The following is a 57,671-nucleotide window of genomic DNA, read 5'->3' as shown; positions in this document are numbered from 1 at the left end:
CTGAGTTTGGATTGGCTCTCCGCCGCCACGGCGGTGGCTATAGAGTTCGTGATTCTTGCGCTGATTGGGATATCGCCGTGGCGGGCCGTCAAGTCTACATGGCCGATTTTCATCGGCGCGCCCAGCTCCGCTCTGGCTGTTCTTCTGTACGGCAAGTCCGGCGGGGATGTGTGGTGGCAGTGGGGCTGGATGAATGTCACCGACCGTTCCGCCGAGCTCGCCTTGGCGACGGCATTGCGCATCCTCGCCATCGGTGTGCCCGCGATTATCGCGGTGTTGGGCATTGACGCGACCGACTTGGCGGATGCTTTCAGCCAGATATTGCACTTGCCCGACCGCTTCGTCTACGGCGGTTTGGCCGGCATGCGCCTGTTCTCCGTATTGCGGGACGACTGGGCGGCTTTGACGGCCTCGCGCCGTTCGCGCGGTTTGGGTGACGACAACAAGTTCCGCGCGTTCATGCCGCAGTGCTTCGCGCTGCTGGTGCTGTCGATCCGTCGCTCCACCATGTTGGCCACGGCAATGGAGGCACGCGGTTTCGGCGGCGGCCCGCGCAGTCACGCACGCATCAGCGCGGTACGCACCCGCGATTGGGCATATCTGGCTGTGTGCTTGGCAGTGCCGTTAGTGTCCCTTGCCATCGCCCTCGCATACGGCACCTTCTCATTCTTCGGCAATTAAGACAACAGCGCACCGGAGTTTTGCCGGCCTTGCCGAAAGGGCGTGTCCCAGTCTAGGGGGGGCGGCGTAGTCTTGGGGCTGATTCTCCCCGTGCGCTGTTGCGGGCGGCACGCGCCGATGCGTTCGCCGGGACGGCATGGGAATGCCTGTTCTTTGTGCGGTTTGCCGGCACGGGGTGTTGGATTTTCGCTTCCCTGCGGGAAACGAGTGAGATTGTGCGAAGGAGTTGGATGACGATGAAGCGTGTATCTTCCAAGGCATCGACTGTATGTCGTGGCATATTGGCGAGGACGTTGGCGTTCCTCTTGACGGTGGCCATGATGGCCGTATTGTGCCCCACGGGGGTCATGCCTGCCCAAGCCGAGACGGCCGAGACGGCTGATTTTGCCGAGATTGCCGAGCCGGCTCAAGTTGAGGTGGTTGAGCCGACTCAAGTCGAGGCGGCTGATCCGGTTCAAACCGGGACGGGGTCGGGCATGTTGCTCAATGCCATTACGAGCAATGCTGCTGGCTCCAGACAGCTCACTGGCGTTATCGTCGGTGCCGATATCGACAAGACCAAGGTTCGCACCATCAAGTTCGAGAAAACCAAACCCTCTGAGTCCAGCGAAAAGACCTGTTGGAACGCTGGCGCGGGCAACAGTGGCAGCACTGGCGTCGGCGATTCCGGCACGGCGGATGATTCCGTGTATGCTTGCGCGACCAAAACCACCGATGGCATGTGGGATGTGGTGTATGGCGCGAACGGCGTATATCCCAAGTTCCCAGGCAATTCGTCCAGTCTGTTCAAAGGTTTCAGCGGGCTTACCGGCTTCGTCGGCCTCGATCAGATTGACACGTCCAACGTGACGGACATGTCCGCCATGTTCTATGAGTGCTCGTCGTTGGAATCGTTGACGTTGTCGTCGAATTTCGTTACGTCGAGCGTGAAGAGCATGTACTGCATGTTCTATAACTGCTCCAAGTTGCCGTCGTTGACGTTGCCATCGAATTTTGACACGTCGAACGTGACGGACATGTCTTACATGTTCACTGGCTGTTTGAAGTTGGTGTCGTTGGATGCGTCGAGTTTCAAGACGTCGAACGTGACGAATATGTCTTACATGTTCGCTGGTTGTTCGTCGTTGTCGTCGTTGACGTTGTCGTCGAATTTCGATACGTCGAACGTGACGGACATGTCTTACATGTTCGGTGGCTGTTCGAAGTTGGTGTTGTTGGATGTGTCGAGTTTCAAGACGTCGAAGGTGATGAATATGTCTTACATGTTTGGTGACTGTTCGTCGTTGTCGTCGTTGACGTTGCCGTCGAGTTTTGATACGTCGAGCGTGACGAATATGTCTTACATGTTTGGTGACTGTTCGTCGTTGTCGTCGTTGACGTTGCCGTCGAGTTTTGTCACGTCAAGCGTGGAGAGCATGTATTGCATGTTCTATAACTGTTTGAAGTTGCCGTCGTTGGATGTATCGAGTTTCAAGACGTCGAAGGTGACGGATATGCGCTACATGTTTGCTGATTGTTCGTCGTTGTCGTCGTTGACGTTGCCGTCGAGTTTTGATACGTCGAGCGTGACGAGCATGGTCTGCATGTTTTCTGGTTGTTCGAAGTTGCCGTCGTTGGATGTGTCGAGTTTCGATACGTCAAAGGTGACGGACATGGATACCATGTTCGCTGATTGTTCGTCGTTGAAGTCGTTGAATCTGTCGAATTTTGTTACGTCGAGCGTGACGAATATGCGTCAGATGTTCGCTGATTGTTCGTCGTTGTCGTCGTTGACGTTGTCGTCGAGTTTCGATACGTCAAAGGTGACGGACATGGATACCATGTTTGGCGGTTGTTCGTCGTTGAAGTCGTTGAATCTGTCGAGTTTTGTTACGTCTAGCGTGACGAATATGCGTCAGATGTTCACTACTTGTTCGTCGTTGGAATCGTTGGATATACCGAAGTTCGACACGTTGAAGGTAACAGACATGGAGGCCATGTTCGCTGCTTGTTCGTCGTTGAAGTCGTTGAATCTGTCGAATTTTGACACGTCGAGCGTGACGAACATGGGCCAGATGTTCGCTGGTTGTTCGTCGTTGACATCGTTGGATTTGTCGAAGTTCAACACGGGGCTGGTGACGAACAGCGCTAACATGCTTGCAAGGCTTTACAAGCTTCAGGAGTTGAAGTTGGGCGCGAATTTCGAGCAGTCTGGTGCCGATTGCGGTCTTAAGGCTCCGTATGCGCCGGCGAAGACCGGTTACACGGCGACGGGCAAGTGGAAAGACACATCCACGGGTGGTGCGGCGTATGCTCCGTCCGCGGTTCCCTCGAGTACGGCGGCCACGTATGTTACGGATTATGCGCCGATTGCGTACAAGGTGTCGTTCAGATCGAACGGTGGCTCTGGCACGATGGGCGATCAGTCGTTCACGTATGATGCGGCTCAGAATCTGAGCGCGAACACGCTCACACGCACGGGCTATTCGTTCACTGGTTGGAATACAAAGGCGGACGGCAAGGGCACTGCGTATAAGGACAAGGAGTCGGTGAAGAACCTGACCGCGAAGGCCAATGATACGGTGACCCTGTATGCGCAGTGGAAGGCGAATGCGGGCACGAACACGAAGTACACGGTGAAGTTCAATGCGAACGGTGGCACCGGTTCGATGGCCAACCAGCAGTTCACGTACAACGTGGCGCAGAACCTGACCGCGAACGCGTTCAAGCGTACGGGTTATACGTTTGCTGGTTGGAACACGAGGGCTGATGGCAAGGGTACGGCTTATAAGGATAAGCAGTCGGTGAAGAACCTGACCGCTACGGCCAATGGCACGGTGACCCTGTATGCGCAGTGGACTGCGAATTCGTATACGGTGAAGTTCAATGCGAACAGTGGCTCCGGTTCGATGGCGGATCAGCGGTTCACGTACGATGCGGCTCAGAATCTGAGGGCGAATGCGTTTAAGCGCACGGGCTATTCGTTTGCTGGTTGGAATACGAAGGCTGATGGTAAGGGTACGGCTTATAAGGATAAGCAGTCGGTGAAGAACCTGACGGCGACGGCCAATGGCACGGTGACTTTGTATGCCCAGTGGACTGCGAATTCGTATACGGTGAAGTTCAATGCGAACAGTGGCTCCGGTTCGATGGCAAATCAGCGGTTCACGTACGATGCGGCTCAGAATCTGAGGGCGAATGCGTTTAAGCGCACGGGTTACACGTTTGCTGGTTGGAACACGAAGGCTGATGGCAAGGGTACGGCGTATAAGGATAAGCAGTCGGTGAAGAACCTGACGGCGACGGCCAATGGCACGGTGACCTTGTTTGCGCAGTGGAAGGCGAATGCGGACACGAACACGAATACGAAGTATACGGTGAAGTTCAATGCGAACGGCGGCACCGGTTCGATGGCCAACCAGCAGTTTACGTACAACGTGGCGCAGAACCTGACCGCGAACGCGTTCAAGCGCTCGGGTTACACGTTTGCTGGTTGGAATACGAGGGCTGATGGCAAGGGTACGGCGTATAAGGATAAGCAGTCGGTAAAGAATTTGACTGCGACGGCCAATGGCACGGTGACTTTGTATGCGCAGTGGACACGCTCGCAGTCGCAGTCGCAGGGTCGGATGGTTCGTTTGTCTGGCGATACGCGGTATGACACGATGAGCAGGATCGTTTCCCAGGCGTACACGGGCACTGCGAAGACGGTGATTGTGGCCAGTGGTGCGAATTATCCGGATGCGTTGTCTGCTTCTGGTTTGTCTGGTGTGTTGGATGCTCCGATTGTGTTGACTGATCCGAATGGTTTGTCTTCGCAGACTGCCGCGCAGCTCAAGCGGTTGAGGCCGTCGCGGATCATTATTGCGGGTGGTGCGAGTGCGGTGTCTGCGAATGTGGCTTCGCAGTTGAGGTCGTATGCGTCGAGTGTGACTCGTTTGGGTGGTCAGACGCGTTATGACACGTCGTATTTGCTTTATGAGCAGGGTGGCAAGTCGTGGGGTTCGACGGCGATTGTGGCGACTGGTGCCGGCTATGCGGATGCGTTGAGTGTGAGTTCGTATGCGTATGCGGGTAAGGCTCCGGTGTTCCTGTGCGACCCGGCTACCGGTTTGACTGCCAAGCAGCGCACTGCGCTGAGCAAGTTTAAGCGTGTGGTTGTGGTTGGTGGTGTGCAGGCTGTGCCCGCCAAGTACGTCTCCGGTCTGCCGGGAGTTACCCGTTTGGCTGGTCAGACGCGGTATGAGACGAGTGTGAATATCGCCAAGTGGACTCAGAAGAACGGCTTGGGCATGGATGGCGTGGTGTATGCGCGTGGCGACGATTACCCGGATGCGTTGGTCTCCGGCCCGTTGGCGGGTCGTAACAAGGCGCCGGTCTTGCTGGTGTCTGGCGGGGATAATTCGGCTGTGTCGTACTCGGCCGGTTTCAAGGGCAAGGTGAGCAAGGCCTATGTGGCTGGTGGCACCGCGGCCGTGAGCAAGGACACCGCCAACGCCCCGGCTGACGCCCTGGGCGTCAGCCGCCCGTAACCGCCTTGGGTTCCGGTTGCTATGGACAGCACAGTGTGCCGTCCATAGCAACCAACCGGGCGCGGTAGCGTCGCGAGCGTCGCATAAGACGTCGGGGGCTGTCAGCCTTAGGCTGACTGAGGGCGGTCCCGCCAAACACGTGCTTGGAGGGACCGTCCTCAGTCATGGCTGTGCCGTGACGCCTCCCGCCAGCGGGAGGTTACTCGTTTAGTATGCTGGGGGCATGCCCATGAACGCCCAATTGCTTGATAATGCTAAGTCCGACCGTGTGCGTCGGTTGGCAGACCTCACCCGCGCCAAAGGCCGGCGCAAAGCCGGTCGATTCCTGATCGAGGGACCACAGTCGGTGCGCGAGGCCGTGCGGTATCGCGCCGATGCGGTGTCGGATATCTATGTTGCTTCGGACGGGCAAGCGGGTGCCTCCGATGTATTGGAACGAATTATCCAAGAGGCGTTGCAGGCCGATAATGTGTATGTGCATCGTGCCACGCGCGAAGTGATGGATCACATCAGCACCGATGCCCAAGGCATTCTTGCCGTGGGGGAGCTCGATGCCATGCGTGCCGTTCAAACAAGGCTCGCGCTCACGCAAGGCTCGCGTATCGCCGCGTTCTGGCAGGTGCGCGACCCGGGCAACGCCGGCACGGTGATTCGTGCCGCCGACGCCGCCGGTTGCGACGCGGTGGTGTTCGTCGACGATTGCGTCGACATGTTCAATCCCAAGGTGATTCGCTCCACCGCCGGCTCATTGTTCCATCTGCCCGTGCTGACGGTGGGCACCGATGAGTTCTTCGCCATGATGGGGGAGCGGGGCCTTGGCGTATGGGCCGCCGACGTGTATGGCACTGAAACGCGCAAACCGGAAAGCCTGCCGGACGTGCTCGCTCGGCTGCGCGCCAATCCGACATCAGACGGCAACAGTTATGCAATGCTCTTCGGCAACGAGGCCCGCGGCCTGAGCGCCGACGTGCTCGCCCAGTGCCAGCGCATCATCTCCATCCCCCTCTACGGCAAAGCCGAATCCCTGAACCTCGCCACCTCCGCCGCCATCCTCCTCATGAGCCTGACCATGGCAAGTTCAGTTGCTTCCTGAGTTCACAAGCTCCGTGTTGCGTTGGCGGTCCTCGTCTCGCGCGCGATCGGCGAGCCAGACATTGACCACTGCATTGCGGCTGACCGCCAGTGTCTTTGCCTCGGAGTCGAGGCGTTCGATCAGCCACTCCGGCAGTGTGAGGTTCACTTTGCGTGTGCGCACGGCCTCCATGCGCACGGGGTGTTCCATGTCGAAGTATTCGCTCACATCCTCGCCATTGTCAAAAGCCTGATCGATATCTGTTGCCTTAACTGTTGCGTTCATATGTTGCCTCCTCTGTTGTTCGTGACCGACGTACCGAGATGATGCGTGTACGCCCGCCCCGAAGTGTGACGATAGCTGTCCAATGCTTGCCGTCGATGACACCGAGCACCAAGCTGCGATGGTCGTCGGTGCCGGGCTTCGTGTCGAACCACAGCGTTGGTGAATCCCAGAGCCGTTGGGCCTCATCGAAGTCAATGCCATGCTTGGCAAGGTTGGACAAACTCTTGTATGGGTCATATTCAAACTCCATTATACTCCTTTCTTATACCTAATGTGTATTTATTGAATACCTGTTTTGTGTAGATTGGTATGGGTGCCAAGACGACGTTGCCTTTGGCTGTTCATACGGTATGGGTGCGGGGTGTGCCAACGCAAGCTGTAGGGGGAATGTGGTCGAAGCCCCCGGGAATCTTCACAATTAGTGGGACATGGATGATTAGCTCTCGCCATATCTTCGAGCGAGGCTGGGGCGTGTTGTCATTGATGACGTAAAGACTTGGCCCAAGCGGCCCGGAGCGGTGTCATCGATGACAACACGCCCCAGCCTCGCGGTCAGCCATGATTCGTTGAATGTTCTCGGTCGAGTAGGCGTGGAAGAATGGCTGTTCGGTAAAGTGCTTGGAAACGCTATTGTTTCGAGGGAATAGAACGAAAGGCAAGTCGTGGCAGAGGGTATGGTATTCGACGCCCAAGCGGTGAGCGATGCGGTCGCCGAAGGTATCGCCAAAATCCAAAACGCCTCCAGCATGGAGGAACTGAAAGCCATCAAGGCGCAATACGCAGGCGGCGATTCGGCCATGACCCAGGCCAGCAAGGCCATCGGCTCCCTGCCTGCCGACCAGAAGAAGGAAGCCGGCAAGCTCATGGGCAAACTGCGCGCCGACTTCGGCCGCGCTTACGGCCCCAAGGAAAATGAGCTCAAGGCCGCCGAAGAAGCCGCCGCGCTCGCCGCCGAAACCGTGGACATGACGTTGCCCGTCAACCGCAAGCCCTTGGGCGCGCGTCACCCGCTGGCCAAGCTGATGGAAGATGTCGAGGACTTCTTCGTCTCGATGGGCTGGCAGATTTCCACCGGCCCCGAAGTGGAAAGCGAATGGTATAACTTTGACGCGCTGAACTTCGGCCCCGACCATCCGGCCCGCCAGATGCAAGATACCTTCTACGTCAAGGGCAACCAGGCCAAAGACGCCGCCGGCTTCGTCGGAAGCAACATGGTGGTGCGTACGCAAACCTCGTCCGACCAAGTGCGCGCCCTGCTCACACGCGGCGTGCCGCTGTATATCGCCAGCCCCGGCCGTGTGTTCCGCACCGACGAACTCGACGCCACGCACACCCCGGTGTTCCACCAGTGCGAGGCGCTCGCCGTCGACAGGAACCTCACCATGGCCGATCTGAAGGGCGTGCTCGACAAGCTCGCCGTTGCCATGTTCGGCCCCGAGGCCAAGACGCGCCTTCGCCCCAGCTACTTCCCGTTTACCGAGCCGAGCGCCGAACTCGACCTGTGGTTCCCCGACAAGAAGGGCGGCCCCGGCTGGCTCGAATGGGGCGGTTGCGGCATGGTGAACCCGAATGTCCTGAAGTCCGCCGGCCTCGACCCGGAGGAATACACCGGTTTTGCGTTCGGTGTGGGAATGGAACGCACGCTGCTGCTGCGCAGTGACATCAACGATATGCACGACCTGGTCGAAGGTGACGTGCGTTTCGCCGAACAGTTTGTGATGGGGGAGTGATTGCCAATGCCTATGGTTGATATCGATTGGCTCAAGGATCACGTCGAGGTGCCTGAGGGTCTGACGTATGAACAGCTTGCCAAGGATTTGGTGAAGGTCGGCCTGGAAGAGGAGGAGATCCACACCTCGCAGGTCACCGGCCCGATCGTGGTCGGCTACGTGGTGGACGCCACGCCCGAGCCGCAGAAGAACGGCAAAACCATCAACTGGTGCCATGTGGACGTGGGCGAGCAATACAACGAGACCGACGAGAACGGCAACAAGGTGCCGCGCGGCATCGTGTGCGGCGCGCCGAACATGGCCGCCGGCGAGAAAGTGGTCGTCACGCTTCCGGGCGCGGTGTTGCCCGGCGATTTCAAAATCGAGCCGCGCAAGACCTACGGCCACATCTCCAACGGCATGTGCGCCTCCGAGCGCGAGCTGGGGTTGGGCGACGACCACAACGGCATCATCCTGCTGCGTCACTATGGTTTCACCGAAGCGGAATACGAGGCGTTGAAGCCCGGCGACGACGCGATGCATCTGCTGCATCTCAATCAGCCGCTGCTGGAAATCAACATCACGCCGGATCGCGGCTACACGCTGTCGTATCGCGGCGTGGCGCGCGAATACCATCATTCCACCGGCGCGCAGTTCGTCGACCCGGCCGAAACGTTGAACGAGAAAGCACCGACCGCGATTGCCGAGGGTGCCGGTGCCGCAACCGACATCGAGGTGTGCATCGAGGACGACAATCCGATTCACGGTGTGCCCGGTTGCGACCGTTATTACGCGCGCGCCGTGCGCAGTTTCGACCCGTCCGCCCGCACCCCCAGCTGGATGCGCCGCCGTCTGATTCGCGCGGGCATGCGTTCGATTTCCCTGGCTGTGGATGTCACCAATTACGTGATGCTCGACCTTGGCCAGCCCATGCACGCCTACGATTTGGACAAGCTCGAAGGCCCGATTGTGGTGCGTCGCGCCAAAGCAGGCGAAAAACTCACCACGCTGGACGGCAAGGAGCATGCGTTAAGCGAAGAGGATCTGCTCATCACCGATTCACCGAACGGCGAGCGTTCCTCGCGCATCCTCGGCTTGGCTGGCGTGATGGGCGGCCTGTATGGCGAAGTTACCGCCGAAACGAAGAACATTCTGCTGGAGGCCGCGCATTTCGATCAGGTGTCGATTGCGCGTTCCTCCCGCCGCCACAAGATCCCCTCCGAAGCGTCCCGTCGCTTCGAGCGCGGTGTGGATAACCAGCTGCAGCCCGCCGCCGCCGAAATGTGCGCCGAACTCATGGCGAAATACGGCAACGGCGAACCCAGCGAAACCCCTGCGGATGTCAACCGCACGGCTCACCGCCCGGCCATCCATTTCAAGGCGAGCGAGGTGGCGCGCGTGGCCGGTCTCGACACTGACGTGAACACCATCTCCGACATCCTCACCGACATTGGTTGCATGGTGGCTGGCGGCGGCAATGGCGAGTTTTCCGTCACCGCGCCTTCTTGGCGCCCCGATTTGAACGAGCCGTGCGATTTGGTCGAAGAGATCGCCCGTTTGGTGGGCTACGACGAGATTCCCGTGCACGTGCCCCCCGCACCGGTCGAGGGCGAGGTCGGTTTGACGGCCGACCAGTTGCGCCGCCGCCGTGTGGCCGACGAACTGGCCGAATACGGCATGGTGGAAGCGCTGAGCTATCCCTTCGTCGGTGACGAGGATTACAAGGCGTTTGGCTACGATCCCGAGGCCGTCAAGCGCGTGAGCGTCGAGATCGCCAATCCTCTGTATGGCGATCGGCCTTACTTGCGCCGCGAGGTGTTGCTTACGCTTGCCACCACTGTGCAGCGCAATATTCGTCGCGGCTTGGAGAACGTGTCGCTGTACGAGCTGGGGCATGTCTATCTGTGGGATCCGGCTGCTCCCGCGATTCCGGCTTTGCCTGGCGGGGTGAAGCCTACGGACGAGCAGCTCGCCGCGCTCGACGCCGGCCTTCCCGACCAGCCCGAGCATGTGGCCGGCATTCTCACCGGCTTGGCTGAACACTCCGGTTGGATGGGCGGCAAGCGCGAGGTCGATTGGTCGGATGCCGTCGAAGCGGTGCACCGCATCGCCGATCGGCTTGGTGCCGCCATCGAGCTGAACCAGCCTGCTGCCGCACAGGTGCCCGCGCAGTGGCATCCCGGGCGTTTCGCCTATGTGGATGCGGCCGGCAAGCATGTTGGCATGGTGGGCGAGTTCCATCCGCATGTGAACGAGGCGCTGGGCTTGCCCGCGCATTCCGCCGCATTCGAACTGAACCTGACCGACCTGTTCGCCACGTTGGACGGCAATCCGGTGCAAGCCAAGCCGATCTCCACGTTCCCGCCCGTCAAGCAGGATCTCGCCTTCACGGTGGACAGCACGGTGAGCGCGGGTCAGCTGGAGAGCGTCGTGCGCGAAGCGGCCGGCCAGGATTTGGAATCCATCGAACTGTTCGATGTATTCACCGGCGAGCAGGTGGGCGAAGGCAAGAAGTCGCTGGCCTTCGCGGTGGTGTTCCGTTCGCCTTCGAAGACCTTAGGTTCCGACGACAGCGAGGCGATTCGCGCCCGCATCGTCGAGGCGGCTGGCCGTTTGGGTGCGCAGTTGCGCGCATAAGCTAAGTAGCGGAAAGGCAATGATGGACGACGCTCAACGTGACGGCTCGCCGCAGCAGCAACCCGAATACGGCCAGTTCAAGCAACCCGAATACGGTGCCATGGCCGGCCAATACCCCGGCTATGACCCGTACCTGTACGGCAAGTCGGAGGGCGAAGAGACGGATGCCACGAACGCCCAGCAGTCCGCATGGAATGCGCCGAATGCCCAGCCGGCAGTCAACGGGCAATCCGGGCTCAATGGTCAGGTGCCCATACCTAATGGACAGCCCGTCAATGGCCAACCCGTGAACGGCCAGCCAAACAACCCATACCCCAACGGCCCATGGCAGCAGCAGGGCCAGCTCCAGCCAATCAATCTGGACGACCCCAACCAGAACCCGCTGTATGGCCGCTGGGATCCCTATGCGATTGTCGCTTTCGTCTGCTCGGTGGCGTTCTCACTGCCCCTGCTCCCCGCGTTGATTGGCGGCTTGGCGATTTGGCGCACCAAAACCTTCCATATGAAGGGGCGCGGCCTGGCCATCGCAGCCGTCATCATCAACATCCTCACCACCATCCTGCAAATCTGGATGTGGGTCAACGGCATCTCCGTCTTCGACCTGTACTCTCAGCTGTACAGTTCCATGTATGGCTCCGGCTCCGGTTCCTCCGGCAATTCCGGCACCTTTTCCGCCTGACGCCTAGGGGGTATTCTTCGATACACTCGTGGCCGATTCCACGTGGCTCGCAAGCAAAGTCCGCTATGCGGTGTACTCTGCTGACTTTGCGTGAGGTGTGTCATATTGCGGGCATGCCGCTACAAGGAAGAGCGCCCGCATAGGCATATGGTGGCCATGCCGGCGTTTCCTTCAGGAACAGTTACGTACATAAGCGAGCGATAAGGAACGTCCATTGGCTGAGGCTAAGACGAACACCACCATGACCAACGCACGCGCCGACAGCCACGACATCGAGCTGCACAAGGCGTCGGATCGCGTGAACTTCGGTTCCATCAAGGAACCCATCGATGTGCCCTACCTGCTGGGCGTGCAGACCGACAGCTTCGATTGGCTGATCGGCGCCGACCGCTGGAAGCAGCGCGTCGAAGAAGACGAGAAGAACGGCACCATCACCACGCCGCATATCTCCGGCCTCGATGAGGTCTTCAACGAAATCTCCCCGATTGAGAACTTCGCGCAGACCATGTCGCTGACCTTCTCCGATCCGTACTTCGAGGAACCGCGCCACACGGTGCAGGAGTGCAAGGAGAAGGATTACACCTACTCCGCGCCGCTGTATGTCAACGCCGAATTCGAGAACGGCGAAACCGGCGAAATCAAGTCCCAGACGGTGTTCATGGGCGACTTCCCGCTGCAGACCCCGCACGGCACCTTCATCATCGGCGGCACCGAGCGTGTGATCGTCTCGCAGCTGGTGCGTTCGCCGGGCGTCTACTTTGATCGCCAGCAGGATCGCAATTCCGATAAGGATGTCTTCGGCGCGAAGATCATCCCGAGCCGCGGTGCCTGGCTGGAATTCGAGATCGACAAGAAGGACCAGCCGCAGGTGCGCGTGGATCGCAAGCGCAAGCAGTCCGCCATCGTGTTCCTCATGGCCATCGGCATGACCAAGTCCGAAATCGCCAAGGCGTTCAAGGACTATCCGCTGGTGCTTGACGCCCTTGAAAAGGAGACCATCCAGACTCAGGACGAGGCGCTGGTCGATCTGTACCGCAAGATCCGTCCGGCCGATACCCCCACTCCCGAAGCCGGCAAGAACCTGCTCGATTCCTTCTATTTCAACACCAAGCGTTACGACTTGGCTCGCGTGGGTCGCTACAAGATCGACCGCAAGCTGGGCTTGGAAACCGATATCAACGATCGCTCGCTGTCGCACGACGACATTGTGGCCACAATCAAGTATCTGGTCAACCTGCACGACGGCAAGTCCACTTTCTCGGGCATGCGCGACGGCAAGGAGGTCGATCTGCGCGTGGACGTGGACGATATCGACCACTTCGGCAACCGCCGCATCCGTCAGGTCGGCGAGCTGATTCAGAACCAGCTGCGCACCGGCCTGAGCCGCATGGAGCGCGTGGTGCGCGAACGCATGACCACCCAGGACGCCGAGGCCATCACCCCGCAGTCCCTGATCAACATCCGCCCGGTGAACGCCACCATCAAGGAGTTCTTCGGCACTTCCCAGCTGAGCCAGTTCATGGATCAGAACAACCCGCTGTCGGGCGTGACGAACAAGCGCCGTCTCTCCGCGCTGGGCCCCGGTGGTCTGTCGCGCGACCGCGCCTCGATGGAAGTGCGCGACGTGCACCCGTCCCACTTCGGCCGCATGTGCCCGATCGAGTCCCCTGAAGGCCCGAACATCGGTCTGATCGGCTCTCTGGCCACCTTTGGCCGCGTGAATCCGTTCGGCTTCATCGAGACGCCGTACCGCAAGGTAGTGGACGGCCATGTGACCGACGAAGTTGAATACATGACCGCCGACAGGGATCTCGACCACGTGATTGCCCAGGCCAACCAGGAGCTTGACAGCAAGGGCAACTTCGTCAAGTCCGAAGCCCTTGCCCGCGTGGGTGAGGAAGAGGCCGTCGATGTGCCGGTCAGCCAGGTCGACTACATGGATGTTTCCCCGCGTCAGATGACGTCGCTGGGTGCCTCGCTGATTCCGTTCCTGGAGCACGACGAGGGCCACCGCGCACTGATGGGCACCAACATGCAGCGCCAGGCCGTGCCGCTGATCGAATCCGAGCGCCCGCTAGTGGGCACCGGTTCCGAATGGCGCGCCGCGAACGATTCCGGTGATGTCATCATTGCCGAGAAGGACGGCGTGGTCACCTACGTGTCCGCCGACATGATCCGCGTGATGAACGACGACGGCACCACCAACTCCTACAAGCTGGCCAAGTTCCAGCGTTCCAACCAGACCACCTGCTACAACCAGCGTCCGCTCATCCACGATGGCGAGCGTGTCGAGGCAGGCAGCGTCTTGGCCGACGGCCCGGCCATCGAAAAGGGCGAGTTGGCCCTCGGCAAGAACCTGCTTATCGCGTTCATGCCTTGGAACGGCTACAACTACGAGGACGCCGTCATCCTCTCGCAGCGCCTTGTGCAGGACGACACCCTGAGCTCCATCCACATCGAGGAATACGAGATCGACGCGCGCGAAACCAAGCTGGGCGCCGAAGAGATCACCCGCGACCTGCCGAACGTCGGCGAGGACGCGGTGGCCAACCTCGACGAGCGCGGCATCATCCGCATCGGTGCCGAGGTCGAAGCCGGCGACATCTTGGTGGGCAAGGTCACCCCGAAGGGCGAAACCGAGCTGACGCCGGAAGAGCGCCTGCTGCGCGCCATCTTTGGCGAAAAGAGCCGCGAGGTGCGCGACACCTCGCTGCGCGTGCCCCACGGCGAGACCGGCACCGTTATCGGCATCAAGGAGATCACCCGCGAGGATGCCGAGGAGGACGGCGACGAGCTGCCCAACGGCGTCAACCAGATGATTCGCGTGTATATCGCCCAGCACCGCAAGATCACGGTGGGCGACAAGCTCTCCGGTCGACACGGCAACAAGGGCTGCATCTCGCGCATCCTGCCCGAAGAGGACATGCCGTTCCTAGCGGACGGCACCCCGGTCGACATCATGTTGAACCCGCTGGGCGTGCCTTCGCGAATGAACTTGGGCCAGGTGCTGGAACTGCACCTCGGCTGGATCGCCCACGCCGGCTGGGACATTTCCCTCGACCCGAATGTGGAGGCCAAGTGGAAGAAGCTTGTGCCGCAGGGTGCCGAGAAGGCCGAGCCGGGCACCCCGGTGGCCACCCCGGTGTTCGATGGCGTCAAGCCCGATGTCATCAAGGGGCTGCTGTCCACCACGCTGCCGAACCGCGACGGCGACCGTCTGGTCGGCTCCGATGGCAAGGCCACGCTGTATGACGGCCGCACCGGCGAACCGTTCTCTCGTCCGATTTCGGTGGGCTACATGTACATGCTCAAGCTTCACCACCTCGTGGACGACAAGATCCACGCGCGTTCCACCGGCCCGTACTCGATGATCACCCAGCAGCCGTTGGGCGGCAAGGCCCAGTTCGGCGGCCAGCGCTTCGGCGAGATGGAGGTGTGGGCCCTTGAGGCCTACGGTGCCGCCTACACGCTGCACGAGATGATGACCACCAAGTCCGATGACGTCGACGGCCGCGTCCGCGTCTACGGTGCCATCGTCAAGGGCGAGAACCTGCCGCCGGCAGGCATCCCCGAGTCCTTCAAGGTGCTGTTGAAGGAAATGCAGTCCCTGTCCCTGAACGTCGAAGTGCTCAACGCCGAAGGCGTGGCCATCGACATGAAGGACGAAGAGGACGATCCCGTCAGCGCTTCCGACGACCTCGGCTTCAACATCGGCGCCCGCCCGGACGCGGCCGCCAAGGAAGACCAGAGCGTCAGCGAACCCGAATACCAGTGATAGCGCGACAATAGCGAACGGAAGATACGGAAGATAAGGACAACACAGTGCTGGACGTCAACGCATTTGACAAGCTGAGGATCGGCCTGGCCACCGCGGACGATATTCGCGGCTGGAGCCACGGCGAGGTCAAGAAGCCTGAAACCATCAACTACCGCACCCTGAAGCCCGAGAAGGACGGTCTGTTCGGCGAGCAGATCTTCGGTCCGACCCGCGACTGGGAGTGCGCCTGCGGCAAATACAAGCGCGTGCGCTTCAAGGGCATCGTGTGCGAACGATGCGGCGTGGAAGTCACCCGCTCCCGTGTGCGTCGTGAACGCATGGGCCATATCGAGCTGGCCGCCCCGGTGACGCACATCTGGTTCTTCAAGGGTGTGCCTTCGCGCTTGGGCTACATGCTCAACGTGACTCCCAAGGAGCTGGAGAAGGTCATTTATTTCGCCTCCTACATGGTCACCGCCGTCAACGAGGAGCAGCGCCATCAGGATCTGCCCGACCTGCAGGACGAGTTCGACAACGACATCTCCATCTTCGAAAAGCGCCGCGATAACGAAATCGAAGAGCGCGCCAAGAAGGTCGAATCCGATCTGGCCGAGCTTGAGTCCGAAGGCGACGCCAAGGGCAGCGCCAAGGCCAAGCTGCGCAACTCCGCCGAGCGCGAAATGGCGGCCATCCGCCAACGCTACGACGATCAGATCGCGCGTGTGACCGCCGTGTTCGACAGGTTCAAGAAGCTCAGCCCGGGCGATATCATCGACGACGTGGATCTGTGGCGCGAAATGCAGGATCGTTACGAGGATTACTTCGAAGGGTCCATGGGTGCCGAGGCCATCAAGAAGCGCTTGCAGTCGCTTGACCTCAAATCCATCGCCGCCGAGCTCAAGGAGGAAATCAAGGAAGCCTCCGAGCAGCGCAAGACCAAGGCCCTGAAGCGCCTGAAGGTCGTCAACGCCTTCCTGACCACCGGCAACAAGCCGGAGTCCATGGTGCTCGACGTCATTCCGGTCATTCCGCCGGATCTGCGCCCGATGGTTCAGCTCGACGGCGGCCGTTTCGCCACCTCCGATCTGAACGACCTGTATCGTCGCGTGATCAACCGCAACAACCGTCTGAAGCGACTGATCGAACTCGGCGCTCCCGAGATCATGCTCAACAACGAGAAGCGCATGCTGCAGGAAGCCGTCGATTCGCTGTTCGACAATGGCCGCCGCGGCCGTCCGGTCACCGGTGCCTCGAACCGCCCGCTGAAGTCCCTGAGCGACATGCTCAAGGGCAAGCAGGGCCGCTTCCGTCAGAACCTGCTCGGCAAGCGTGTGGATTACTCGGGCCGTTCGGTGATCGTGGTCGGCCCCGAACTGCGCATGCACCAGTGCGGTCTGCCCAAGCCGATGGCTCTGGAGCTGTTCAAGCCGTTCGTCATCAAGCGTCTGGTGGATCAGGGCTTTGCGCAGAACATGAAGAGCGCCAAGCGTTTGGTCGATCGTGGCGACTCCGAGGTGTGGGGCGTGCTCGAAGAGGTCATCTCCGAGCATCCGGTGCTGCTGAACCGTGCGCCTACGCTGCACCGTCTGGGCATCCAGGCCTTCGAGCCGATTCTGGTGGAAGGCAAGGCCATTCACCTGCCGCCGCTGGCTTGCGCCGCCTTCAACGCCGACTTCGACGGCGACCAGATGGCAGTGCACCTGCCGCTGAGCGCCGAGGCCCAGGCCGAAGCCCGCTCGCTGATGATGGCCTCCGACAATATCTTGAAGCCCGCCGACGGCCACACCGTCACCATGCCGAGCCAGGATATGATTCTGGGCCTGTATTACCTGTCCACCGTCGCCGAGGGCGCGAAGGGCCAGGGTCGCATATTCTCGTCGCTGGCCGAGGCCGAAATGGCGCTCGACCTGCATGAGATCGACATGCAGGCCAAGGTGCTCATCCGCATGCCCGCCGACTTCGTGTTGCCGGAAGGCTGGGAGCCGGGCGAGATCAAGGTCGTTGACCCGAACGGGCGTGACGATCTCGATGTCGTCAAGGAAGAGCGTTTCCAGGACGGCACCGTGCTGTTCGCCACATCCTATGGCCGCGTGCTGTTCAACGAGACGCTGCCCGTCGACTATCCGTTCGTCAACGAACCGGTCGGCAAGAAGCAGCTGTCCAAGATCGTCGATGACATCGCCACGCGCTATTCCACCGCGCAGGTGGCCGCCTCGCTGGACGCCCTGAAGGACATGGGCTTCACCCGCGCGCCGTGGTCCGGTGTCTCGTTCGCGTTCTCCGACGTTATCGAGCCGGCGGAGCGCGACAAGTACATCACCAAGTACGAGGACGAGGCCGCCAAGGTCAACGAAAACTACGAGATGGGCTTGATGACGGAGGACGAACGCCGTCAGGAGCTCGTCGATCTGTGGACCAAGTGCACCGCCGAGGTGTCCGAAGCCGTCGAGAAGGACTTCGACCCGGCGAACAACCTCGCCATCATCGTGCAGTCCGGCGCACGAGGCAACATGATGCAGATCAACCAGATCGCCGGCATGCGAGGCCTCGTGGCCAACCCGAAGGGCGAGATCATCCCCCGACCGGTGAAGTCCAACTACCGCGACGGCCTGTCGGTGCTGGAGTACTTCATCTCCCAGCACGGTGCCCGCAAGGGTCTGGCCGATACCGCACTTCGTACCGCCGAATCGGGCTACTTGACCCGTCGTCTGGTGGACGTCTCCCAGGACGTCATCGTGCGCGAAGAGGACTGCGGCACCACCGCGGGCATTGACGTGCGCGTGGCCGAGCGTGATGCCGACGGCAATTTCGTGCTCGTCAAGAATGCTGACGGCGGCCCCTACTCCCGTCTGCTCGCTGAAGATGTGCTCGACCCGAAGTCCAAGACGGAGAAGACGCTGTACAAGCGCGGCGACGCACTGTCGATGGCTGTGCTGGACGACTTGGTTGCCCACGGCGTCGAGTTCGTCAAGTGCCGTTCCGTGCTGTCGTGCGAGTCGAAGCGCGGCGTGTGCGCCAAGTGCTACGGCTGGTCGATGGCCACCAACAAGCTGGTGGATGTCGGCGAAACCGTCGGCATCGTGGCCGCCCAGTCCATCGGCGAGCCTGGTACCCAGCTGACGCTGCGTTCCTTCCACTCCGGTGGCGTCGCTTCGGCCTCCGATATCACCCAGGGTCTGCCCCGTGTCACCGAGTTGTTCGAAGCTCGTACGCCGAAGGGCGAATCCCCGATTGTCGAGTTCGCCGGCACCGTCAAGGTCAGCGAGAATGATCGCGGCCGTCAGGTGATTCTCACCCCGGATTCCGATTCCGGCGCTCCCGCGGAGAATGGCGAAATCAAGCCGATCACCTACATGGTGTCGCGCCGCGTGCCGCTGCTGGTCAAGGACGGCGAGCACGTTGCCGCCGGCACCCAGCTGGTCGAGGGTTCCGTCGATCCGAAGAAGATCCTGCGTGTGCTCAACAAGCGCGCCGCTCAGATGAACATCGTGGAAGAGGTGCACAACGTGTACCGCTCCCAGGGCGTGGATATTCACGACAAGCACATCGAGGTCATCGTGCACCAGATGAGCCGCCGCATCACCGTGATCGACTCCGGCGACACCGAGCTGCTGCCGGGCGAGCTGGTTGATCAGCAGCAGTTCCGCGCGGTGAACAAGGCCGCCGTCAAGGAAGGCAAGAAACCCGCCGTGGGCCGTCAGGAGCTCATGGGCATCACCAAGGCGTCGCTGGCCACCGATTCGTGGCTGTCCGCCGCGTCCTTCCAGGAGACGACCCGCGTGCTCACCGACGCCGCGCTGAATGCGAAGGTCGACGACCTGAAGGGCCTGAAGGAGAATGTCATCATCGGCAAGCTCATCCCGGCAGGCACCGGTTTGGCCCGCTACCGCAACGCGGTGGTCGAGCCCGACAAGGCCATCCGCGACACCATCTATCCGAACTTCGGCCTTGGTGGTGACATTGGCAGTGAAGGTGCCGACTTCGGCGAAGGCGACATGGGCGATGTGGACTTCTCCCACATCGACTTCGGCGATCTGAAGCTCGGCGACGATTTCAACCCGGATGACTTCCTCAACGACGAAGGCGGCACCGCCGGCTTCGGTGAGGACATCGACTGACACGCCAAGGCTAGCGTCTGACTAACAATTCGGCCCGGAACCCTTGAAAGGTTCCGGGCCGAATCATTGATGAATCCACAAAGACAGTGGTTCTTCGTTGCGGTTTGGCGACTCTAGTGGGACTTTGCAATCATGGCAGCCATGTTGTGCAGTGGTTTTTATTCGGCGTGCCACTGTTCCAGTTCGGGCCAGCTTTGTGCGACCTGTCCGATTTTCTTCTTTCGCAGCAGAAAAACCGCAATTAAGGTTTCGACAACAGCCATCGCATAAGGAAACAGACTTGGCCCGCCTACCATGCTAAGCGCCGAGGAAGTGGTGACACCACCAAGCCAGATGACTGATGATGCCATGATGTCATGGAGTGCATGAACAAGTGCAACAACCCATATGTTGCCCGCTCGGAAATAAATTGCCGCATAGAGAATGCCGCCACCTGCGGCTGAGACGACTTGCCCCATCACATACACAGGGCTGGCAACAAAGAGGTTGATGGTGTGGGTGACGCCAAACATCACACCCGAGATGATGACCGCTTTCCAGATGGCGTCGCGACTTGTGCCGAAATGCTCAAGCAGCGTCTCCGCCACGATGCCGCGAAGCGTCATCTCTTCGGTGATTCCTACGAAAAGGAAGCTTATGAGGGTGGCCACGGACGCTGCGTCAAAAACAGGATGCGTGCCCAGCTTTTGTTCCATTTCAGCGGCGCCTACCTGGAACATGGTCACAAAGGCAACGATACCGAGGCAAGAGACGCTCAGCGGCACCGCGGCAACTGCGAGCCCTCTGAAAAATCCTGCCCCCTTCTTTCCCACGATTGCAAGGCGGTCGGTCGCCCACAATATGAGGAAGGCAATGACAAGAACAAGGCCATCGCAGAAAATGGTGCTCACGCCATCTTCCATACGGTCGCTGAGGCCAATGCGCCCCAGTGTGTTTCTTTCGATGAATCCGGCGCATTTGAGCCCGATGACCCAGCACACGACAACCACGCCCAGACAAAACAGAATCGAGTGCTTTCGCCTGAATGCTTTAAGCATATTCATTTACCCCTTTTGTAAACGATTTACGTTGATTGATTGTAAGTTAGATAGCTGACGCAACAAACAAAATAGAGTCTTGCAGGGGGGGGCAGCGTTTTGGTCAACTTGGCGTGGAATATCCGTTTTTCTCCTTTTGTAACGAAAGGGGATTGGTAGGCACTGCGTCGGGACCGTGGGGGTAATATACAGGGTGGTAAAGTGCCCCCTACAGTCGTCGGAAATGAGTTGTATCATGACCCAGAAACCGCAACTAGCATCTATCGCCAAAAAGATTCTCACCGCATTGCTCGCCCTAGCGATGTTTTGTCCACTGATGCTCATCACGGATACGCAGGCGGAAGCACGCCCGGACAGCACTGCGGATTCACAAGCCACCACGACGCGAGATCAAATGCTCCAGGACGTGAGCGCGGTGGAAGAATTTGCGCAATCGCAGGTTGACACCAACTTAACCGAAAGCGACGAAAACAAGAAGGTCGAAAACAACAATAAGGCGACCGAGGGGACGACTCAGGGCAACAACGAATCGTCGGCAAACAGCAATAACGGTGACAACGGCAATAGCAATAGCGGCAACACTGACAGTAACAGCAATAACAGCGGCAACAGCGACAATAGTAGCAACAGCAATAACGACGGCAATAATAACGGTAATAGCAATAACAGTAACAGCGGCGACAGCAATAGCAGCGACAGCAATAACGGCAGTAACAGCGGCAGCGACAATACCAATGGCTCGTCCAACGGCACGGACAACTCAAGCGAGAGCAAAGACAGCTCCAATGGGACGACCGATTCCGAAAATGTCAACGCCAATGGTTCCTACGACAGCAAATACAGCGACATGACCGGCAGTGACCAAGCGGCGGAGGAGACGAAAAAGCAGGTTCAGGAGTCCAAAGTCAACCCCGTCACCAGCGTCAATGCGGACGGCACTGTTTCAAAAACAGTCTTGAACCCCATGAACGAGCTTGCGTTCGTTCAAAATGCCGAAGGCAAGAGCGATTCGGTTGTGTACGACACCTACTTAAGCCAGCAGAGGAAATACAACGGTGGAGTGACGCTCAACCGCACGCCCTTCGCCGATGAAGGCATGACATACAGCGAGACTTTTTATGGCAAGCAGGTCAGCCATTATAAATCCGACTTTGGAACGGGCGATGTGTATGATCAGGACATTTCGTATGCCAACATTCGCGCAGTCGCTTTTAATCCGCATAAAGACCGTTCCCGCAAGGATTGCGTGGTGTACGTGGCGGTGAACCCCCAAGGCAAGGATGACGCGGAATTCATCACTTGGATGTACGATTACACCGCCAAACAGCGCTCGGCCAACCTGTCTTTGGGCACGGTGCATTGGCAAAACGTCAAGAGCCAAACCTACTCATCCGAGTTCCTGAACTTCATGGCAATCACCGCCGGGAATTACTACGGTAAGGGATACGAGACCTCCGTCGTGTATTTCCCCGGACATGGAAGCAGCACATTTGATGACATGGGGCTTTTTGAGATCGATTGGTCCGACATGGGCAACCCCAAGAAAACGGCCATCTCCGACAGTGCGATTCACCCGGATTACAAGACGGCGCTCAATAGGGGCTGGCAAGACAGCAGCCTGGTCTACGACAAGCTCACCTGCACGCTTGACTCGGGGGACGTGAACGGCGATGGGCTCGACGATCTGGCGGTTGTCACATCCATGCCAAACCCCAGCAACATGGATCGCTCGAATATGCGCAGATTCGAGCCGTATCTTTCCGTTTGCTACGGAACGAGCAATGGCGACGCCGGAACGATCCTCAACAAGGCAAATGGCCAATACGTCTGTGATAATGGCGGCAAGGCCAAGGACAATCATTATTATTGGGCAACCATAAGAAACCCCGGGCTCGCCATCGGGGACGCCGACGGAGACGATGTGGGCGAAATCACCCTGGCCGGAAATAAATGGTTTATTAAAGGCGTGGAAGGCGTTTCCAACCCGGCGGGATACACCGCCACTGATGACCCGTGGGATGGTTCTCGTTTAAATAAGTATGTCGTCGCAACGTATCGTGCGACCGATAACAAACTCCAGACCATTGAATTCAACAGTGACTTGAACTCAAATGCCTGGAAAGAGGCTGGAACTTACGAGAATGACAGGATCCAAGCGCGTTGCGGTGTGCAATATTTCAAGGTCAATGGCAACCACAAGCCTGAAGCGCTCTACATTGACGGAAATGTGTACAGAATGAGTGCAAACTCAGGAAAAGTCGACACCAGTTGGGTATACACCCCGGAATATTTCCAGCACTCAGACAAGCAAACGACATCGGATTGCCTCATCACCAACGTCTATACACGATCTGTCGTCGCCGGAAACTTCGACAAAAACCTGAACGGGCGCGAGCAGCTCATGATTTTGCTTGGGTTCAAGCGCAACGGCATGCACGAAGAGTCGATTTCCGCTATGACGATTGGTGGGGAATATGACCAGGACGTTAAGGATAACGACGGCACCATCAAGGAATTCAAGGACGCAACCGGCTTCTACTACAACGACATGTATAACCACGACACATATACATGCAACAAGATGAATTCCAATGTCGAGGACAGGTTCAGCTCTGAAATCGTCTGCATCGACATCGGAAAGGATGGCGTGGAGATAAGCTACGACGACGTGGATCTGGCATATACCGAGCCCGAGGTGCAGGCCGTCCTGCAGGCCGCGCCAACGTTTGCGGACGCCAACCAGACTAACGGCATGACGACCTATTCCACAACATTGTCATACAGTGCCATCACCGACTCCTATGAATGGAATCACACTTGGGGCGCGGGGTTTGCGGGAACCATCAGCTTGGAGGCTGGAGAAGGTTCAATTATGGAGAATATTATCCCAGCTGGCACAATTTCATGGCGTGTCGGATGGGTTGGCAATTGGTCAAGCGGCTGGACGAAGTCGCGGCAAACAACATACACGCAAAGTTTCACGGCAACGCGAGTGACCAATGTCGTATTGCGGCGAATACCAACGTATCTGTACAAGTACAAAATCCTTAATGCCAAGGAAGGCACTAATGATGTGATGACTTGCGTGGTTCCCGGAGCGCCATATTACGTGCAGTATTCCGTGGACGACTACAACAAATTCGTGGATCAATATAACGCCGCGCTAGCCGAGCGCAGGAAAACGCAGGATCTGTCCAACACAAACGAGCTGACCAAAATCGAAGAAGCGTCGCTCCTGAACAACGTTGGCAACCCGTGGTCCTATGCGTCAAAACTCGGCGGCACCAACATCATTGACGACAACTGGGTCCACAAAGATACGACAGGCAAGGCTCAATCAGGAAACTGGAGCTCAGATGCCACATGGTTCAGGTATGGAAAATCCGCTGGAAGCGAGACGATTTCCATTTCGCGCGGCGCCGCAACGGAATATCATTGGAAGACGATGAACGGCTGGTCAAGCGACCTTTCCGTCCAAGGCGGAAACAAGATTGTGCAGGTCGGCTTCTATTTCAGTCAACAGCAGACCTACGGTTGGTCGGGCGGCGACACCAAAACCGAGAGTTCCGGCAACTCTGGAATGGTCTACAACATGGACAAAGCGGCGCTTCTTGCGAACAAGGCGAATGCCGATGACACGTTGAATGCGTATGGATTCTCATGGGCATTTGCCGGAGGCAACATTCAAGTCGCGAAGAAGAGCAACGGAGATGCCGTGTCCGTGCCACTGCTGCACTACATCTTAAAGGGTGTCACGGCACCGCCTGCCGCAGTCAGCATGCAGGAGGCCAGCTATAAAAAGCAGTCAGATGGCTCAACGCAGGTGACATTGAAGTGGAAGCTGCCAACGGATGACCACTCCGGCAGGCAATTCTTCACTAACGACCAGTTGCAGTACAGCGTCTACCAGCGCGATGGGCGCACCATGGGCGATTGGACGCAGGTGACCGACAAGCCGGTTACCGTTAGCGCGGGCTCGGATGGGGTCTTGTCCTACACATTCACGGCGGATAGTACAACCACCCAGACAGGCTCAATGATGTACTACTCTGTGCGTTGTTCGCAGCGTAAGGGTAGTCAGGCTGGTGTGGAGAGCGTGAATCCGACCCCGATTCTGCTGCTGTACACCGGTAACGACACTTCGGGTGCGAAGACAGGCGCGAATAGCACTAGCACTAGCACTAGCAAGACCGGCACTGACAATAATGACAAGACTGGCAAGACTGACGACGCGGGTAAGACGGGCGATACCGGCAAAACCGATGACACCGGCAAAACCGGCGACACTGGCAAGACTGATGACACTGGCAAAACCGGCGACACGGGTAAGACCGATGACACGGGTAAGACCGACACCGGCAATACGGGCGACACCGGTAAGACTGACGACACCGGTAAGACCAACAACACCGGCACCAACACAACCTCACAAAGCAACAGCGAGAGAGACAGTCTTAATGCTTTCCAGCTTGCCCTTAAAAACGGGTTTAAAGGATTGCTTGATGAGTGGCTCAAAGCTCTGAAAAATTCAACAGGTAAATCCGCGTATGATCTGGCACGTGAGCACGGATTCCGAGGAAGTGAAGTTGATTGGATAAACTCACTGCGTGGAAATGACGGCAAAAACGGGGAGTCCGCTTATCAGCTTGCAGTTGATAAAGGATATAAAGGCACCTTGGATGAATGGTTGCAAAGTCTCTATGGGCAGACTGGAAAATCAGCCTACGACCTTGCCAAAGAAAATGGGTTTAGCGGCACTCTGGAGGAGTGGCTTGCCCAGCAAAAAGGCAAGAGCGCGTATGATCTCTATCTTGAGTCGGCCGTAGCGGGCAAGCTGCTCACGCAGGAGAAATTCTTGGCGCTGTGCAAAGACAAACAACAGAACACCAGCACCAGCGGTGTGTACGATGCGTATGTTGAAGCGCTCAAGGAGACGGATGCCAAGATAACGCCGCTCTCCCAGGAGGATTTCTTCAAGAAGTGCATCTCTTATGGCGGCGCATATGCCGGGTATTTCTCGCTTGCGAATGAATTGCTGAAATCCGCGACTTCGAAGATGACAGAAGCCGAGATTCAGGCGATTTACGGGCGAGTGATGATTCTGTCCGAAGCTGAATATAACGCAGCTGTTAAAAACTGCAACACGGTGGAGGATTACGCCAGAAAAGACGTCGATCTCTTAAACAGTGTCATGAACACGGTTTACGCAAAGAATGATTCATTCGAGTGGAAGAACATGAATTATGACGACATCAAATATCGTGTTGTGGAGATATTTGAAGCCACTTGCGGTTACGCTTGCGGATACTCCGTCTATAAGGACACGGCGATTAGCGCCGACAACAACAAGAGTTTGCTCACGCAAGAAGCCTGGCTTGCCAGTCTTAAGGGCAGCGATGGTGCCAGCGGCGCTAAGGGTGCCAACGGAACTGACGGCAAAGATGGCAAAGACGGAACTGATGGCAAGGATGGTAAAGACGGGACTGACGGCAAGGACGGCAAAGACGGATCTGACGCCACCGGCACAACGCAGTCAACGTACAACATCATTGTGCAAAAAGGCTTCACGGGAAGTCTGGATGATCTCATCAATCTTCTGAAGCAAAAAGATGGCACTAGTAGCGTTGACGGTTACACAAACCTGAACGTTGAAAAAGATACCAGCAGCACTGATAATGGCACTGCTTCCAACGGTAGTGGCAGCAATAATAATTCGAGCAGTACTAATAATGATGCCGCCTCTAACAACAACAGTAGTAGTGGTAGCAACAGTAGCGGTAGCAGTGGTGACGGTAGCGGTAGCAACAACAATTCGAGCGGTTCAGGTAGTGGTACTGGTAGCTCCGGCACTGGCAGTTCCAGTACGGGTAGCTCCGGCGCTTCTGGTTCGAGCTCAGGAAGTTCCAGTTCATCAGGCACTTCCGGCTCAAGCTCGGGAAGTTCCGGTGCTACGGGTGCGAATGAAGCCAACATCACAACTCAGGCGCTTGGCAAAGTGAACACCAAGGGCGACAATGGCAAGGATGGACGTGGAATAAGCGCTGTAAGAGTGGACGACAACGGGGATCTGATTGTGACCTACACAGACGCGGTAACCCAAAATGTAGGGTCCCTGAACTCACATGACTCGCTGAAAGTCTTGGTCTATATCGCGCTTGTCATCGGTATCATCTCGCTGCTGGCAAACGGGGTTTTGCTCAGCGCGGTGTATAAGCCGTCAGGAGGGAAGCGAGGCATAAGGAGAAAACGAGACTAACGCGGATGAGTTTGGTCTGCGATTGAATTATCGCAGACCAAACTCATAACGATTTTGAATTGCTCGGATATCCGCTAGAGGTGCTTGCTTCAGGTGCCTTGCCTCTAGTAGGTCAGACTCACAAACTCCGTTGCTTAATTCTGTTGCGCGGTCAGTTCGAGGAACTGGTCGCCGAGGCGCAGCATCGTGGGGGCGTCGAGCTTGGCCGGGGTGCCGGCGACTTGGCTCTCCTTGCCGTCGCGGATGATGAAGGTGCCATTGAGCGAACCGTAATCCTCAATCCACAGCTGGCCATCGGTGTCAACGCTGATGGCGGCGTGGTTGCGCGAGATGGTGTGCGTCGGGTCTTCGACGGTGATGGACTTCGCGCCCTCGGGGATGGTTTCTGAAGGTTTGCGCCCCAGTAATGCGCTGCGGTCGATGGTGATGGATTGGCCCGTCGCATCGTTGTGCAGCAGATAGGTTGTTCGCGGTTGCCGGATGGTGAAGGAACTTGCCAGTACGGTGCCATCCCAACTTTCGATGGCATCGGTGTCTTCGGTGTCTTCAGCGCTTTCGGTGGCCGAGAAGTCGTCGGCATACCAACCTGGTTCCGGTGCGGGAGGGAAAGGCAGGGTGTTCATCGGCGTATTCCTTTATTCCTGCGCCCATTGGTCGCGGGCGGCGAGGGCCGCGGTGACGGCAGGATCGTCCAGCCCGGCCAGCCAGTCGACAAGCGCCGGGTACAGATTGGGATTGCTCGCCAGCGAGGCATGCAGTTCGGGGGAGGTCTGGGCGATCTGCGCCATCTGCATCTGATCGGTGGTATTGGCGGCCATTTCGGCGCTGAAACCGTATTGGTTCGGCTGCTGTGCGCCCAACGGCGAGGCGGAGGTCGTGTATCCCCGTTCGGCCGCGACCTGACGCGCGCGATCGTCGCCGAACTCCGCGATCCAACGCAACAGACCCGGATACGCCCTGGGATTCGCCGCGACGTTCGCACCAAACTCAGGATTCTCATACGCTATTTTCGCCAGAACAATCGGGTCGGCATCGACGTCCTGAACCGTTGCGGCCGCATCATCATAATCAACCATTGCTTAACTCCTTGCTGATTGCTTGGTTTCCATGGCTTAAAAGATTCGCGTGTGAACATGCCTTTCAGCGAGAGTCCGGCACGCCAGCGGCGCAACTTGGGCAGTGAAGCGAGCAGACGGGTGCGCATATGCTCCACCTCGTCCCAATACGCTTCGGCTTGTTCGTCTTGCATATTGCGCCCGGAGAATGCGGCGTAATCCGCTTCGTTCGATAGTGCGGACAGGTCGGTCGCATCGATATGCAGTTGCTGGGAGATGGCCCGCGCCTGATCTCGTCGGGTGCCGCGTACGGTTGCGCCGCTTTGCCGTGCAAGCGTGGCGAGGACGAACCAGCCCGCCGTGATGCGTGTGCGAGGAGATCCGCGCCGGCGTGCACGTGACAGCCAGATGGCTTTGAACAGCGCAATTGCAGCGCACGTCAGCAATAACGCCCATAACGGGCTGCCCCAGATGGCGATGCGCGAGGCGATGAACCCCACCTGCCGCCAGAACGGATTGACATCCCGACTCGCTTCATCGCCGGCCAGCGAGGACTTGCCGTGTGCCTGTTGCTCGTCGCGAAGCGGGTCGGTCAGCGGCACCGGAGGCTGACGAACCAGCGTCTGGGGATTCGGGGGAGTCAGATTCTGGTTGTCGTCGGGAACCTTCGTCTCCTTCGGCGTGGGGTGGAAAGCCACCCATCCGTAGTCCTCGAGCTTGATTTCCACCCATGCTTCGATGTCGTTGCCGGTGAATCTGACGACGGTCTGCGAGCCTTCCTTGCTGGTTCGCGAATCGCTGGCTTGTCCGCTCTTGTCTTTTGGCGTGAAACCGAGCACTACGCGGCTGGGCAGGCCGAGTTCGCGCGCCATCAGCGCCATAGCCGAAGCGTATTGCTCCGAATCTCCCACCATGGCAGTGCCGGCCAGCAGTTTGTCGATGCGGTAGTTGCCGTGGCCCGGCAGCGATGGGTAGTCGCCTTCGAGGCCGTGTGAGAACCAGCCCTCGCTGTTGAGCCTGCTGGCCAGAGCGCGTGCCGCCTTACCGCCTTTCGACTCGCCTCCGGCGATGGCCGTAGCCAACTTGCCGACCGAGCCGGGAACGTCTTGGGCTTGCGGCTGGCTGATCGAAGCGACCTCGGCTTTGTCGATGTCCTCGTTGGAGGGCGTGCTTGGTATCATACCGGTTTCCGTATATGTCAATCCGGGCGAAGTTCTCGCCGGGTAGAGCGCCGAGCTGGTGTCGGTGTTGTAATAGAACGAGCCGGCGTCCTTTCGGTTGGCGAAAGTGAGGGAGCTGACCGAGCCGGACAACGGCAGCCAGGCGTCGGTCAGCCCCTCGCCGACGGTGAAGGTGGCGGTGAACTGCTTGCCCGCTGTCTCGTTGGCTATGGTGGTGCCCACGCGGCGATAATTCGCCGAATCGCGGCTTTCCGCGGAATCGGAAAGGTTCCACACATTGCCGTCGAACCGGTCCATCACCGCCAGACGCACCGGCGTGCCGGCCGGAAGCCCACGCACAGTGAGCACGGTGTCGTCCTTATGGTCGCTGACATACGAGCGCAACGTGGACAGCGGGCTGGTGTAGTCGTATGGGCTGATTGGCGGCTCATATCGGTTGCGCAGAATCGTGCGGTGCTGTGGCAGGAGCAGGCATGCGCCGATGGATAAGGCAATGGCCAAGACGAGAATCGTTAGCGAGCTGAGCCAGCGCTCAATTTGAAGCAATTGGCAGCGTGCAGATAGCCATACGATAAGAATCAGCGTTGCGGCAATGCCTGCCGCGGCACGTTGCCAACCGGTTGCGGTGCCGAGCAGGGCGGTGGCCGCGAAAGCTGCGAACACCACCAATGCGCCGAGCAACGAAAGCTCGCCGCTGCCCGCCAGTGCGAACAGGCCGGTCAGGAACGCGCCCCACAGCGCAATCGTCCACAAGGCCATCAGCGAGCCGTCCGCGGTGCCGATCGGCGGCGCAATCGAAATCAGATATTTGAACGAGCCGAACGTCTGCTGCCAGCCGTTTGAGAGCGTCTGCGCCGATGGGAGGATATGCCCGATGGTGGTGTCGTTCATCGTGACAATCGGGCCGATAATGAACTGCGCCAGCGCAAGGAATACGAGTTGCCACCACAAGCGCAACGATGGCTTGGTGCCAGCCAGTGCAATCAGGCATCCAAGCAGCGTGGCGGGCGTGGCAGTGAACAGCCAGCCGACGATATCGCCATAGACGTCGATGAGATTGCTGACGGCCAGCAGCATCAGCGCGGCCGCGACAGAGAGGTTGACAAGATTGGAATGAATGCGCCCCCAAGAGTCATGAGTCGTGCGCGAGACGGCTCGGCCTTCCTTCTCGACGAGCCTTATCGCCGATTTAGCGGAATCGGCCCACGACGTACCGGACTTGCCTGACGCGGGTGTGGCGGCGGGTGTGCGGGTGCTCAGTATCATGCGAGCACCCCCATGATCAGCGGCAGATCATTCAAATCGCCTACCGTGGCCAAGGCGAAAGCAGGGAAGCGGCGGATCGCACGCGGTGCCCCGAACGCGACCTGCAAGACCATGCATGACGCGGATTTCGGCAGAGCCATCGCCATGCGTTTGATGCCGTCCACATCACGAAGCGACCCCACGGTAAGGAAATACAGGGAGGCGTCGGGCGTGTGCTCAAGCGTGCCTTGCATCAGATTCGGGTTGTCAGCGCGTTGCGGCGTGATGGCGCTGCAGGAATCAAGAAAGGTCATCGGTGATTGGGCGGTGGCGTGTGTGCGGCCGGCGTGCGTGGTCAGCGGGCGGCTCTGCGCAAGGCAGCGCACGCCGATGGAAGCATGGACGGACACTGCCAGCTCGAACTCCTCGGCGCTGGCGTATTCCTCGGGATTCACGGCGATGGTCAGCGAAGTGTCGGTGCGGCGCGTGACTTCGTATTGGCGGATCATCAGTTCGCCGGTTTTCGCGCAGCTCAGCCAGTGCACGTTGCGCATATCGTCGCCCGGCTCGTATTCGCGTAAGTGCTGGAAATCAAGATCGTCGCTGGCAATCTGGCCGCTGGGCTGCCCCTCGAGATCGCGCGTCTGGCCGGCGTTGAGTGTGCCGAGCGGCACGATGGCAGGGTGAATGAACAGGGTGAGGCGTTCGGTCAGCTTTTTCTCGTGGCGAATCAACCCAAACGGGTCCCCTTTGTGTATCGTCAATGGGCCGACGGGCAATACCGCGCGCGAGACGGCGTGGAGCCGCGTCTCGATCTGCTTTGACTGGCCGGGCGCGAGCATGGGAATGGAAAAGCGCTTGCGCGTCTCTTCGATAGGCAAGTCGGCGCGCGCGGATGCAGTGGGCGCATTGCCGGGATTGCAGACAGTGACGCTCACCAATGCGGTGTCGCCCACTCGCACGCGGGGTTTCGACAGACTGATTGAGGCGCCGAACGACGTATTGCCCAGCGAAAGCACGACGGCGGCCAACATCATCGTTGCACCCGTGACACCGAAGGCGAGCAATTCATGCCAACCCAACGCGAAGAAGGCCGCCGCGCATATCGCGCTCGCAATGGCTACGGCCCATCCCAGCGGGGAGATATAAGCCGTGATCGAGCGGCGGGCTTTGCGCCATAAGCGTTTGAGGGCGGGTTGCGGTCTTTCGTGCATGGTCAGGCTCCGATGGTCGGCGCGGGCACGTTTTCGATGATGTCGCCAATAACGCTTTCGGGTGTCTCGCCGTCGAAGGCGGCTTGGGCCGTCAGGCTGATGCGATGGGCGAGCACCGGCATCGCCAAGTCCTTCACATCGTCGGGGATGACATAGCCGCGCCCTTCGGTTGCTGCCCAGATGCGTGCGCAACGGGTCAGGGCGAGCGCGCCGCGCATGGAGGAACCGACCATCACGCGCTCGCTGTGACGGGTCTGTTCCACCAGTCGCACGATGTATTCGCAGATTGCATCATCCACATAGATGTTCTCGGCTGTCTTGCGCAAGGCGAGAACATCACTGTCACTAAGCACTGTGGAGATGGTTTCGGCTCGGTCGGTGATGTCGGCTTGCTTCAGCACCTGAACGGATGTGTCGTGATCGGGATGGCCAATCGAGGTCTTGATGAGAAAACGATCCATCTGCGCCTCGGGCAGCTTGTAAGTGCCAAGCTGTTCGATGGGGTTCTGGGTGGCGATGACGATGAACGGTTGCGGCACGGCGTGCGCTTCGCCGTCCACGGTGACCTTCTGCTCCTCCATCGCCTCCAGCAGCGCCGACTGGGTTTTCGGCGAGGCCCGGTTGATTTCGTCGGCCAGCACGATGGAAGCGAAAATCGGGCCTTCGCGGAAGGTGAAATCGCCGGTTTTCTGGTCATAGAAGGTCACGCCCATCACATCGGATGGCAGCAAATCCGGGGTGAACTGGATGCGCTTGAACGAGGTGTCGATCGAACGGGCCAACGCGCGTGCCAACTGCGTTTTGCCGGTGCCGGGATTGTCTTCCAACAGCACATGCCCGCCCGCCAGCAGCGCGGTGACGACTTGGCGAATCGGCATCTCCTTGCCGGCCACCACATTGGACATATTCTCGACGAGTCTATTGAAAGCTTGCTGAAAACGCAGCACATCGCCGTCGGCTGCGGGCAGTGAGGAAGCGCTGGGCTGCGGCGCGGGCGCAATGGGGGAGGGTGCCTTGTCAACGACGTTCATCTGTTGGGCATGCAAGGAACCCAAGCGGGTGCCGTCCTCGTCGAGTGGCCTCGTTTGCTTGGGGACACGCGCGCTGAACGACGGTGTGCCGGAATATGCGGGGGCACCACTTGTGCGCGCGGGCAGACTGGGCGCGGCCGGCGCTTGCACATCGGGCGTCCCGATATGAGGCACAGTCGACAGATGCGTCGAATCGGATAGTTGCGTGGCGTCGCCGATGTTCTCGTTCATGCTCGTGCTCTCCTTCATGATCGTTGCCGTTGGCGGGTGTTCTGTCGGCTATCCGCCGTTGAAGTGGTGGCGGCGAGCAATGTTGCGGCTCCGTCTCGCGCATCGCGGCCTTCCGTCCATATCTGCTGCTCGGTGATGCGGCTCAACAGCCGGGCCGAAGCATAATGTCCGCCTGCATTTGCCGTGATGGGGCGGGTGCCGCTTATGGTTATGCGGCAATCCTGACTGTTGTCGAGGGCGGTATCGCCTTTGGCGTCGGACACTGTTATCTGCTGCAACGTATAACTGTCGGCGTTGGCAAGGCCGGAAACGTCAATCGTCTCCCCGTTGCGCCAGCTGAAGGCTTCCCCATTGATTTCAACCGAAACGTTGACATCGCGGCCATACGCATTGGGATAGGTGCCTTCTATGGCGATGTGATCGCGGTCGACCCATGTCGCCGACGTCGGTTGTTCGATGGCGGCCTTGGGTTTGAGCATGGTGGAATCCTGCGGGGAGCTCGATGGACTTGCGGAAACCCCATTGAGCTTCGGTGTAACCGTTCCGATCGCGCAGACGGTCCACGGCTGTGGAGTGTATTCCAACCTGCCGGTATGTGCCTCGCTTGTATTGCCGCCCAATTCGGCTTCGACTTCATCGACTTTGCCGTCGATGTGCCAGCTCATCTCGCACTTGTCGTCGTTGGCGTCGGGAGCGTCGAAGCCGACCGTGCCGATTGCGGCATGGGGCTGTATCGATTGCTTGCCGCTGACCTTGATGCCTTGATCGGTGGTCATCGTGACGGTTACCGTGATGTCGGTGAAGAAATCGTCGTTGTTCAAGGAAAACGAGAACCGCTTGGTATCGCAGTCGAGACCGTCTGCTTCGCTGCGGTCCGCCGTCAGGACTTGGCAGCTGTTGCCTCGCATGGCGTGGGTTTGCACGGTGCCGGTCACGGTGTCGCCATCCTGATGCAAGCTCAAGGTCAGGTCATCGGGCTTGCCATAGACGTCGCCTCCGCTGCCCGTGCCCGCGGCGCTTTCGCCGACCTCGTTGATGGCTGTGACGTTTGCGGTGAATGAGGTGCCGGTCGACAGCACGTTGTCGCTGATGTCGAACCGATCCGAGGTGCCTGTCACACCGGTATGCCTATCCGTCCAGCCGTTCGGCCCGATAATGGTGACGTTGTATCCGGTCGGCGCACTGAACTTGCCTTGCGGTGCCTGCCAATTGACGGTGAGCGCATTCTTGCCGCCCATAACGCTCACGTCGCCCGGAGCGCCGGGCACCTTGTCGGGTTTGCCGGTGGTGGCGTTGGAATATTGGGACCAACCGACCTCGTTTTTGGCACGCACCGTGAAGGTGTAGGTCTGCCCGTTCGTCAAATCCGTGACCTTGCAAGTGGTTGCGGCGCCGCACGATTTGGTGCCCGCGCTCGGCCCGCTATACGTCACCTCGTATTCGGTGATCGGGCTGCCGTTGGCGGAATTCGGCGTCCATGCAAGATCGACAGCCCCGTCCCGCGCTTTCGCGTCGACCGGCGACAGCAGCGGCGCTTCCGGCCGATCAACCACGGATACGGTGATTGCGCCGGTGACTTTACGATCCTCGGCACCGGTGCCATCCTCTACGGTGGCAATCACCCTGTTGGAGCTCGCGCCGATGTTCTTCGCGGCGCTGATGGTGATGCTGCCGGAAGCATCGCAGACGACCAGCAGTTTCGAGTTGTCGTCGCTGGCGCATTTCGCCGCGCGTAGCGGCGTTTCAGGGAACGGGTTATAAGCGCCGTCAAACAGGTTCACCGTTTCGGACGTTCCGGCTTTGAGCTTCACCGTTTTGTCGCCGACGCGCGCCAAAGGGCGGGAAGAGGCGACCACGCGCACGCTTACGCCGGCGTTCAAGCTCCCCTTGGCATAGGTGATTTGGACGGGCACGTTGACGGTGGTGCCGGGCGAGGCGTTTTGCTCCGCCTTGACCAGCATCAGCCCCGCCGTCGAAACGCTTGCGGTTATCTTGCCTGATGTGCCGCCACCTGAATAGGTGTATTCCTTATCATCCTCATAGGCCTCATTCGGGCTGTGCGTCAGGGCTTTCAGGTCGATGGTCGTGGCCTCTTCGCCAGCCGCCACGTCGATGACGGGGGAGGAGAACGTCGGAGCCGGCACGTCGCGTCCGACCACCGTAATCGGCAAGGTGAGCACGGCAGTGTTGATGATTGTGGCCTTGTCTTTTCCGCGCTTGCCATCCGCCGCGGTAAACGTGATTGAAGCCGGGCCGGCATAATCCTTGGCAGCGGTGAACTTGAGCCTGCCCTCGTCCACGTACAGGTCGCCATTGGCCGCCTTGGTGGCGCTCACGCCGTCGGCTCCATCCACGTATGGCGTTTTGCCGGCACCCACGCGCACATAATCGGCGATATCGATTTCGATGGTCCCGCCCGCACCCACCTTCAGTGCGGGCGCTTTCGGACGGAGCGCCGGTGGAAACACACCGTAGGCCGGCACTTGAATGAATGCCGTCGACGTGAGGCCATGGGTCGTGTTCGTCACCGTATATGGCACGGCGCGAGCCTCGTCGGTCAGATCCACGGTGATGACGGTGGAATGGTTGCCGCCTTTGACACGTGCATGGTCTTTGGCGGACGAGTCGACACCGACCTCCAGCTCGTCCGAGGTGCCGGATGGGTTGGCGATCCACTGGCTCACGTCCACGTCCACGCTTGTCTTGTCGATGGTGGCGGCGGAAGGAACGCGATAATCATAGGCGTCGGGCGCTTCGATCGGGGCGTTCGGATCGACGTTGACTGTCAGTGTTCCCGTATCCTGCAAGCCGGCCTTGTCTTTGATTGTGTAGATGATATAGCTGGTTCCGGGCTGCGAAGGTGCGGTGAAACTGACCATATTGTCCCTCACCTCGGCGCTGTCAATCCCTTGGGTTTCCAGTTTCTTCTCAACGCTCAGTTCGGCGTTGTATCCGCAGATGTCGTTGAGCGCGACAGGCACGGTGGCTGCGGTGTTGGGGCGCAGCGTAACGCTGTCGTCGCGCGCCACCACGCCGGAATCGGATGTACCTTGGAACACGCCCACGCAAATCCGCGCCTGGGCGCGTTGACCCGTCCAATCCTCCACGGCATACGAGAAGGTGTCGGTGCCGGAGGAATCCTCATACGCCTCGTAGATCAGATAGTCGGCACCCACTTCGGTGATGCGGCCCAGTTGCGGTGCCTTGTTGCCCAAGCCCAGCAACTGGTCGTCGTCACCATCCGCATCGATGCCGGTGAGTGTGATCGGAATACGCACTTTCTGCCCGGCGGCCACCTGCGCTTCGACGTCGTGCGGGGTGGGCGCAGCCTTGCCCTCGGCGTTTTTCTTGTGCACGGTCACGGTGATGGTGCCCGAAGCGGCATTGCCCAGATTGTCTTTGACTGTATAGGTGATTGGATAAACCCCCGGTTCGTCGGGAGCCTGATAGCGCACGGTATTGCCGGAAACGAAGGCCAGTCCCTTGAATGTGGCCTTGTCGGTTTGCAGGTCGCTGCACAACTTGACGGTCGTGCCATCGGAATAATTCACATGGTCGAGCACATCCACCGACACAATGCCCCCGGTGCGCACCTGCGCGTTCACGTTACCGGCCTTCGGCACCGAGTTGGTGGCCGATAGCGCCGGCGGTTGCAGTGTGATGGTGCCAGTGGCGGTGCCGACCGCATTCGCCACGGTATATGACACCTTCACCGGTTTGGTCGGCGTCTGCCGAGCCATCAGATACACACGCTTGTGGCCCACCAAGCCGGTTTTAATGCCGCTGCTCGCCTCGGCGCTCACGCTGGTGATCGATAGCACGCCGCCCATCGGATCAATGTCGTTGTTCAGCGGTTCGACGATGGCGGTGTTGTCGGAGCCGAGCAGCGCCACGTCGTTCGAGGCGATCGGTTTAGAGGATTCCTTGGCCGAGGGCTGCACTTCCACGCGCGCCAAACCGGTGGCTGGCATCGAACCTTGGGTGATGGTGTAGGGCACGTAATATGTGCCGGTCTGCGTGGCGGTGAACTGGATGGTCATGTCGGCGGCGTTCATCGTCGTGCGCGTGCCGCTGGGAGGCTCGACTGACGAAAGTTGCGCCGGTTGCGCACTGGTGCCGTGCACGTATTGCTTGAGTTCGATGGTCGTGTCGGTGTCAGGCAAGGTGGATGTGACCACCGGGTCGATGTCGGCGGCCAGGGTGTTCGCCGGTTTGATTGAGAAATACGCCATGCCGGTGCCGACAGCCTCCCCGTCCGAAGCGGTCACCTCAACGCCGATGCGCCCGGAAGTCGCGGCGCCGGCGTTGAACACCAGTTGCCCGTCCGCACGCGTGGTGATCGTGACCTGATCGCTGTTGTTGGCCGTGGCCGAAACCAACGTCAATGGGTCACCGTCCGGGTCGGTGAACGAACCGAGTGCGTTCATCGTGTATGTCGCGCCCTGCTCGAGCGACACTTCGGGCGGCATGTCGCTCTGCGTGGGCGCACGATTGGCGCCGTCCGTCAGGCTCACATGCACGGTGGCCGTGGAACTTTGGCCGTGCCCGTCCGAAATCTCATAGGAGAAACTCGCCGAACCCGCATGCGCGTTCGAGGCATCAAACTGCAAGTAGCGCCCGTCATATATGGGCCAAACGGACACGTTGCCGCCGGCCGGGGCGTTTGCGCGGGTGATGCGCAGCACCGAACAATCGGTTTGCTCGTCGTTGCGCAATACATCGAGAATCTGCCGACTGCCGACGCGCGCGCCGAAATCGTCGTCCTGCGCTTTGATCTGGCCGGACTGTGTGGAGCAGGTTTTGGCGAAATCGCGCCGGTTGCTGGCCGAATCGTTGTTGAGCTGCTCCTGTTCGCGCTGTTCGGTTTGGATGGTGTTCCACTGTATTTTGATGACGTTGGTCGAATCCTTGGGGTTCCACACGTTGCCATTGATCACGTCGTTCAATATCACTTGACGGTGGTTGGCGCGCAGCACCAGCTGGGAACTGGCGTTCACTTGCTTAAGCGTGTTGTATTCCGCCTCGGTGTCCCGCACGGAACACACGCGCACGTAATTATTGGCGTTCTGGCTGAACGCCGCGTGCACGCATCCGCCCGAGGACACCGGTTGCGCCGGTTCGCCCTTCCCGCCGGACGTCAGTGCGAACGGCTTGGGGTTCGCTTCGTTCAGATTCACCGTGATTAACCCGCTGGGGCTGGCCACGGCCACCCATCCGGACTGTTCGCCGTCCACCGCGGGCGATTGCAAAACCAACCGCCCATCGACGTCGAGGCTCACCTCGCCGCCCTTGAACACCAGCCGTTTGCCCGAAACGACGACCGGAGTGCCGCTCACCACGGTGAACGAACTGGCCTCAAGCCGCTCGCCGCCGGTGATCGATTTGGTTTCCACCGCCCGTGTGTCGGTTGGATTGGCGAGCTTGAGCACCATGCCGTCCGACGGGCGATATCCCCACACCTCGCCATCGCTGTCCACCACGGCCAAGCCGCCCGTGCCAAGTTTCATCTTCGGCTGCGCGCTCGCCGGGGAGATTGAGGCGGCGTCGCCGGCCTTGCCCGCCCACACGTTGCCGTTCTTGGTGTTGAGAAAAGCCGCCGTGCCGCCGCCAATCATCGTGACGGCATTGCCGCCGGTTTCGGCGCTGCCGTTCACGCTGATGGTGGAGGCTTTGATACAGGAGGCTTTGCTTCCCTCATAGAGCAGGGTGTCCGAATCGTGCTGGGCCACGTCGAACTTCTGGGCCGGCGAGGAAATCGCGGCATCGGCCTGCTTCAGTTTGACGTTGAACCGCGCGGCCTTGCGGTGCTGTAGCGACGTGACCCACACCGTGCCGTCGTCCAGTTGCACATGCTGTTGTGTGACGGAACTGACGATGATGGCCCCGGCGATAACGGCGAGGATCAGCAACAGGACGGCCACGGGAGCCACCCACTTGCGCTTGCCCGCGGCCAGTAGCCGCTGCACCAGCGCCCTCGCTTGTTGCATGTGCGTGCGCGTCTGCGGCGATTGCCTCATGATGCACCCCCATGCTTCCCGGCACGCTCGGCGCACACGTATGATGCCACCAAAGTCCTGTCTGGTTCATTGCGGGTCTCCGGCGCGATGATTTGCGTGCGTTTGCCGATGGGGGCCGAATCCATGCGCGGCACGACGACGAACGCGAACAAACATGCGAGCGCAGTCAGCGCGACGATGATGAGGAGGAGAACGGCAACGGGCTTTGCCCAAGCGCGGCTTTTCGCACTCTTGGCTATGGTTGCTTGCGAGGGCGCGGTTCGTTGCTCGGGGTAAGGCATCACCCCCTCGGCCGTAATCGGGGTTATATGCCCGAAGTGCGTTTGTTGGAGGCGTTGCAGTTCGCGGCCGAAGTCAAGCGCGCAGTGGTAACGCTCGTCCGGGCGCTTCTCCATGGCGCGGTATAACGCTTTGCCGATATCCGCCGGCACGTCGGTGTCGGATCCGTTGAAAGGCGGCACGGGACTGTTGATGATCAGTTGGGCCAGCTCGCTTGAGGAGCGCGGCCGGTAGCCATATTCAAACGGCGACTCGCCCACCAGCGTGGCATACAGCGTGGCGCCCAGCGAATAGATGTCCGCCGTCTCGCGCCCCGCGTGGCCGCACAGCACCTCCGGCGACGCCCACGGTAGCGAATAGCCGGTGAACGTCTTGTCATAGATGGTGCTGGCAATGCCGAAATCGGCCAGGGCAGGCAACCCGTCCGCAGTGACGAGGATATTGCTGGTCTTGATGTCGCGATGGATGATGCCCGCGCGATGCGCCTCGGCCAGCGCGCCGCACAGCTTGACGCCCAGATCAAGCATCTGTTCGCAAGTCAGGGGCTGCGTTTGCGTGAGTTCCTTGTATGTGCCGCCGGGGGCATATTCGGCAATGATGTATCCCAGGCCCCTCGAGGTGACTCCGGTGCCGTAGACGGACAGGATGTGGGGGTGGCTTGACAGCCGGGCCATCATGTCGGCTTCCTTGGCGAATCGCGCCGCGATGGCCGGGTCGAGTGATTCGCGGCTCACCTTGATTGCCGCCAGGCGGTTCGAGTCGAGCTGTCGATACAGATATACATTGGCCGTCGACCCCGCCCCGAGCGCGCGCACGAACGCGAACCCGTCGATGCGCGGTGCCAGTGGTGTGTCGATGCTCTTCATGCATTCCATGCTCGGGTGGCGTGCGATCGCCGCGCAAGCCCAATCGGCAATTGTGGATTGAGCCCCCGGATTTCTTCACATTTTGTTCGAACGCGTTTTTGGTTCCGCGAAGGCGCGCATCTCGAATGTTCCCCACCGCCGGTCTCGAAGTTCTGCATATCGTGTATATCTCAACCTCTTAAGTTCTGCATATCGTGCATATTCCGGGTATGAAAGTTCTGCATATCGTGTAAAATCAACACTGCGAAGTTCTGCATATCGTGCTCACAAAGGATGTAATATGTTGAAACGCAAGGCTTATGAGCAATTGCTGAAATGGAAGCAACACTCCAAAGGCAAGACCGCCCTGATGCTTGAGGGTGCCCGGCGCGTGGGCAAGAGCACGCTGGTCGCCGAATTTGGCCGCAATGAGTACTCGTCTTGCCTGCTCATTGACTTCTTTCAGGCAACGGATGAAGTGAAGGGCTATTTCAGGGATTATCGCACGGACTTTGACACGCTGTTCCTATATTTGTCAACGTATTACGGCGTCCAGCTGCATGACAGGAACACGCTGGTGGTGTTCGATGAGGTGCAGATGTTTCCCGAGGCGCGTGGCCTGATCAAATATCTCGTGGCCGACGGCAGATACGATTACATCGAGACCGGCTCCCTGCTGTCCATCAAGCAGAACGTTCAGGACATCGTCATTCCCTCGGAGGAGGATTCCCTTGAACTCAATCCGCTGGATTTCGAGGAGTTCCTGTGGGCCATGGGAGAGCAACAGTTGTCCGAACTCATCCGCAGGCAATTCAAGGAGGCGAAACCATTGCCCGATGGGCTGCATCGTCGTGCGATGGGCTTGTTCCGCGAGTACATGCTGGTCGGCGGCATGCCGGAGCCGGTGAGCATATACGTCGAGCAGCGCCAATTCGCGCCGGTCGATGAGAGCAAACGACGCATCGTCAATCTGTATCGCAGCGACGTGGCCCGCTTCGCTCACGGCTACGAGTTCAAAGTCGTCAGCGTGCTGGATGGGCTTGCCGGGCAGCTGTCCAAACATGAGAAACGGTTCCTGCTCAGCTCGCTCGATAAGAACGCGCGAATGCGCAACTACGAGGAAGCCTTCTTCTGGCTGGCCGATGCCCGGATGGCCAATCTGTGTTACGCCTGCGCCGACCCCGCGGTGGGTTTGTCGCTCAATATGAAGCAATCCTCATTGAAATGCTATATGGCGGACACCGGTCTTCTGGTGACATTGGCCTTCTCGGACGGGCGAACCACCGATGAAAACGTATACCGCGCGGTATTGCGTGGTGATATCGGCTTGAACGAGGGAATGCTTACGGAAAACATTGTCGCGCAGATGCTGCGGGCCAACGGCCACAAGCTGTTCTTTTATTCCCGATCCGGGCATGGTGAGGGGGATGAGCGTATGGAAATCGATTTCCTGATTGTTCGTCCGTTCGCGGATGCCGCGATGAAACCGCGGGTCAGCCCGGTCGAAGTGAAATCGCCGCGTCAGTACGGCACCACGTCGCTTGATCGCTTCGCCAAGCGGTTCGGCAGTCGGGTCGGCGAGCAGATTGTGCTGCATCCCAAGCAATTGAAAACAGAACAGGGACGCATCTATTTGCCGCTTTATATGGGATTTTGTTTGTAGGTTCGGTTGAGGCTTGCGCTTGCGTTGGAAAGCAGCGGGGCGTGGCAATCTGAAAATCTGTGATTATTGGTATGTCGGCTCTGGGAACCGCGGAATTGCAGCAAAAGCGCTCTGTCCGGTTTATAGATGCAGGAAGTTATTGCCGTCGGTGCGGCGCGTGTGATGAATCGTGTGCTTGCGGCGGTTTAGGCTTGGAAACAGTCGATGAGAATGGAGTGTTGCCGCATGCTTGACAGGCTGATCGAAGGAGACGACGGTGAAAGCGCGCTGTTGGTGGCGGGGCCGCCCCGATGCGGCAAAACCGAGTTCGCGTATGATGCGCTGATCAAGGGGTTGCGGGCGCTCGGCGGCGAGGCGGCGGTGATGAGCGTGTCCAACCGCACGCTGGCCGGCGAGCTTTCCGACCGGGCGGTTCGCCGGATGGGCGCGTTGGGGCAAGCCCGCCCGGTGACCACACTGTCGGCGCTCGCGTTCCGCGTGATTGCGGCCGAACGTTTCGCGGCGCATGAGTCGGAACCCAAACTGCTCAATGGCGCCGAGCAGGATGCCCTGTTGCGCCAAGTGCTCGCTGCGCATCTCGTGCATGCCCAACGTGGCGAATTGTGCGACGCGTGCCGGCTGTTGCGGGCCTATTTCGCCCAAGATGACTGGGCGCATGCCGCCGCGCCGGCAGCCGACTCTTGCGCTGATGGTTCCACCACGGCGGCGATGTTCGCCAACGGCGTTTCCGGTGCCTTTATCAACCAGTTGCGCGACATGCTCGCTCGCATGGACGAATTGGGTGCCTCGTTCGAGCGCGAAGACGAGCTGCTTGGCAAACTTCACGCCGATTCGTCCGCCGCGCTGATGGGCGGCATCGAGCATTTGGAGACGCAATGGCGGCTCGCGTTCGCATTGCGCCGCGAATATGCCGAGGCCATTCGTGCCGCCTATCCGCGCGAATATCGTCTCGATGCCTCGCGTCTGCTGGTCGAAGGGGCCGACGCGTTGCGGCGCTGTAAAGACCAGGCGCAAAGCCTTGCGCTTCCCGACCTGCTGATCGTCGATGACTTCCAAGACACCACGTTCGCCGGGCTGCGTTTTATCGAGGCACTGCGCCAAGCTGGAACAAGGGTGGTGCTGGTCGGCAACCCCGACGAGGCCGTGCAGACCTTCCGCGGCTCCTACCCGGAATACCTGTTCGCCGAGGCGCAGCGCGGGCCGCTTCGGGCGCGTCTGTTGAAACTTGAGGCGCGTGCCGAGCAAGACGATACACACACCACCTACCGTGACGTGGTGGCCGCCCGCGTCTCGCTGTCGATTCCCTCGCCCGAAGCGGAAACAGCGCCGTTGCCGCAGCGCCCCGGCAAACTGCCGCAAGTCGAGGGAACATTGCCGATTCGGCCTGTCGGGAAAGTCGACGATTCGCTGAACGTTGCCCTATATCGCAGCCCGCGCGAGGAACTTGACGATGTGGTCTGGCGCATCAAACGCGCGCGGCTCGACGGCCGCGCCACATGGAATGACATGGCCGTCATTGCGCACGACAACGCCACCGTGCGCGTGTTCGGCGAGCGTCTGCGCCGCGACGGCGTGCCGGTGCGTTATTCCTCGGTCACCAGGCCTTTGAACAGCGAACCGTTCGTGCAGGGTCTGTTCGCGCTGATCGAGCTGGCGCGTTTGCGCCGTCAAGGGCTGGCCGGCACGTCGATGAGCCTTGCCGAAGTCGGTGCGTTCGCCCGCTTGCGTGTGGCGACGCTGATGAGTTGCCCGTTGATTACCACCGGTGCCAAGCCGGGGGAGGGGACTCCCGCAAGAATCGAAGCCGTCGAATCTGCCATGAATTCGCTCGAATCCCTTGCCAATCTGCAGGATGTGACGCCGGACGCTCTTGATGCCGAGGGGGCAACCGCACTGCCCCAGCTGGTCGCCGCCTGGCATCGGTTGGTCGCCCAAAGAGCGTCCGAGGCGAGCCCAGCTTCCGTGCAGGTGGACGACAGTCTGTTCGATCCGAGCGCCGCGGATGCTTCTTCGTTCGGCACGGCTTGCCAATACGCCATGCTCGCACTGGATGAGCCCCAAGCCCCTGCCGCAGACGCGCTCGCTCTTATCGCGCAGGTGCTCGGTGACAATCCGCAGCTCAAGGCATTCCAGCGCGTGTGGAAGCTGGTCGATAGGGTTGCCAGGGAATCGCGGCGGCTCACCTCCAACGAGCCGCAGTTCACGCTCGCCCTCGCATGGCAAACCACGGGGGTCGCCCTCGCGTGGCAGCGCGCGGCATTGCGTAACACGTCTGAGGGCCGTGCCGCCAACGATCGGCTTGACGTGGCGATGCGTCTGTTCCAATACGCGCAGGACGGTGCGGCCGGCCATGATATCGTCAGCTTCATCGCGCAGGTGAGGGGCATGGAGCTTGAAGCCGATTCGCTGGCGCATGTGGGGCCGATTGAGCAGGCCGTCACGCTCACCACGCCGGCCGGCGCGGCGGGTCGTCACTGGGAGTATGTGTGGATGCCCGCCATACAGCAGGATGTCTGGCCCAATCTCGCCGAACGCGCCACGCTGTTCGGTGGGGAGGATTTGGCCGAAGTCATTCTGCACGGCGGTGTGCAAGCGGCGCAAGCGAACATCGATCCGCGTCTGTCCGCAGTGTTGTCCAGTGAGAAGAAAAGTCTGCTGGTCGCGCTCACCCGCGCCGATCGCACCGTGAATCTAAGCGCCGTGTGGAACGACGACCTGACGCCTTCCGATTTTCTCTACGGCTATCTGCCGGAACAATGCCCGCGCAATCGCGAGCAGATCACGTTCGCGGTGGTGGGCGACGAGAACGCCGGGCTTGACGCCGACCCGCGCGGGCTGGTTGCCGCGGCGCGCGTGCGGCTGGCCCAATATCCTGCCGATTCACCCGAAGGTCAGGATGCCGCAGCCACGCTCGCCTTGCTGTCCGAACATAGCATTGAGGCGGCCGACCCCGGCAACTGGTCGTTCGTCGAGAACCGCGAACAGTCCGGGCAGTCCGGCCAATCCGAAGCGACGCAAGACAACACAGCGGCAGCCCCCGCGGCCACGCTGTCCCCCTCCGCCGTCGACCAACTGTGGGGATGCCCGGTGTGCTGGCTGTTGGAAAACCGCTTCGCCGGCCCCAAAGCAGGCTCCGCCGCCACCAGCTTCGGCACACTGATTCACACGGTGGCCGAGCAAGGCAGCAAGGAGGGGCTTGATCTGCCTGATTTCATGGCCGGCAAAAGCGTCGAGGAACGCATGGCCGCGGCCGTCAGCCGATTGCTTGAGATATATAACGGCCTCAAACCTGATCTGAGCACCATCACCAACCCGCGCGAACGGTATTCCGCCATGCGCAAGGACGATCAGGCCGAAGCGACGCTGGCCAACATCGCTTCCTATTTCGTGCGCAGCAACACCGCCGATTACTTAGGCAAAAACGCCGAAAAGTTCTCCATCGGCACGCTCCAGCAGGCTAGTTGCGAAGAGCAGTTCTCCGCTCGTTTCGACATGGGGGACATCCTCGCGGCCTATAACGCGCTGCCCGGCATGGATTCCATCTCGCGCTCCGATTTGTGTGAGCTGATGGGATTCCTGGTCGGAGGCTGGCCCGAAGGCATGCGCGAGGATCTGGTGGTGCGACTTTCCGGGCGCATCGACCGCAAGGAGACGCGGCTGCTGGAGGACGGCACTCTTGTCACGCGGCTGATTGACTACAAAACCGGGCGGGTGCCTTCCGTCAGGCAGATTGTCAACGATTTGCAGTTGGTGTGTTATCAGCTCGGGCTGGCATTCCCCGAACAAGGTGAGCGTGAGGCTTGCCCGCAGGTCACTCAGAGCGCCCTGTTCCATGTGGGGCACAAGGCTTCCCCGGCTGAAAGCTACGCGCCGGAAGGGTTGTTCCAACCGCCGCTGTTCACCGGCGCAAGTCTGAACTTGCAAGCCTTCACGGTGCGCGACCACTACAGGAACCCGCTCGCCATGCTCGACATCGCGCCGCTTGAGGCGAGCAAGCCCGGCGAACTGGCCCATCTCGATGATGATGTTTGGCGACTGTTCATGGCCCTCAACGGCACGCAGGCTTTGTGGTCGCTGACTATGATCGCCCGCGTGTTCTATGCCGCGGCCGCCAGCCGCGCCGAACGGCTCGAAGCGCATCCCACCGCCGAACATCTTGGGTCTTGCCGCATGAACGCCGTCTGTCCGGCGTGCGCAGGGCAAATAGACACTGTGTTTGAAACGAGGCAAGCATGAACAACGCACCCATCGACAGCCCCGAGCAGGCGGCGGTCATCACCGCCCCCGAAAACGACGATGTGCTCGTCGTCGCCGGCGCGGGCTCGGGCAAAACCTACACCATGACCCGCCGCATCGTCGCGCTGATCGAGCGCGGCGTGGCCCCCGAACGCATCCTCGGTCTTACGTTCACGCGCAAAGCCGCGGGCGAACTGCTCTCGCGCGTCGCCGGCGCAGTGCTTGGCGAAAGCGTTGGCGAGGGCGAAGGCGAGAGCACGGACCGCCTGTTCCTCAAACCGGAAGTGTCCACATACGACGCATTCTTCCAATCCATCGTGCGCCAATACGGGCTGCTCGTCGGCTTCGACCAGAACACGCAGCCATTGAGCGAAGCCGGCGCATTGCAACTGGTCACCGAGGTGATCGACCGGAATATGGGCGAGCTGCGCGGCCAGGATCTCGGCGCGTTTTCCACGCTCGCCCGGCAGGTGCTCAGCCTGTGCGACGCAATCGGCAGCGCCATGATCGGCGGCGACGTCACCGACATGGACCAGGCCATCGCCCGCGTGCGCGCATGGGATGATGCGTTCATCAACCAGGTGCGCACGGCCATCGGCAGCGAAACCGTGCCCGAAGAAGCGCCCACCATCGGCAAGCCGCCGCGGCGCACCAAAAAAGACACGGATGACACCTGGGCCGCCAAACTCAGCGAATACCGCGAAAAACTGCACAATCAGTGCGTATTCAACTGTGCGAACCTTCTCGCCGTGGCCGAACGGCGCGAACTGCTGCTGAACCTTGTCGAGCAATACGCAACGGAAAAGCGCCGGCTCAATATGGCCGAATTTTCCGACTTCACCATCGCCGCCTACCAGCTCGTCACCCGATTCCCCTCCATCGGCGAGCGCTACCGCAAACGCTTCAGTCATGTGCTGCTGGACGAATATCAGGACACCTCCACCACCCAAGCCGCGCTGCTCGCCACGCTGTTCGCCGCGCGGGGCACCGCCGTGGGCGCGGTGGGCGACCCCTTCCAGTCGATCTATGCATGGCGCGGGGCCAGCCCGGGCGCGTTCCGCATGTTCCAGCAGAGCTTCCATCTGCCCGCCGATGCCAAGCCCTATCCGCTGAGCGTCACCCGCCGCAACTCCAAGCTGGTGCTCGAAGCGGCCAACAACCTCACCCTGCCGTTGCGCCAATCGCCTCGACGCGCGGGCAGTTCGCTGATGCGCGAAGTGGACGTGACGGCCTTAAGCGCATTGCCCGAGGCGCCGCAAGGCACCGTCGGCGTGCTCGGATACGACACGCTCGGCCAGGAAGTCGACGGCGTGGTGCGTTTCTGCCGCGAAGCCATCGCGCGCAACAGCGCTCCCGAAAGCGGGCACAAAGGCAGCGTCGCGGTGCTGTTCCGCTCCAAAACCACGATGCCCGCTTTCCAGCAGGCGCTTGAGCAAGCCGGGCTGACCACCATGGTCGTCGGATATTCCGCCATGCTTTCCCGCCCGGAAATCCGCGACATTCTCGCGCTGCTGCATGTCGCCGCGGACCACACCGATTCCGCTTCGCTGATGCGACTGCTCGCCACCCCGCGTTTCCATCTCGATGCCAACGCACTCACCGCCCTCGCGTCCCTTGCACAGCGGTTGAACGTGGAAGCCCAATATCGCGCGCTGGTTGTGGCGGGATTGGTGTCCGCCGACGCGGATCGCAAGCAGTGGGATGCGCTGGTGCGCGAACATCGTGACGAAGTGGTCAACAGCGTGTTCCTGCCCGATGTGCTGATGCGCGAGGATCTTGAGGAGCAACTGGGCCTTCAGAGCGCCCTGGGCAAGGCGGACAGGCTCACGGTGTTGCATGCCGGGCGAATGTTGCGGCAGGTGTGTGACGCGACAGGCCGCCCGCTAGCAGACGTGGTGCGCACCGCCGCCGAGGCGCTCGATTTGGACATCGACATGGTGCTCGCCCAAGCGTTCAACAACGCCGAAACGCCCGTCAATCCCACACTCGCCCGCACCCCGGTGAACACCGTCATCGATTTGGTCGACACCTATACCTCGGAAATCTCGCTCGGCACTTCGCCCACCTTGCGCGGATTCATGGCATGGGTGGATCAGTTGGGCAGCATCGAGGACGAAACCTCCACGCTGAACGCCGATTCCGGCACCGATGTGGAACTGATGACGGTGCACCAGTCCAAAGGACTTGAATGGGACGCCGTCGCCGTGGTCGGTCTCAAAGCCGGGGCGTTCCCCAGCAACCAGGGCGACCATCTGGCGGTCAAGCTCGACGACAATCACCCTGGTGGCATGCAGGATGGCTCGTGGGCGGCACCTGAATATCGCGAGACGGCCCGAACATGGCTTGCCGACCCGGCCGCCGTGCCGGTGCCGGTTCGCGCGGACGCCGACATTCTGCCGCGTTTCCCGCACGATGCGCCGGCCCAAGACGACCCGATCGAGGCGTTGCATGCGCTTGAGGACATCGAACTCATCGACGACGAAGTCTACGGCTCGCTGCGCCAATGCGGCGACGATGTGGACGAAGTCGACCCCGACACCTGGTATTTGACTCAGGAAGAGGAATATGGCCGCCGTCTGCACGCCGACGAACGCCGTCTGGTATATGTGGCACTGACCCGCGCCAGAAACGACGCGCTGCTGACCTACAGCCGCACCAGTGAGCCGGGGCGCGACCCGCGTGTGCTGCCCGAGAAGCACCGTGAAGCCGCCCCCTCGAACTTCTGGCTCGAAGTGCATGATTCGCTGTGCTCCCATAGCGATGTGGCAAGCAACCCAAGCAATCTGCCCGCCGAAGAGGGGGAGCAGCCCGAGATCCCCCTGCCGAGCGGATATTTCGCGGGGGAGCGCGCGCAATGTTACGAGAACGCGGTGGTGGGCGAGGCTTGGCTTGCCGACATCGAGACAAGCGAAGGCGAAACCGCCCTCGCGTGGCCGTCCCATGTAAGCGAACGTGTCGCCAGTCGTTTGGCATCCAGCGCCGATGCGGTGCGCCGGGCCTCCTGCTCCGACACGGAGTCGGCGTTGGGCTCGGGTTCGTTGCTCGACAAGGCTCGTCTGCTCGTTGCCGACGACGATTTGATGACGGGCGTTTTGCAAGGCGAGGCCTTGGATGAGGCCGTCAAAGCCAAAGCCCAGCGCATCCTTGAGTCCTCACGCCAAAGCGTCACCAGCTTGCAGGCCGGCGCGGGCGGCATGAGCGAGCGTGAGGAGCGCGGCTACTGGCGTTCCATCATCCGTCCCATTCCCTCGGTGGCTTCGCCCGCCGCATCGGCCGGCACTCAATTCCACGCCTGGGCCGAGCGTTTCTTCGATGCCGAACTGAACGAGCAAACGCGGCAATCCTTCTCGCGCAAGGCCATGCTAGGCGAACTCGCCGAACAGGTTGAACAAGCGAAGCAAGCCGAGAACCAAGCCGAAAGGCAAACCCAGAGCCAAACCGAGAGCCAATCCGATTCGAGCGATGCGCAGCAAATGCTCGCCTGGAAACAGCGCCTCGCCGCATCCCCTTGGGCCAAGCGCACCCCGGCGTGGGTGGAGCGCCAAATCGTGGTGTCCATCCCCGAACTGAACGGCCAAGTCGTCAACGGCAAACTCGACGCCGTGTTCGTCGGCGGCCTCGACCCGAACGACAACACGAAGCGCTTCACCATCGTCGACTGGAAAACTGGCCGCCGCCCGCGCAAAAGCGAAGATATCACCCGCAAACTCGTGCAGCTCGACCTCTACAGGCTTCTGCTGTCGGCGATTGAGGGCGTGCCTCTGGAAAGTATCGACACCGCTCTCTACTATGTGAGTGAGCCCGACGAGCAGTTGCGCCAACTGCAAGCCGAGCCGAAAACACAACAAGACATCATTGCCGAGTTGAGCTCCGGGCCTCCCGAGCCATCCGATGACGACTAAGCCGAACAACCCCGCGCGATAAGGCAATCGCCGCAACGCGGGGCGCATGGCTGCAACACGGCTGAAACGCGCCGTGGCCGCATCGGAGGGAACCGCGACCCTCGTGCGCGCATGTGTGGGCGGGCGCACGTGCCGAACGATAAGTATTAAAGGAGTATGAAGCATCATGGCTGCGTTCAACACCGCAACCAAAGCAACCGCCAACGGCGTCACCTACCGCCCCCTCGAGTGGAGCGACCTGGACGCCATCGTCGAAGAGTTCGATTGCACATGGGGTGAAACCGGTTCCCTCAGCCGCGATCTTTCCCAACGATTGTCGCGTCATTTCACCCTGCATTACCTTGAGCCCGCCACGCGCGCCGAAGTCGCCGTAGACGAGGAAAGCGGCTCGTTCATGGGCGTCACGCTGTCGCGCGTCGTCGGCCAGCCGGTGCTGTTCGATCAGGTGCCGCAAGCGCTCGCCGAGGTGGACGGCCAGCTTGGTTCCACCGCCGCCGGCACGCGCGCATTGAGCCTGACCAACGGCTGGCATGATCTGGAGCGTCGCATGGAAAGCGTTCTCGGCATCAACGCGCACACTCAGGCCGAATTGGAGCTGTTCCTCGTCGCGAGGGCCGCACGAGGCCGCGGCGTGGGCGGTACCTTGTGGCGGCGGCTGCTCGCGTCCTTCGCAAGCCAAGGCGTCGAACGCTACTATCTGCACACCGATTCCGGTTGCGACGTGAGCTTTTACGACCATCAGGGCCTGAATCGCGTGGCCGAACGATACGCCAAAGACCACCCGGACGAGCCGGTGCCCGATGACGCCGACCTGTTCATCTACGCGGGGGAGGTGACCCGATGAGCAACAAGCAGTCTCAATCCTCATATTCTCAGCTGTTCCGCATCCCCGGCACCAAGGCGTTCTGCCTCTCCGGCGCGCTGGCCCGCCTGCCGATGTCCATGATGAGCTTGGGTATTGTGCTTGCGTTGAACCACATATACAACAATTGGACGATCGCCGGCACCATGAGCGCCGCCTACGTGTTCGCCGTGGCCATCGTCACACCGCTGTACGCACGCCTGTTCGACCGCTTCGGGCAGCGCCGCGTCGGTCGTCTCGCGCTCTCGGCGCAGGTAGTCGCGATGCTGTTGTTCGCGTTCGGCGCCTTGGTTCGCGTGCCGATTGGGCTGCTGTTCGTGCTCGCCATCATGATGGGGCTCACCCAGTTTGCGTTCGGCGCTTTGGTACGCACGCGCTGGGCCTACGCCTTGCGCGGCGTGGACGGGGAAGAGGCACTGCTCAACACAGCCTACGCGCTGGAAGCCGCCATCGACGAGATAGTGTTCATTCTGGGGCCGATTTTGGCCGCCTGGCTCGCCACCTCGGTGCACCCGGTCAGCCAGCTGTTCGTGCCGACGATCGCGTGCGCGCTGGGCGGAACGGTGTTCTTCCACTTGAAGTCCACGCAGCCGCCGGCCATGATCGAGCAAATCGACGTCACCCAGAGCGGCCAGGAGTTGGCGCGCGAGGGCGAGCAGTCCAACCGATTCAGCCTGCGCCAGTTGCGCTCCGGCAGGCCCAGAGCCAAAAGCGCGCTGCTCTATGCCGGCGTGTTGCCCGTGCTGGCGGTGTTCGTGGTGTTCAATATGAGCTTCACCGCGTTCGACGTGTCGATCACCGCCACCATCAAGGCGATGGGCCTGGAGCAGTTCCTCGGGTTGCAGTTGGCGATGTTTGCGGTCGGTTCGTGCATCGGCGCGGTGATTTTCGGCTCGCACCAGTTCAAGGGCTCGCATTGGGGGCACATGGTGCTGTTTCTGTGCCTGCTTACCGCCGGTTATGTCGGCTTCCGCTTGGCGATGGACAACCTGCTCTTGCTCGGTGCCCTCGAAGTGGTGACGGGCTTGTTCGTCTCGCCCCTGCTCACCACGGGCAATCTGGTGGTCAAGGAACTGGTGCCTGTCGAAAGCCTGACGGAAGGCTTGAGCTGGGTGAACACGGCAGGCACGGTTGGTGCTTCGATGGGCTCGTTAGTGGCCGGCGTCGTGCTTGACCAGGCCGGCGCTCATGTCGGCATGGTGCTGCCGTTCTGCTTCACCGCCTGCGCCGTCCCGCTCGCCTTGCTCGGCTGGGCTCTGTCACGCAAACGCGCCTGAGCATTCACGCCTGAACGTTCGTGGGCGAGCGTCCGTGAACGCTCGCCCACGGGCGACCCGAGAATCACTGAATCACAAAATCACAAAACCACCGAATCACTCAAACGGGTACTTCAGCCCCCAGCGCCCGCGAATCTCGTCCATGAGCTCCATGATGCGCAAGGTGTCGGCGTGTGGCATCTCGGGGCATTCGCCGCGGCCATCAAGCAGGGCATTGGCCGCGGCCGCCACCTCATACTCATAGCCGGTCAGCTGTGCGGGCACGTCGATATGGCGGCGCAGCTTGTGATCAAGTCCATACACGTCGATGCCCTCGGGATTGTTGATATTCGTCACCACGGCATAGCCCTCGGTGCCATAGATGCAACCGAACCGGTCGGACGCCGCCACCGCCGAGCTGGTCGCCGTGGCCATCAAGCCGTCCCCATACACCAGCGTGGTCGAGTTCGAAGCGTCCACGCCGGTCGCAAACGGCGTCATCGTGGTGTCGAGACGCTCGATGGCGCGCCCGTGGTCGGCACCCACCGCCATATCGATGAAGTTCAGCGCATACACGCCCACATCCAGGAGCGCCCCGCCGGCCAAAGCGGGGTCGGTGATGCGTGCCTTGCCGTCCACGGCATAGCTCAAATCGGCGCGCACGGCCTTCACCTCGCCCAGCTCACCGCCGTCCACCAGCTCGTTGATAATCGCCCGGCTCGGCTGGTAGCGCGTCCAGATCGCCTCGGTGGCGAGCATCCCCGTCTTCTCGGCGGTCTCGATCAGCTCGCGCGCCTGCCTCGCGTTCGCGGTGAACGCCTTCTCCACCAGCACGTTCCTGCCCGCCTGCATACACATGATTGACTGTTCGGCGTGCAGATTGTGCGGCGTGGCGATATACACCAAGTCCACATTCTCGTCCCCGGCCAGCGCCTCATAGGAGCCATAGGCCTTGTCCAGCCCGTATTGAGCCGCGAATGTCTCGGCGCGCTCGCCGTCCCGCGCCGCCACCGCATAAGGGTGAATCCAGCTGGCATACCGCGGGTCGCTCGCCATCTTCACCAACGTGTCGGCCATCGTGTGAGCAATGCGCCCAGCCCCCAGAATCGCGACATTCACCTGCTCGCCATTCGCCAGCGCCTCGGCGCGCCTGCCATTCAACCTGCCCATCATTCCTCCTCGAATACGGCTCTTGTAATGCAGCTCTTGTAAGACACTGCCATCATAGGGTCATCCATATACCGTCCCTGCCGTTCCCGGCCGCATAAACTCCGTGATGTTGCCGCAAGCGACCCGCTGAAAACCCAATGTGCCACTGAAGCCACTGGGCACCGGAGCAACAAACGTTTTGGCTGTAGCGTACAGACAGTCCCGTTCTTTGCGCCGCTTCCCCGCCACTACAGGTGAAGATAGAACCGAAAAAACTGCCATATTTTGATAGTTTTTCTGAAATCTCAGTAAAAACTATCGATTATCTAAATGTTTTTGGGTTATCCTAATGGCAGAGAGGTAATGAATATGATTGTTAGACCCTATTATCTGGACATACTGAAAACCTACCGAGAAGTTCCGCTGGTGAAGATTCTCTCTGGAATCCGCCGCTGCGGAAAATCGACCATTTTGGACATGCTGCAAGACGACCTGATCAACAGCGGCATCCCTGCTGATCATGTGATCTATATGCGCTATAGCTCGCAAGAGCTGGACGATGGCATGACCGCCAAGCAAATGTACCGCGATATAAAAGGCAAAATGGCTGACGGCCAGCACTACTATCTTTTGCTGGACGAGGTGCAGGAGGTCGGCGGATGGGAGAAGACGGTCAACAGTCTGTTGGAGGGGACCAACACGGATATCTATGTGACCGGCTCCAACTCCAAGCTGATGTCCAGCGAAATATCCACCTATCTAACAGGGCGCTATATCTCCATCCCGGTTTTCACATTGTCCTTTGCGGAATATCTGGAGTTCAAAAAGGAAAGCGGCCGCACGCCCAAAGAGCTTCTGAACAACTACATCCGCACGGGCGGGTTCCCCATCGTCGCCCTTGGAAACTTCGATGAGCGCTCGTCCTATCAGATCGTTGAGGGAATTTATGATTCCGTCATCACCAGTGACATCACCAAACGGCACAATATCACCAACTTTGGTTTGTTCAACCGTGTGGTTAAGTATGTCATTGAAAATGTCGGCAAGACTTTTTCCGCCAATGCCATCGTGAAATTCATGAAAAACGAGGGGCGTTCCCTCTCGGTGGAGTCTGTGTATAACTATCTGGAATGGCTGGAAAAGGCTTTCGTGATCTACCGCTGTCAGCGGTACGACATGCAGGGCAAAACCGTTCTGAAAACGCAGGAGAAATTCTACCTTGCGGATGCTTCCCTGAAATACTGCATGATGGGGTTTAACCCGAAGTCCGTCGCCGCCATGCTGGAAAACATCGTGTATTTTGAGCTTCGTCGAAAAGGCTACGATGCGTATATCGGCAAGAACGCAAGCAAGGAGATTGACTTCGTGGCCGTGCGGCGTGATGAGCGCATTTATGTGCAGGTGTGCCGCAATATGCCGGAGGAATCAGACAGGGAAATCGCCAACCTGCTTGAAATCAAAGATCACTACCCGAAATATGTGGTGACGCTGGACGAGCTTGCCACAGGCAACATTAACGGGGTCAAGATCATGCATCTCGCGGACTTCCTGCTGAGCGAGGATTTTTAGCAAAAGCCATAGGGTCATCCATATACCGTCCCTGCCGCGCCAGGCCGTATGAACTCCGCGGCGCCAGCGCCATCCCACCAATAGGGGTGTGCGCAGTGCTAGGGTCATATTCATGGCCAATCTTCATTCGCAAGCCACCCGTCTAGGGGTGCTCGATATCGGATCCAACACCGTCCACATGCTGATTGTCGACGCGGCTCTCGGCGCGCGTCCCGACCCCGAGGCGAGCGTGAAAAGCACCGTGCGCCTCATGCAATATCTCAAAGAGGACGGTTCCATCAAGAAGTCCGGCGTCGAAGCGTTGCTTCAGGCCGTCGACAAGGGCATGCATCTCGCTGAGGAGTACGAGATCACGCAGTTGCTCGCCATGGCCACCAGCGCCATTCGCGAGGCACCGAATGGCAACAAGGTGCTCCATAAAATCGAGGAGCGCATCGGCCAGGGCGTGACGGTGCTGTCCGGCGCTGATGAGGCTCGGCTCACGTTCCTTGCCGCGCGCCGCTGGTATGGGTGGGATGCCGGTCGCCTGCTCATGCTTGACATCGGTGGCGGTTCGTTGGAAGTGGCGATGGGCTCGGATGAGGAGCCGACCGTGGCATTGTCGGTGCCTGCGGGCGCGGGCCGCATCACCACTGAGTTTCTGCCCGAAGGCGTCGCCACCGCTGAGGAACTGGTGAAGGTGCGCAAGCAGGTGCGCAAGGTGATCGAGCCGATGGTCGAGGCTTTCCCATCGTCCAAGCATCCGAACCATGCGGTCGGCACATCGAAGACCTTCCGTTCCCTCGCTCGTCTCGCTGGTGCGGTGTTGCGTCAGCCGGGTCGTGAGGATACGAAGATCATGACTCTCGATCAGTTGGAGGATTGGATTCCCAGGCTGGCTGCGATTTCGCCGCAACAGCGTGTGGCTCTGCCTGGCATTACCCAAGAGCGCACGATGCAGATCGTCGGTGGCGCGGTGGTTGCCGCCGAAATCATGAGGGCGTTGAATGTCGAGGAAATCGAAATCTGCCCGTGGGCGTTGCGAGAGGGTGCGATTCTGCGCTGGCTCGACCAATTCGGCCGCACCCGCTTGGGTTTCTGACACTTGCGGAGCCGCGTATCTGCGCTTTGAGACTCAGATGTGCCCCAGATAGGAATCGAACCTACGACACCATCTTTAGGAGAGATGTGCTCTATCCACTGAGCTACTGGGGCAACAGCGTTTCAGTATAACATACAGCGGCGAAGAGCCCCGTGGGCTGTTCGTTTCAATAGCATAAGGACAACGCCGGTTGACGGTAATACGGTAATGATCCCGCCCGTGCCATCCGTAACATCCCGCCAACGGAACAAGGCCGTTGCGAGTGCGTCTCAAGTCGCGGTGCCCATCCATCCCGTTTTGAATGTGCGCCTTATACCACTATCCAGTTCAATCCTCTGTAGCGACACACCGAGGGTGATATATTCCCTCCATTGGTATGGTGCGGTTCTCGCCTGTTTTCGTCGGTTCGTCCCGGATTGGCTTGTCTCAGGGGGGGGGAATCTTTGTGCTGATAAGGTTTGTGCACTCAAGGAAGAGCGGCCAAGGCTGGCCGTCCGCGGGTGTGCAGTTTTCCTTTAACGACGTTGGTAGGAGAAACCTACCTAAAGGAGTTGAATGCAATGAGACATGCAGTAGTTAAGGCCCCGTCCGGGCGCCGCGGCAGACCCGTGAAGGCGCTGGCGTTCCTACTGGCGGTGGCGATGATGGCCGTATTGGCTCCCATGGGGTTCATGCCCGCCCAAGCTGAAGCGGTGTCGGGCACGCTGCGCAACAACAATGGCTTGGTTCTTGATCCCAGTATCAATAGGTCCCAGGTTCGCAGCATTACGTTCCAGAGTGGCCTGCCCGATGCGTACAAGAAGACGTGTTGGGATGCCGGCGAGGATGTGAACGGTGATGACGGCGTTTCCGTGCGGGGCTGCGCGACTGCGGTCACTGTTGATGGCAACACCATGTATGACGTGGTGTATGGCGCAAACAACGCATACCCCAGCTTCCCGAAGGATTCGTCCTACCTGTTCTCGTCGAATGATTCCTCTTCTTGGTTCACTGGTCTTGTCTCCATCAATGGTCTCAGCCAGATCAGCACGTCGAACGTGACGAACATGTGGTCCATGTTCCAAGGTTGCTTGTCGTTGACCGAGTTGGATGTGTCCGGTTTCAACACGTCGAACGTGACGAGCATGGGCCAGATGTTTGCGGCTTGTTCGAAGTTAACGTCGCTGAATTTGTCCGGGTGGGACACGTCGAAGGTGACGGAAATGGACAGCATGTTCCAGGGTTGTTCGGGGTTGACGAAGTTGGATGTGTCCGGTTTCGTTACATCGAAGGTCACGAACATGTACGGCATGTTCTCTGGTTGTTCGGGGTTGACGGAGTTGGATTTGTCGAGTTTCAACACGCGGAACGTGACGAGCTGCACATACATGCTTTCCGGTCTCTCCAATCTTCAGGAGTTGACGCTGGGTGCGAAGTTCAATTTGAAGCTCTCTGAGTGCACTCTTGGCAGTCCTGATGCTAAGGCTGAGGCACCTTCGGGATATGTGAATATCGGTAAGTGGCGGAATGGGACGACGGGTGATGTGTATGAGTCTCCATCGGATATTCCGACGCCTCCTACCGGGATGGTGACGTATACGCCGTTCGCTCCCGAGTATACGGTGGAGTTTGATGCGAATGCGGCGGATGCGTCGGGCTCGATGGATCCCCAGAAGATCGCGCCCGGTGCGGGTCAGAAGCTGTCCCCGAACAAGTTCTCTCGTGAGGGTTATTCGTTTGCCGGGTGGAATACGAAGCGTGACGGCAAGGGTGTCTATTACGATGATGAGGCCGTGATGAACCGGACGGCTGCGGATGGCTTGACGGTGAACCTGTATGCCCAGTGGACCGCCAAAGAAAATAATAAGGTATCGTTCAACGTGACCTCGGATGGCGTGCTGGCCGATGGTGTGAAGACCCAGTTGACGGTGACGACCGACACGGAGCTGAAGAAAGCGGCTGGTTATAAGCAGCCTGATGTGACGGCGATTGCGGGCAAGAAGTTCTTGGGCTGGCAGCTTGGTAAGGACGGTCCGGTGTATCAGCCTGATCAGATTGGGGATTTGACGGTCAAGTCGGATGTGACGTTCACGGCTAAGTATGAGGATTTGCCTAATGTGGAGGTGCATTTCAA

Annotated in this window: 28 protein-coding genes and 1 tRNA gene (1 of these 29 running past the window's edge); 17 read left to right on the top strand and 12 right to left on the bottom strand. The window is 59.8% G+C overall.

The genetic code is table 11. The features are described from left to right. The 3 genes from G1C94_RS01425 to G1C94_RS01415 all read left to right on the top strand — a co-directional run. Positions 1-681, top strand: partial view of an ATP-binding cassette domain-containing protein gene (locus G1C94_RS01425; protein ID WP_172143984.1) — the final stretch only. It extends 1,800 nt beyond the left edge of the window; the window shows 681 of its 2,481 coding nt (coding positions 1,801-2,481); the start codon falls outside the window, past its left edge; its stop codon occupies positions 679-681. Positions 682-917: 236 nt separating this feature from the next. Further along, positions 918-5,192, top strand: a complete 4,275-nt coding sequence (locus G1C94_RS01420) for a BspA family leucine-rich repeat surface protein (RefSeq protein WP_172143983.1) — start codon at positions 918-920, stop codon at positions 5,190-5,192. A gap of 223 nt (positions 5,193-5,415) precedes the next feature. Beyond that, positions 5,416-6,285 carry a TrmH family RNA methyltransferase gene (locus G1C94_RS01415; RefSeq protein WP_172143981.1) on the top strand — a complete coding sequence of 290 codons (870 nt, stop codon included), beginning with the start codon at positions 5,416-5,418 and terminating at the stop codon, positions 6,283-6,285. Here the strand turns inward: G1C94_RS01415 and brnA are convergent. Together brnA and G1C94_RS01405 are read right to left on the bottom strand one after the other, a co-directional pair. Beyond that, positions 6,271-6,549 (bottom strand): type II toxin-antitoxin system BrnA family antitoxin, encoded by a 279-nt coding sequence (brnA, locus tag G1C94_RS01410; protein WP_172143979.1) that lies wholly within the window; start codon positions 6,547-6,549, stop codon positions 6,271-6,273. The two genes, G1C94_RS01415 and brnA, sit on opposite strands and share 15 nt — an antisense overlap. Then, complete coding sequence (locus tag G1C94_RS01405; RefSeq protein ID WP_172143977.1) at positions 6,533-6,799, bottom strand: BrnT family toxin; 267 nt, start codon at positions 6,797-6,799, stop codon at positions 6,533-6,535. Before G1C94_RS01405 ends, brnA begins: the two co-directional genes overlap by 17 nt. A gap of 424 nt (positions 6,800-7,223) precedes the next feature. Here G1C94_RS01405 and pheS point away from each other — a divergent pair, with 424 nt between their 5' ends. The 5 genes from pheS (at position 7,224) to G1C94_RS01380 (ending at position 19,449) form a co-directional block, all read left to right on the top strand. Beyond that, the gene (pheS, locus tag G1C94_RS01400) at positions 7,224-8,279 is read left to right on the top strand and encodes a phenylalanine--tRNA ligase subunit alpha (protein ID WP_216656768.1); all 1,056 of its coding nucleotides are present in this window, start codon (positions 7,224-7,226) and stop codon (positions 8,277-8,279) included. Between the two features lie 6 nt (positions 8,280-8,285). Continuing rightward, on the top strand, positions 8,286-10,895 hold the full coding sequence (pheT, locus tag G1C94_RS01395) for a phenylalanine--tRNA ligase subunit beta (RefSeq protein ID WP_172143973.1): 2,610 nt from the start codon (positions 8,286-8,288) through the stop codon (positions 10,893-10,895). Between the two features lie 19 nt (positions 10,896-10,914). Further along, a complete protein-coding gene (locus G1C94_RS01390) occupies positions 10,915-11,574 on the top strand; it encodes a DUF4190 domain-containing protein (RefSeq protein ID WP_172143971.1) in 660 nt (219 codons plus the stop codon). Positions 11,575-11,788: 214 nt separating this feature from the next. Next, a complete protein-coding gene (rpoB, locus tag G1C94_RS01385) occupies positions 11,789-15,349 on the top strand; it encodes a DNA-directed RNA polymerase subunit beta (RefSeq protein ID WP_172143969.1) in 3,561 nt (1,186 codons plus the stop codon). A gap of 47 nt (positions 15,350-15,396) precedes the next feature. Next, positions 15,397-19,449, top strand: coding sequence for a DNA-directed RNA polymerase subunit beta' (locus G1C94_RS01380; protein ID WP_172143967.1), 4,053 nt, complete (start codon positions 15,397-15,399; stop codon positions 19,447-19,449). 158 nt (positions 19,450-19,607) lie between these two features. Here G1C94_RS01380 and G1C94_RS01375 read toward each other — a convergent pair whose 3' ends face one another. Continuing rightward, positions 19,608-20,486 (bottom strand): CPBP family intramembrane glutamic endopeptidase, encoded by an 879-nt coding sequence (locus tag G1C94_RS01375; protein ID WP_172143966.1) that lies wholly within the window; start codon positions 20,484-20,486, stop codon positions 19,608-19,610. Between the two features lie 235 nt (positions 20,487-20,721). Here G1C94_RS01375 and G1C94_RS01370 point away from each other — a divergent pair, with 235 nt between their 5' ends. Next, complete coding sequence (locus G1C94_RS01370) at positions 20,722-26,742, top strand: collagen-like protein (RefSeq protein ID WP_172143965.1); 6,021 nt, start codon at positions 20,722-20,724, stop codon at positions 26,740-26,742. Positions 26,743-26,876: 134 nt separating this feature from the next. On the opposite strand, the gene G1C94_RS01365 is transcribed toward G1C94_RS01370, so the two are convergent. From G1C94_RS01365 to G1C94_RS01335, 7 genes are read right to left on the bottom strand one after another with little or no spacing between them, the layout of a single operon-like run. Then, entirely contained in the window at positions 26,877-27,365 is a 489-nt protein-coding gene (locus G1C94_RS01365) for an FHA domain-containing protein (RefSeq protein WP_172143964.1), read from the bottom strand. Between the two features lie 12 nt (positions 27,366-27,377). Next, the gene (locus G1C94_RS01360; protein WP_172143963.1) at positions 27,378-27,818 is read right to left on the bottom strand and encodes a variant leucine-rich repeat-containing protein; all 441 of its coding nucleotides are present in this window, start codon (positions 27,816-27,818) and stop codon (positions 27,378-27,380) included. Then, the gene (locus G1C94_RS01355; protein WP_172143962.1) at positions 27,746-30,244 is read right to left on the bottom strand and encodes a transglutaminase TgpA family protein; all 2,499 of its coding nucleotides are present in this window, start codon (positions 30,242-30,244) and stop codon (positions 27,746-27,748) included. The genes G1C94_RS01360 and G1C94_RS01355 overlap by 73 nt, the downstream gene beginning before the upstream one ends. Further along, entirely contained in the window at positions 30,241-31,437 is a 1,197-nt protein-coding gene (locus tag G1C94_RS01350; protein WP_172143961.1) for a DUF58 domain-containing protein, read from the bottom strand. The genes G1C94_RS01355 and G1C94_RS01350 overlap by 4 nt, the downstream gene beginning before the upstream one ends. Positions 31,438-31,439: 2 nt before the next feature. Continuing rightward, on the bottom strand, positions 31,440-32,717 hold the full coding sequence (locus G1C94_RS01345) for an AAA family ATPase (protein ID WP_417852140.1): 1,278 nt from the start codon (positions 32,715-32,717) through the stop codon (positions 31,440-31,442). Next, complete coding sequence (locus tag G1C94_RS01340) at positions 32,714-38,716, bottom strand: Ig-like domain-containing protein (protein WP_172143959.1); 6,003 nt, start codon at positions 38,714-38,716, stop codon at positions 32,714-32,716. The genes G1C94_RS01345 and G1C94_RS01340 overlap by 4 nt, the downstream gene beginning before the upstream one ends. Next, positions 38,713-39,861, bottom strand: a complete 1,149-nt coding sequence (locus G1C94_RS01335; protein WP_172143957.1) for a serine/threonine protein kinase — start codon at positions 39,859-39,861, stop codon at positions 38,713-38,715. The genes G1C94_RS01340 and G1C94_RS01335 overlap by 4 nt, the downstream gene beginning before the upstream one ends. Positions 39,862-40,141: 280 nt before the next feature. Between G1C94_RS01335 and G1C94_RS01330 the strand changes: the two genes are divergently transcribed. The 5 genes from G1C94_RS01330 (at position 40,142) to G1C94_RS01310 (ending at position 51,780) form a co-directional block, all read left to right on the top strand. After that, a complete protein-coding gene (locus G1C94_RS01330; protein WP_172143955.1) occupies positions 40,142-41,503 on the top strand; it encodes an ATP-binding protein in 1,362 nt (453 codons plus the stop codon). Between the two features lie 225 nt (positions 41,504-41,728). After that, a complete protein-coding gene (locus G1C94_RS01325; protein WP_253902258.1) occupies positions 41,729-45,739 on the top strand; it encodes a PD-(D/E)XK nuclease family protein in 4,011 nt (1,336 codons plus the stop codon). Continuing rightward, positions 45,736-49,641, top strand: a complete 3,906-nt coding sequence (locus G1C94_RS01320; protein ID WP_172143953.1) for an ATP-dependent DNA helicase — start codon at positions 45,736-45,738, stop codon at positions 49,639-49,641. The genes G1C94_RS01325 and G1C94_RS01320 overlap by 4 nt, the downstream gene beginning before the upstream one ends. A 166-nt stretch (positions 49,642-49,807) precedes the next feature. Then, on the top strand, positions 49,808-50,485 hold the full coding sequence (locus G1C94_RS01315) for a GNAT family N-acetyltransferase (protein ID WP_172143951.1): 678 nt from the start codon (positions 49,808-49,810) through the stop codon (positions 50,483-50,485). Beyond that, positions 50,482-51,780 (top strand): MFS transporter, encoded by a 1,299-nt coding sequence (locus tag G1C94_RS01310; RefSeq protein ID WP_172143949.1) that lies wholly within the window; start codon positions 50,482-50,484, stop codon positions 51,778-51,780. Before G1C94_RS01315 ends, G1C94_RS01310 begins: the two co-directional genes overlap by 4 nt. Positions 51,781-51,876: 96 nt before the next feature. On the opposite strand, the gene G1C94_RS01305 is transcribed toward G1C94_RS01310, so the two are convergent. Continuing rightward, complete coding sequence (locus G1C94_RS01305) at positions 51,877-52,929, bottom strand: Gfo/Idh/MocA family protein (RefSeq protein ID WP_172144168.1); 1,053 nt, start codon at positions 52,927-52,929, stop codon at positions 51,877-51,879. A 309-nt stretch (positions 52,930-53,238) separates the two neighbouring features. Here G1C94_RS01305 and G1C94_RS01300 point away from each other — a divergent pair, with 309 nt between their 5' ends. Continuing rightward, positions 53,239-54,477 carry an ATP-binding protein gene (locus G1C94_RS01300; RefSeq protein WP_216656760.1) on the top strand — a complete coding sequence of 413 codons (1,239 nt, stop codon included), beginning with the start codon at positions 53,239-53,241 and terminating at the stop codon, positions 54,475-54,477. 112 nt (positions 54,478-54,589) lie between these two features. Then, positions 54,590-55,558: a Ppx/GppA phosphatase family protein gene (locus G1C94_RS01295; RefSeq protein WP_172143947.1), complete on the top strand. Its 969-nt coding sequence runs from the start codon at positions 54,590-54,592 to the stop codon at positions 55,556-55,558. 40 nt (positions 55,559-55,598) lie between these two features. Here the strand turns inward: G1C94_RS01295 and G1C94_RS01290 are convergent. After that, positions 55,599-55,671 (bottom strand) — tRNA-Arg (locus G1C94_RS01290). A 447-nt stretch (positions 55,672-56,118) separates the two neighbouring features. Here G1C94_RS01290 and G1C94_RS01285 point away from each other — a divergent pair. Beyond that, positions 56,119-57,671: BspA family leucine-rich repeat surface protein (locus tag G1C94_RS01285; protein WP_172143945.1), on the top strand; the 1,553-nt coding region annotated here is incomplete at its 3' end.

Origin of the sequence: Bifidobacterium panos (assembly GCF_012932445.1) — a bacterium.
GTDB classification, from domain to species: Bacteria; Actinomycetota; Actinomycetes; order Actinomycetales; family Bifidobacteriaceae; genus Bifidobacterium; species Bifidobacterium panos.
Note: the sequence above shows the minus strand (reverse complement) of the source record. Positions and strands in the feature narration are given on the sequence as shown.

Excerpts from the sequence above, each read along its gene's own strand:
- G1C94_RS01305 (WP_172144168.1), bottom strand. The coding sequence starts at position 52,929 with ATGGGCAGGTTGAATGGCAGGCGCGCCGAGGCGCTGGCGAATGGCGAG.
- G1C94_RS01360 (WP_172143963.1), bottom strand. The coding sequence starts at position 27,818 with ATGGTTGATTATGATGATGCGGCCGCAACGGTTCAGGACGTCGATGCC.
- G1C94_RS01335 (WP_172143957.1), bottom strand. The coding sequence starts at position 39,861 with ATGAAGAGCATCGACACACCACTGGCACCGCGCATCGACGGGTTCGCG.
- G1C94_RS01300 (WP_216656760.1), top strand. The coding sequence starts at position 53,239 with ATGTTTTTGGGTTATCCTAATGGCAGAGAGGTAATGAATATGATTGTT.
- G1C94_RS01320 (WP_172143953.1), top strand. The coding sequence starts at position 45,736 with ATGAACAACGCACCCATCGACAGCCCCGAGCAGGCGGCGGTCATCACC.
- G1C94_RS01405 (WP_172143977.1), bottom strand. The coding sequence starts at position 6,799 with ATGGAGTTTGAATATGACCCATACAAGAGTTTGTCCAACCTTGCCAAG.
- G1C94_RS01340 (WP_172143959.1), bottom strand. The coding sequence starts at position 38,716 with ATGAGGCAATCGCCGCAGACGCGCACGCACATGCAACAAGCGAGGGCG.
- G1C94_RS01390 (WP_172143971.1), top strand. The coding sequence starts at position 10,915 with ATGATGGACGACGCTCAACGTGACGGCTCGCCGCAGCAGCAACCCGAA.
- brnA (WP_172143979.1), bottom strand. The coding sequence starts at position 6,549 with ATGAACGCAACAGTTAAGGCAACAGATATCGATCAGGCTTTTGACAAT.
- G1C94_RS01295 (WP_172143947.1), top strand. The coding sequence starts at position 54,590 with ATGGCCAATCTTCATTCGCAAGCCACCCGTCTAGGGGTGCTCGATATC.
- G1C94_RS01325 (WP_253902258.1), top strand. The coding sequence starts at position 41,729 with ATGCTTGACAGGCTGATCGAAGGAGACGACGGTGAAAGCGCGCTGTTG.
- pheS (WP_216656768.1), top strand. The coding sequence starts at position 7,224 with ATGGTATTCGACGCCCAAGCGGTGAGCGATGCGGTCGCCGAAGGTATC.
- G1C94_RS01415 (WP_172143981.1), top strand. The coding sequence starts at position 5,416 with ATGCCCATGAACGCCCAATTGCTTGATAATGCTAAGTCCGACCGTGTG.
- G1C94_RS01370 (WP_172143965.1), top strand. The coding sequence starts at position 20,722 with ATGACCCAGAAACCGCAACTAGCATCTATCGCCAAAAAGATTCTCACC.
- G1C94_RS01330 (WP_172143955.1), top strand. The coding sequence starts at position 40,142 with ATGTTGAAACGCAAGGCTTATGAGCAATTGCTGAAATGGAAGCAACAC.
- G1C94_RS01365 (WP_172143964.1), bottom strand. The coding sequence starts at position 27,365 with ATGAACACCCTGCCTTTCCCTCCCGCACCGGAACCAGGTTGGTATGCC.
- G1C94_RS01375 (WP_172143966.1), bottom strand. The coding sequence starts at position 20,486 with ATGCTTAAAGCATTCAGGCGAAAGCACTCGATTCTGTTTTGTCTGGGC.
- G1C94_RS01315 (WP_172143951.1), top strand. The coding sequence starts at position 49,808 with ATGGCTGCGTTCAACACCGCAACCAAAGCAACCGCCAACGGCGTCACC.
- G1C94_RS01420 (WP_172143983.1), top strand. The coding sequence starts at position 918 with ATGAAGCGTGTATCTTCCAAGGCATCGACTGTATGTCGTGGCATATTG.
- G1C94_RS01345 (WP_417852140.1), bottom strand. The coding sequence starts at position 32,717 with ATGAAGGAGAGCACGAGCATGAACGAGAACATCGGCGACGCCACGCAA.
- G1C94_RS01355 (WP_172143962.1), bottom strand. The coding sequence starts at position 30,244 with ATGATACTGAGCACCCGCACACCCGCCGCCACACCCGCGTCAGGCAAG.
- pheT (WP_172143973.1), top strand. The coding sequence starts at position 8,286 with ATGCCTATGGTTGATATCGATTGGCTCAAGGATCACGTCGAGGTGCCT.
- G1C94_RS01310 (WP_172143949.1), top strand. The coding sequence starts at position 50,482 with ATGAGCAACAAGCAGTCTCAATCCTCATATTCTCAGCTGTTCCGCATC.
- G1C94_RS01350 (WP_172143961.1), bottom strand. The coding sequence starts at position 31,437 with ATGCACGAAAGACCGCAACCCGCCCTCAAACGCTTATGGCGCAAAGCC.